Genomic DNA, 53,732 nt, shown 5'->3' on the forward strand with positions numbered 1-53,732 from the left:
AGGCCGGGAAGCCGGTCTACGAACTGCTCGGCGGTCCCACCAAAGACGAGATTCCCGCCTACGCCTCGAACCTCCACCCCGTCGACATGGACAAACTGGAGCGCGAGGCCATCGAGTACGCCGACGCGGGCTTCGACGCGGTGAAGCTTCGCTTCCTCCACGGCCCGGAAGAGGGCCGCGCCGGGATGGAGAAAAACGAGGAGATAGTCAGGACCGTCCGGGACGCCGTCGGCGACGAGATAGACATCGCCGGCGACGCGTACATGGGCTGGTCCGTGAAGTACGCCAAGGAGATGACCCAGCGCCTCGGGAAGTACGACATGGCGTGGGTCGAGGAGCCGGTCATCGCCGACGACATCGACGGCTACGCCGAGGTCCGGGAGGCCGCGCCGATGCCCATCTCCGGGGGCGAACACGAGTTCACGCGCTGGGGCCACGAGGAACTGCTCGAACGCGGGGCCGTCGACATCCTCCAGCCCGACGTGGGCCGGGTCGGCGGCATCACGGAGATGAAGAAGGTCGCGGACATGGCGGAGGTCCACGACGTGCCGGTCATCCCCCACGCGGGGACGAACCCGACGCTGCACGCCATCGCCGGGCACACCAACATGCCGATGGCGGAGTACTTCCCGACGCCGGAGTGGTTCCAAGAACAGCAGGCCGAACAGGAGTCGACCTACGCCGACGCCATCTTCGAGAACCCGCCCTCGCCCGAGGGTGGCTCGCTCCCCCTGCCCGACGACCCCGGCGTCAGCACGCAACTGAACCGCGACGCGCTCGAACACTTCGCCGTGGAGTGACGATGGCGGACATCACATTCGAGTACAACGTCCCCGTCTTCGCCGGCGCACCCGACGCCGGCAGCGACGACCCGGTCCACCGGGACACGCCGGCCTACGAGGCGCTGGACTGGGAGACGACCAAGGAGGGCGTCCTGCTGGCCGAGGAGTTGGGGTTCGACGCCGCGTGGGCCCCGGACCACCTCATGCTGGGCCGGGACCGCGCCGAGTACGAGTGTTGGACGCTGCTGTCGGCGATAGCCGGTTTCACCGACGACATCGACATCGGCTCGCTCGTGCTCTGTAACGACTACCGCAACCCCGCACTCGTCGCCAAGATGGCCGCGACGCTCGACGTCGTCTCCGACGGCCGGCTGGAACTGGGGCTCGGCGCGGGCTGGCACGAACCCGAGTACGCGGCCTACGACTGGGAGTACCGCGACGGCTTCGAGCGGCTGATGCGGCTCGACGAGTCCATCCGCCTGATGAAGCGGATGTGGGACGCCGGCGGCGAGGGCGCGAGCTTCGACGGCGACCACTATCAGATAGAGGACGCCCCCTGCGCGCCGACGCCGGTACAGGACCCCCACCCCGACATCCTCGTCGGCGGGCAGGGCGAGCAGGTGACGCTCAAGCTCGTCGCCAAGCACGCCGACGTGTGGAACACCGACGTGTTCAACGGCGACGTGGAGACGCTGGAACACAAGATAGGCGTCATCGAGGACCACTGCGACACGGTCGGCCGGGACCCCGACGAGGTCGAGTACTCGTGGGACGGCCACGTCGTCTGCACGCGCGACGAGGCCAAACTCGACCGCTTCGTCGACCTGATGACGCCCATCCAGTTCGAGGAGGAGTATCAGGACCAAGCGCCCATCGAGACCGAGGCCGACGCCCGCGAGTACTTCGTCATGGGGACGCCCGAAGAGTGCGCCGAGGCCATCGAGCGCCGGGTCGAGGCCGGCGTGACGAAGTTCCAGTGTTGGTTCGTCGACTTCCCGGACACCTCGGGGATGGAGTTGTTCGCCGACGAAGTGATGCCCCAGTTCCGGTAGCCCTACTTCTCCAGTTCCACGGCGTCGAGCAGGCGCTCGGTCGCCGCCTCGGCGTCCCAGTCGGCGAGAAACGAGGCGACGGCGGTCAGCGCCTCGACGCGCTGGTGGGGCGGGATGCCCAGCCCGCGCGTGGCGTCGACCCGGTGTCGCGTCGACCGGTAGGCCCGCATCTGGTCCCGGAAGAACGAATCGAACGCGTCGAGCGAGACGTCCTCCCGGGGCGGCAACGCGCCCCGCGTCCGGGTGAACCGCTCGATGGCCGGCGCGGAGCCGACCGCTCGGAGCACGTCTCTGGTCGCCGTGGCCCCGTTCGCCGTCGCGGGCATCAGGACGGCGTCCATGACGACCTGATAGGCGTCCTCCGTCCCGGGGAAGGCCACACAGCCCCAGTCGGTCCCGTAGTCGAAGCCCTCCCTGTTCTTCAGGACGCCGCCGGCCCAGTCGCCCATGACGAAAAACGCCGCCTCGCCGTCGACGACCCGCTCCAGTCCGGCCTGCCAGTCGTCGTAGAGCGCGTCGTCCGGGACGTACGAGTCCAGCGTCGCCAGCGACGCGAACGCCTCCCGGACGGCGTCGCGGTGCCGGCGCGGCCGCTCGCCCCGGAACACCGCCTCGTAGGCGTCGACGCCGCCGTGTGCGAGGACTAGCATGTCCAGCGCGTCCAGCGACGGCCACGGCCGCTTCTGTGGCAGGAGCAGTCCCGCCGCGTCGGTCTCGCGCTCGACGGTTTCGAGGGCGTCGACGAGCGCCGCCGTGTCACCCAGCGCCGCCGGGTCGACGCCGGCCCGCTCGACGACGGCCGCGTTGAAAAACAGGTTGTTCTGGCGCTGGAGGTTCGTCGGCACGGCCCGGTAGCGCCCGTCGAACTCGACGGCCGCCTTGGCGTGGTCGAAGTACGCGTCGACGAACCCCGCGTCCTCCCACACGTCGGTGATGTCGGCGACGACGCCGGCGTCGATGTAGGGCACGAGGTTGCGCCCCGGCCACGTCTCCAGCACGCTCGGGGGTTCCCCCCGGAGGATGTCGACTTTCCCCCGCAGGCGGACGTTCGCGTTCGTCCGCTGGGTGACGGTCACGTCGGGCACCTCCCGCCGGACGACCGCGAGCAGTTCGTCCATCGCCTGCTGGTCCTGTCCCACGAAGTGATGCAGGATGTCGACTGTCGATTCGGTCCCCGTTCGCGGTGTTCGGTCAGACATTGTCGCTTGGTACGGTGGAGACTGGCGCGGCTACCGCCGCCTGTCGCCGGTGTGGTCGCTCGCCGGTACGCTTGCGTATCTAAAGCACGCGATATTAAAGATTGCCACGTTCGTAGCCGGGGGTCTTGCAGGCCGCCGCGCGGCTATCACCTGTCCGGCAATGACGGAAACGCTTTTGCCGTGGTCCGCCGTTGTACGGGTATGGGTGACACGGTCCCGGTCAAGGCGGCGAAGGTCTCGCTGGAGATAGTCGAACTGCTCCGCGAGCTCGACGGCGGCGGCGTCTCCGAGGTCGCACAGCGGCTGGACAAGCCGACCAGCACCGTCCACGACCACCTGCGGACGCTCGAACGGGAGCAGTACCTCGTCAAGGAGGACGACCAGTACCACGTCAGCACCCGCTTTCTCCAACTGGGCGACCAAGCCCGGTCGCGCAAGAAGGTGTTCACCATCGCCCGACCGGAGATAGACGACCTCGCGGAGAAGACTGGCGAACACTCTAACCTGATGATAGAGGAACACGGGCTGGGGGTCTTTCTCTACAAGGCCCGCGGCCCCGACGCCGTCCAACTGGACACCCACGCCGGGATGCGGGTCCCGCTCCAGACGACGGCGCTCGGGAAGGCCATCATGGCGTTCCGGTCCCGCGAGGCGGTCGAGGCCGTACTGGACAGACACGGCCTCCCCGAGGTGACGGGACGGACCATCACCGACCGGGCCGAATTGTTCGACGCCCTCGACCAAGTCCGGGACCGGGGCTACGCCTACGACGACGAGGAGCGGGTCAAGGGGATGCGGTGTATCGCCGCCCCGATAACCGACCAGAACGACCGCGCCATCGCGGCGGTGAGCGTCTCCGGCCCCAAGAGCCGGATGCGCGAAGGGCGGTTCACCGACGAGATTCCCGAACAGATACTCCGCAGCGCGAACGTCATCGAAGTGAACCTCACCTACTCCTGAGACGGGTCGCTCCGGTCCCGTCCGCGGGACCGAACGTAACAGTTAGGTATCCGGCCCCGGGACTGTCCGGTGATGCAGTTCGTCCGTTACACCACCGGCGGCACTCCCCAGTGGGGCGTCCGCCGCGACGACGCCGTCGTCCCGTTGACCGGCCTCCGCGAGGAGGTCACGTACCAGCAACTGACCGACCCCGGCTTCCTGCGGGTCGTCGAGGACGCCGTCGCGGCGGCCGCCGACAGGGCCGTCCCGGCCGAGGAGGCGACGCTGCTCGCGCCCGTCCCCCGGCCCGGCAAAATCGTCTGCGTCGGCCTGAACTACCACGACCACGCCGAGGAACAGGACGAACCCGTCCCCGAGCGCCCGCTCCTGTTCGGGAAGGCCGGCACCGCCGTCACGAACCCCGGCGACCCCGTCGTCCACCCGGCGGAACTCGACGAGGTCGACTACGAGGTGGAACTCGGCGTCGTTATCGGCCGGACGGCCAAGGACGTATCCGCCGCGGACGCCCGCGACTACGTCGCCGGCTACACGGCCGTCAACGACGTGAGCGGCCGGGACGCGCAGTTCGAGGACGAGCAGTTCTTCCGCGGGAAGAGCTACGACACGTTCGCGCCGATGGGGCCGACGCTCGTCCCCGACGACCGGCTCGACCCCTCGGCCCTCGACGTGGCCTGTCGCGTCAATGGCGAGACCAAGCAGTCCTCGAACACCGACGAGTTCATCTTCGACGTTCCGGAACTCGTCGAGTACATCAGCGGCATCACCACGCTCCGTCCCGGCGACGTCATCTCCACCGGTACGCCCGGCGGCGTCGGCGTCTTCCGCGACCCGCCCGAACTCCTCGAACCCGGTGACACGGTCGACGTAGAAATCGAGGGAATCGGGACGCTGACGAACGAAGTTGTTGGTGAATAGCAGAATATAGAAGCAAAAACTCTCTATAGAGGGTCGGATTCTGGAACGTATCTGAGAGATGCGGAAACAGAGCTCTATTTGGCACGCACCTCTTTACTTTCCGGGACATACGACGACACTATCGGGGATGTTCTCCGCATCGACGGGACGAAAAACCGTACCCGCTCCCGTCCCGCCCGTCCCCGACCCACCCGACGCCGGCAGCGACTGGGGCCCCGCCGGCCGCACGCCCCGATGGTAGACCTGTTAGACTGGCGTATATTGTGCTTCGGTGATTATTGCTGCCCGGCTTCGGTCCCGTACACCAACTGGAGGCTCTCCCGAATATGGAACAGCGCGTCCTCGTCTTCGGCGTGCTCCAGCGCCCGCTCTAAGTGGTCCTCGATGCTCTCCACCGGACGTGTCTCCCCCTGCTGCCGGGACATACACGTACGCCGTCCTAGTGATACATTAGCGTACTGGTTTGCTAACAGGTCTCGGTGGAGCGTGTGACTAAGGTATCCTGTCACATATGTACTCCTCCTAGACAGTTCTTTTAGGCCCCCTTCCCCGGGTACTACCTGCAATGCCCACCGCTAACGCCGACGGCGTCCCCGCGAAGTCGACGCTGTTCTGTCCCGACTGCGGACACCGGGGCCTGCCCGACGGCGACTTGGTTCGCGAGCCGGTCGCGGGCGGAGAGCGGTACCGGTGTCCGGCCTGCTGGCGGTCGCTGACGACGCGGCCCTCGACCGGACCGAGCGCGGCGACGGAGCCGCTGGACCCGCTGGCGCTCGGATGGCGCTGTGCCGCCGCCGGGGTCCGACTGTGGCGACGGTTCTGGAGTGTCCGCGGGCGGGCCGACTGAGCGGCCGCCTGCCCACCGCGACCGCCATTCATCCGTCGAGGAGGTCCCAGCGGTCGGCGATGAGGCCGTCGACGCCGGCGTCGACGAGTTCGGCGGCGGTGGCCGCGTCGGCGACCGTCCACGCGTTGACCGCGAGGCGGGCCTCGTGCGCGTCGTCGACCAGCGTCGTGTCGAGCGCGGTCCCGTAGTCGGGGTGGACCGCGACACAGCCCAGTTCCGTCGCCGTCTCGACGGGGTCGGCCGCCGCGTCGGCGACGAGATAGGCCCGGTCGGCGGACGGGTCGACCCGCCGGAGTTCGCGCAGCGCGCCGGCGTCGAACGACGAGTACAGCAGGTCGTTGGCGACGCCCTCGGCCGCCGCGAGCGCGTCCGCGGCCAGCCCGCGCTGCTTGAGTTCGACGTTGACGCCGGTGTCCTCGGGAACCGCGTCGAGCAGCGTCTCCAGACGCGGTATCGTCGTCGTCGAGTCGAGGACGCCGAGGTCTCGGAGCGTCGCCCACTCCGTCTCGGCGACCGCCCCGCTCGCGTCGGTCAGCCGGCCGAGGGTCTCGTCGTGGAACACGACCAGTTCGCCCGAGCCACACCGCTGTACGTCGACTTCGACCGCGTCGACGTGCGGTGCCGCCCGCTCGACCGCCGCGACCGTGTTCTCCGGGTACTGGGCCGCACAGCCTCGGTGTCCGATAATCCGTACGTCCGCCTCGTCGGTGGTGGTCGCAGTCATGGTGGTTCCGTCGGTCCGACAGCCCGTCAGTGTCGCGGTGGTGCCGGCGGCCAGCGCCGCCAGCGCGCCCCGCCGCGTTTCGGTCCGCGTCCGCCCCGTCGTGCGAGCCGCCACCCCGTTCACTCCGGGGCGGCGACCGTCGCGGCCGTCCGCTGTGACGCGGAGTGGTAGAGCGCCTCGCCGCTCTCGGGGCCGAACAGGTGGAGCCGCTCGTCGTCGAATCCCAACTCGACGGTGTCGCCGGCGTGAATCTCGCTCCGGGCCTCGACTTTCACCTGTAGCTCCGCGTCGCCGACCTCGCAGTGCAACAGGAGCAACTCCCCGAGTGGCTCCCGAACCGTCACCGTCGCCCGGAACGTCTCGGTCCCGTCGCAGTTCTCGGCCAGCGAGACGTCCTCGGGGCGCACGCCGAACTGGACCTGCCGGCCAGCGAGGTCCGCCAGCCCGTCGCCGTCGGGCAGTGTCTGCGTGAAGCCGGCGTGGTCCGCGACCACGTCGCCGCCCCGCCGGCGCAGTTCGACAGGGAGGACGTTCATCGCCGGCTCGCCGACGAAGCCGGCGACGAACCGGTTGGCCGGGAAGTCGTACAACTCCTGTGGAGGTGCGACCTGCTGGAGTCGCCCCTCGTTCAGCACCGCGACGCGGTCGCCGAGCGTCATCGCCTCCGTCTGGTCGTGGGTGACGTACACCGTCGTCGCGTCGAGTTCGCGGTGGAGCTTCAGCAACTCGGCGCGCATCTGGACCCGGAGCTTCGCGTCCAGATTCGACAGCGGCTCGTCGAGCAGGAACACCGCCGGCTCCCGGACGAGCGCGCGGCCGATGGCGACGCGCTGGCGCTCCCCGCCCGAGAGCGCCTCGGGCTTGCGGTCCAGCAGGTCCGCGATATCGAGCGTCTCGGCGGCCTCGGTCACGCGGCGGTCTATCTCCGCCCCGGAGTAGTCGCTGACCGACTTCATGCCGAACTTCATGTTCTCCGCCGCGGACATGTGGGGGTACAGCGCGTAGTTCTGGAACACCATCGCCACGCTCCGCTCTTTGGGCGGCCGGTGGGTGACGACCTCGTCGCCGATTTCGACGGTGCCGTCGCTCACGTCCTCGAGCCCCGCTATCATCCGCAGCGTGGTCGACTTCCCACAGCCCGAGGGGCCGACGACGACGAGGAACTCGCCGTCCGCGACTTCGAGGTCGATGCCTTTGACCGCCCGCACGTCGCCGTACCGCTTCTGTAGGTTCTGTAGCGTTATCGCGCTCATTTCTGTTGGATTGCGAAGGTTTCGAGGAGCGGTCGGTGCAGGGCGAGCAACACGGCCAGCGGGGGCAGGAGCGCGAGCACCGCGCCCGCCATGATGAGCCCCCACTGGGTGAGCCCGGCCTGTGCCGACCCTTGGATGTAGCGAATCCCGACCTGTACCACCTGACTGCTCTTGTCGGTCACGGCGACCAGCGGCCAGAGGAACTGGTTCCACGCGTAGATGAAGGTGATGACGCAGACGCCGGCTATCATCCCGCGCGACATCGGAATCAGTACCTTGAACAGGAACGTCAGCGGGCCGACGCCGTCGATACGCGCCGTCTCGACCAGCGACGCCGGAATCGACATGAAGTGCTGGCGAAACAGGAACACGGCCGTCGCGCTGGCGACGTAGGGGCCGGTCAGCGCCAACAGCGTGTTCGTCCACCCGAGGTCCGCCATCAACTGGAACAGCGGGACGATGCGGACCGGGACGGGCAACAGCAGCGTCAGCAGGATGAACATGAAGACGGCCCGCTCGTAGGGGAGTTCGTAGTAGACCAGCGCCAGCGCCGCCAGCAGCGACAGCGACACCTTGCCGACGACGACGACGACGCTCATCACGAACGAGTTGAGCATGTACGTGCTGAAGCCGTACTCAGTCAGCGCTCGCCCGTAGTTGCTGAGGCCCCGACTCCCGATGCCGACGTTGGTCACCTGATACACCTCCGACGTGGTCTGGGTGCTCATGAGTACGGCGAGCACGAGCGGCGTCGACATCAGGGCGATAGACGCCACCAGCCCGAGGTGCATCGGGAGGTGGTCGGGCAGTCGGCGGGCGACGCGGTCCGTCGAGGTCGTGGTGTGCTCTGTCTCGGTTGCCATGGTATCAGGCTCCGTACTGCGCGTACCCTTCCGAGAGGCGCAGTTGAACGTACATCAGCACGGCCACGAGGACGAACAACACCACCGACTCCGCCGACGCCAGCCCGAGGCTGCTGAACTCGAAGGCGTCCCGGTAGAGCTTGAAGATGAGGAAGTTCGTCGCGTCGCTCGGGCCGCCGCTGGTCAGCAGGTCCACGAGCGGGAACGTCGAGAAGAAGGCGTAGATGGTGTTCATCACGACCAGAAACACCAACGTCGGCGCGATGAGCGGGACGTACACCTTCCGCAACAGCCGGAGGTGGCCCACGCCGTCGATGCGCGCGCTCTCGGTCAGCGTCTCCGGGACGTTGTTCAGCGCCGCCACGAGGAAGATGACGTTGTAGCCCAACTGCTTCCATATCGCCACCACCGAGACGACCGCGAACGCTTGCGGGCCGCTACTGAACCAGTCGAGCGTGAAGGGGGTGACCTGTTCGAGGTAGTGGGTGAATATCCCGAGGTTCGGGTGGAGGATGAAGTTGAGCAGGATGGCCGCCACCGCCGGCGGCAGCGCGTACGGCCAGATGGCCGCGACGAGGTACGTCGACGCGCCCACCTCCACGTGAAACAGCATGTAGCTGATGGCGAGCGCCAGCGCCAGCGTCCCGACGACGACGACCGCCGCGAACAGGACCGTTATCAGGAAGCTGTGGCGGTACGCCGCCGAGGTCGCCAGGTCGACGAAGTTCCCGACGCCGACCCACGAGGTCTGCTGGCCGAGAAACAGCGTCTCGTACAGGCTCAGCCGGAACGTCTCCAGCCCGGGGTAGTACAGGAACGCCACCAACACGACGGCCGTCGGCAACAGGAGCAAGGCGGCCTGTGGCGTCGAGTCGTACGGCTTCGTTTGCGTGGACATGGCCGCGGCGTTACTGGCTCCCGTCGTAGTTGCCGCTGTACCCGCTGAGGGCCTCCTCGACCTGCGTGTCCATCCGCGAGAGTCCCTCGGCGACGCTCACGTCGCCGTTGACGATACTGACCGACAGCTCCTCGTTGATGGTCCGGGCCTCGGGGAACACGCCCATGACCGCCCCGCGGGTCGCGGGCGTGTCCTCGGTGTCCTGTAGCTGGTCGAACGCGGTCCGGAAATTGGGGTTCTCCTCGAACCAGCCGTCCTCGGTGAGCCGGTCGATGGCGCTCTGCCGGACGGGGAAGTAGCCGCTGTTGCGGTGCCAGCGCGTCTGTTGCTCGGTCTGTGTCAGGTACGCGACGAACTCGCCGGCAGCCCGCTTTTTCGCGTCCGAGAGGGCGTCGGGCACCCACAGCGACCCGCCGCCGATGACGACGCCGGTGTTGTCGCCGTCCGGCGTCGGCAGGTACGCCGAGCCGAGTTCGAAGCCGTTCTCGGCGGCCCCGTTGCGCATCGAGACCATGTTGGACGTGGAGTCCCACAACATCGGGACCTGCCCGGTGAGAAACGCCTGCCGCGCCTCGCCCCACGCCTCGATACCGGGGTTGAGATAGAGGCCGGCGTCGGCCATCCCCTTCCACCACTCGTAGACCTGCCGCCCGGCCTCGCTGTCGAAGTTCGTCGCCGAGGGGCGGCCCGCGCGGCCGTTCTCGTTGTTCACGAGCACTTGGTCCTGCTTGGCGAACTGCTGTTCGACCTGCATCCACGTGTGGTTGGGCCACGTGATGCCCTGCTCCATCTCCGTCTGGTCGACGATGGTCTCGGCCGCCGTCCGGACCCCCGAGAGACTGCGCGGTGGGTCCTCCGGGTCGAGCCCCGCGTTCTCGAACGCCGTCTTGTTGTACAGCATGATGGTGTTCGAGGAGTTGAACGGCATCGAGTTGAGGCTCCCACCGACCCGGTAGTAGTTCAGTACCGACGGCAGGAAGTCGTCGATGTTCAGCCCGTCCTCGGGCAGAACCTCGCCGATGGGCGTGAACGCGCCGCTGTCCAGCGCCAGCCGCGTCCCGATCTCGAATATCTGGACGACGCCGGGCGGGTCGCCCGCCCGCGAGGCCTGTAGCGCTTGGTTGAGGTTCTGCCGGTAGCCGCCGTTGTTGACCGCCTGTACGGTCACGCCGTCGGTCTGCTGAGAGAACTCGCTCGCCATCTCCTCCAGCGTCGTCCCCAACTCGCCGCCGAAGATGTGCCAGAACTCCAGTGTCGCCGACTGACTCCCGCCGGAGCCCCCGGTACTCCCGCTCTGACTGCCGCCGTCGCCCGAACCGCCGTCGCTGCTGCCGCTGCTTCCCCCGCACCCGGCGAGCGCGACGACCCCTGCGGCCCCCGCTCCGGCGACGAACTGTCGTCTCGACACATCGCTTCCTATCCGCGAATCGCGTGTCATCGACTAATCAGCGGTACCACTGACTGATTAATCATAATATGTTGAACATATAGCGGTACTGCTGACTCTTTCGGCTACGTCCCGTCTATATCGGTACGTGGGGGTATTGTTGGTCCGTACTCGGGACTCGTCGCAGGAAGCGGCCGGCGAGGGATTTGAACCGAGTGGAGACGGTCGACCTCGCTTCGCTCGGCCGCTGCGACTCCCCGGGTTCAAACCATCGGGCCGTTTTCACGGCTCACCGTCGTTCGCCGGAAAACGGGCGGCGAGGGATTTGAACCCCCGACCATCTGGTCCGGAACCAGGCGTTCTGTCCGCTGAACTAGCCGCCCTCGTGCAAGCGTATTCGACAGCCGCGTAAAACAGTTGTGAGTCGCGTCAGGGGGATTCGCCGGTCTCGATGGTGAAGTCGTCGACGGGGTAGGCCACGCAGGTCAGGCAGTACCCTTCCTCCATGTCGTCGTCCATCAGCGAGTCGTTCTGGCTGTGGCGGATGTAGTCCTCGGCGTTGCCGTCCTCGATGTGGCCGGCACAGGAGATACACTGGCCCTGCCGGCAGGCGTAGGGGAGGTCCCACCCTTCCTCCTCGCCGGCGTCGAGGATGGTCTCGTTGTTGGCGACCTCTATCGTCTCGCCCTCCTTCGAGAACTCGATCTCGTAGTACTCGACCTCGTCGTCGGCGATGGAGTCGGGGTCGAACCCCTCGTCTTCATCCTCGGCCTCCTCGCCGAGTTCGCCCTCGGCCTCGCCGGCCGGGATGGCCGCCGCCCCGCCGCCGCCGATAGAGCGGTTGTACGGCTCGGGGAAGTCTGTCTCGGGCACCGTCGCGGCCCGCTGCTCTAGGACCTCTTGGGAGATGTCCTCCGGCGCGTCCCAGCCGGTCCCTTTGGCGTAGTGCAGCGACACCACGATGAGGGTCAGCACCGCACCGGCGGCGATTCCGACGAGTTCAACCATGTGCGCGGCTATGGAGTACTGGTTTAACTAAGCTTTGGATTCGCCCGTCTCGACGGCCCCACCCGCAGAATCGGGGGCCCGGCTTCACTCCTCGCGGCGGGGGACCTCGTGGCGGCCGAAGCCGTACCGGAGGCGACTTGCCAGCCGCCGGGCGAACCGGCCGTCGTCGGCCCGGGAGCCGAAGCGCTCGGCCAGCGCCTGATAGATGAGCGGCACCGGCACCTCCTGTTCGAGCGCCTCTTGGACCGTCCACGTGCCCGTCGACCCGCCCTCGACGCGGTCGGCCACGTCTCCGAGGTCGACCCCTTCCTCGCGGAACGCCTCCTCACAGAGTTCCAGCAGCCACGAGCGGATGACCGCCCCGTTGTTCCACGTGCGGGCGACGGCCTCCAAATCGAGGTCGTAGCGACCGTTCGCCAGCAGTTCGAACCCCTCGCCGTAGGTCTGCATCAGCGCGTACTCGACGCCGTTGTGGACCATCTTGACGTAGTGACCCGACCCGGCCGGCCCCATGCGGTCGTGGCCGTCCGGCCCGGTGGCGACGGCGTCGAAGACCGGCGTCAGCTCCTCGTAGGCCCACGCGGGGCCGCCGACCATCAGCGAGAAGCCCAGTTCCGCGCCCGCGGGACCGCCGGAGGTCCCGCAGTCGAGGTAGGCCGCGTCGGTCCGCTCGGCCCGGCGCACGGAGTCCTCGAAGTAGGAGTTGCCGCCGTCGACGACCACGTCGTCGCCGTCGACCAGCCCGTCGAGTTCGTCCAGCGCGGCGTCGACGGCCTCGCCCGCGGGGACCATCAGCCAGACGCGCTTCTGCGGGCCGAGCGCGTCGGCGAGGTCCGGTATCGACTCGGCCGGCCGCGCGCCGGCGTCGGCCGCGTCGGCCACCGCGTCGTCGTCGATGTCGAAGACGACGACGTCGTGTCCGGCCTCCAGTACCCTGTCGACGACGATGCGGCCCATGCGGCCGAGTCCGATGACGCCCAGTTCCATACCCGCAATGCAGTCAGGGGGCAGGTAGGGGTTGCGGTTCCGGCGGGGCCGGGCGCGGTCGGCGACGACCGGCGGGGCGGTACGCTTTCGGCGCGGGCCGCCCTCCGGGCGGGCATGGACGACCGCGTTCACGACCACGCGCGCACGCTCGTCGACTGGAGCGCCCGCATCGAGGCCGGCGACGACGTCGTCGTCAGCGTCGAGGAGGGGGCCCACGACCTCGCGGTGGCCGTCGCCGAGCAACTGGGTCGCGTCGGCGCGAACCTGTTGGCGACCTACCGCTCCGACGAGGTGACCCGCGCGTATCTCCGAGCCCACGACGGCGAGTTCGACGCCGGCCCCGACCACGAACTGGCGCTGTACGAGCGGGCCGACAGCGTCCTCGTCCTGAAGGGGACGCACAACACGGCCGGGACGGCGGACGTACCCAGCGAGCGCCGGCAGGCCCGCGCGACGGCCCGCCGGGAGGTCCGCGAGGCCCGCCTCGACACGGACTGGGTCTCGACCCAACACCCCACGCGGGCGATGGCCCAGCAGGCCGGGATGGCCTACGAGGCCTACCGCGAGTTCGTCTACGACGCCACCCTGCGGGACTGGGAGGCGCTGGCCGGCGAGCAGGCCCGCCTCAAGGACGTCCTCGACGACGGCAGCGAGGTCCGCCTCGTCGCCGACGGCACCGACCTCACGATGTCCATCGCCGACCGCACCGCGGTCAACTCCGCCGCCAGCGTCGCCTACGACTCCCACAACCTCCCGTCGGGCGAGGTGTTCACCGCGCCCGAGGACACCGCCGGCGTCGTCACCTTCGACGTGCCGATGACCGTGCAGGGCCGCCGGGTCCGCGACGCCGAACTGACCTTCAAGGACGGCGTCGTCGTCGACTCCGACGCCGCGCAGGGCGCGGACGTGCTCCGGGAGGTACTCGACACCGACGCCGGCGCGCGCCGACTGGGCGAACTCGGCGTCGGGATGAACCGCGGCGTCGACCGGGTCACCGACAACATCCTCTTCGACGAGAAGATGGGCGGCACCGTCCACCTCGCGCTCGGACGGGCCTACGACGCGTGCCTCCCCGACGGCGAGGCCGGCAACGACAGCGCCGTCCACGAGGACCTCGTCACGACGATGGGTGAGGGGTCCCGGCTGGAGGTCGACGGGGAAGTCGTCCAGCGCGACGGCCGCTTCCGGTGGGAGGACGGCTTCGACGGGTAGGGGTCCCGCCGACGGGGCGACCGGCGATGGCTTGCGGCCGGGCCCGCGGCAAGCGTTTTGTGCCCACTGGTCGAAGAGGCGTCGATGCCCTCCACGACGCTCCCCCGACGTTCGGCGAGGTGGGACCGGTGAACGAGCGCCGCGAGCGCCGGCTCAGCGGCGGTATCGGCGCGTTCCTGTTGCTCGTCGCGCTCGGCGCGCTGGCGCTGGGGGGCGGGGACCTCCTCACGACGCCGACGACGGCCGTACAGCTCGCGTTGCTCGGTTTCGCGGGCGTGTGTGACCTCGTCGCGGCGGTCCCGACGCCGCTTACCGCTCGGTTCGCGTGGTACCGGTGGAGCGGCGCGGGCAACGTCCTGTTGGGCCTGTCGTTGCCGCTGGGGTTCCTCGGCCCCGGCGGCGACCCGCTGTTCGCCGCGGTCGTCGCCGCCGGCGGGCTCTCGCTGGCGGCGATGGGCGTCGACCTGCTCGCCTTCCACGGCCGGTACACGCGGGGCGAATCGCTCGGCGGCTCGTGACCGGTGGGTCCGTGGCCGAGCCGCGAGCGGCCGTGGCCGCCCCCGACCTCAGATGGAGAGGAACTGCGTCACCAGCCACTTGGTGAACACGCCGGTGAGCGCGCCGATCCACGAGAGGATAACGAAGTGCATGTAGGTGTTGGCCTTGTGGCCGCCGTCGACGGTCCGAATCATCAGGCTGGACAGCATCGCCGAGAACATGATGATGATGATGAGCAGGAACTCGATGAGCGGGATGTCGTAGACGCCGGTGTTGATGAGGCTGTTGACGTCCAGCCGGCTGCCGGCGTTGAGGCTCAGCGACATCTCGGCGAGGATGTTCACCACCTGTAGGCCGATGAAGAAGGCGAACGTCGACGCCGCGGTAATCCCGTAGAGGAGGCCGACGAGCGTCGTCGCGGCCTGCTTGCGCTTCTGGCGCAGTTGGAGCACCTCGTTCATGTTCTCGGCGATGAGTTCGCCCAGTTGCTTGGGCGAGCCACCCATCTCCCGGCCCAACAGGTACATCTCCGAGAACGTCTGGATGAGGTAGGAGCGACACTCCGCGGTGAAAAAGCGCCACGCGGAGGTGGGCTCGATGCGCATGTTGAGCCGCTTGTACAGGTCGTTGATGTTGGCGGTCAGCGGGCCGAAGTCCTTCTTCCGGAGCGTCCGCAGGACTTGGCCGGTCGTGGACTGCTTGGCACCCTCGGTGGCTCCCAGCGCGCGGATGAAACTGGGGAACTCGTCGTCGCGGGCCTTGACGGCCTGTTCCTCCTGCCGGAAGACGATGCCGGGGAGTATCATCGGCGTGATGGGGACGACGGCGTACAGCGGGAGGGGTACCTCGTCGACCATGAAGAGGATGTCGTTGAGCGTCACCGGCGAGACGCCCAGCATCCCGCCCAGCACGACGAACGCCAGCAGGACCGAGAGGCCGACGCCGACGTACATCGACTTGTCGAGTTTGTCCTCGACGGGCGAGGGGTACTCCTCGGGGTGGTACCACACGGGGTCGTAGGGGGCCATCGAGCGGATGGCGAGGAAGAAGCCGCTCTGGACGAAGATGAACATCACGATGACGGCGCTGACGGTCATCGTCGGGTCCGTACCGGTCAGCACCGGGAGGACGACGGCGAACACCAGCGCGAACGTCATCGACAGAATCATCGACAGGTAGAGGTCCTTCATCACTTCGAGGCTGTCCAGCGAACTCCGGTAGACGGTGGTGTAGTGCTGGATTATCTGCTCTTGCTCCGAGAGGAGGTAGTCCTCCAGCGACTGGCCGGCACCGAGGGTGTACGCCAGTCGGTCGAGGAAGTCCGAGACGGCGTCGCTCGGCACCTCCTTGGCCCGCCGCCGACAGGCGTCGTCGAGGCTCTGGTTCCACGTGTCGACCAGTTGGACGATGCGGTGCATCTCCATGGCGAGTTCGCCGTACTCGTCCTCTTTGGCGAGCGTGCGAAACACCTCCATCCGGTCTATCTTCGTCGTCGCCAGCACCGTCATGTGGGTTATCATGAGGTGAAAGCGGTTGTTGAGTTCGCGCTTGCGCTGTGAGAGGAGGATTTTCGGGTAGAACAGCGCCGACGCCATCGCCAGAAAGCCAAGCAGCGGGATTGGCGCGCGGATGGCGAGCGGGAGGTCCAACAGGAGCGCCGCCACCGCCGACAGCAGGAAGAAAAACACCGACGGGCCGAGGATGAAGGTGAGGTACCGCTCCAGCGGGATGGTCATCTGGCGGTAGGAGTCCACCAGTCCTTGGATGGTCTCCGTGATAGTCAGGTCGAGCCCCTCGGCCTCGCTCTGTGCCATTATTCGGGCCTCGAGATGTTGAAGGGGATGCCTTCGATGCCGTCGCGCTGGAAGTCGCTGATGAAGTCGTTGACCTCGTGGTAGCCCAGAATGCCCTCCTGAATGGCCCGCTCGATGAGGTCGGCACGGAACCGGAGGTCGTCGTAGATGTCGCGGGTGTCCTCGTAGCCCAGCAGGGTCGCTATCTGCTCTTCGAGGACGTAGGAGTTGTTCATCGCTTGGAAGTTTATCTCGTCCTCGACGGGGTCCCAGTTGAACGCCTGCCGGGTGACGACCCCGTCCATCTCCTTGGAGTACCCCTCTATCTCCTGAACGCTCGTGACCCGGCGCAGGACTTGGTCGCCCTGCTTGACGCGGTTCTGGAACAGCGCCACGTCGGCCACGTCCATGAACGTCTCGGGAACGTTGATGGGTTCGCCGGTGAAGCGCTGAATCATCGAGACGATGTCGCTGGCGTGGAACGTCAGCATGACGGGGTGGCCGGTCTGGGCGGCTTGGAAGGCCATCCGACCCTCCTCGCCACGGACCTCGCCCACGATGATGTAGTCGGGCCGCGAGCGCAGCGCGGCGGCGACGAGGTCGAACATGTCGATGCTGGTCCCCTCGTCTTCGCCCTCGCGGGTCAGTAGCTGCTGCCACGTGTTGTGCGGGGGCAGCACCTCGGCGGTGTCCTCGGCGGTGTATATCTTCGAGTCGTCCGGGATGAAGGAGGTGATGGCGTTCAGCGTCGTCGTCTTCCCCGAGGCGGTCTCCCCGACGACGAAGACGGTCTGTTCGTTCTCCAGACAGAGCCAGAGGTACGCCGCCAGTTCCGGCGAGAGGGTCATCCACTTGGTGATCTGGAACACCGAGAGGGGAATCTCGTCGCCCTGCCGGATGGTGAGCGAGGGCCCCTTGACGCTCACGTCGTCGGAGTAGATGAGGTTGAGACGCGACCCGTCGGGCAGCGTCGAGTCGACGATGGGGTCCGAGTCGGAGACGGGGTCGCCCATCCGCTCGCCCATGTTGCGCAGCCACTGGTCGAAGTCCTCCTCGCTCTCCCACTCGACGGTCGTCTCCAGCATGCCGTAGACGCCGTGGTCGACGTGGCACTCGCTCTTGCCGATGACGTGGATGTCCTCGTTGGCCGGGTCGCGCATCACTGGTTCGAGCGGGCCGAGCCCGACGATGTCGCGGTTCAGCCGGTAGAGGATGTTCTCGTAGGTGGACTGGGTGACCTCGACGTTGCCGACGCTGGTGATGTTCGACAGCCGCGAGAGGACGCCCTCGTCGGTGTCCTCGTCGCGGACCTTCGTCGTCTCTTGGAGGAGTTCCTCGATGCGGTCGTCGTACTCGGCCTCGCTCTCGGGGGCGGGCTTGGTGACGCTCTTTTGCAGCAGCCGGTTGCGGACCGTGTCGAAGACGGTCTGCTCGTCCTCGTCGAGCTCCGGCTCGATGGCGTAGTACTTCATGTCCTGCCCCACGTCGCCGTAGATGTGACAGAAGATGGGGCCGCCGACGGGGTAGAGGACGTTGGGCCGGTCGGACTCGTAGTCATCGTCGGCCTCGTCGATGAGCATGGGGAACTCCCCGGTAATCTGCTTGAACTTCTTCAGATGGTCCCGCAGGTGGGGCCGCCGGGCGGCCATCTGTCGGAGTTCGTCTGACGGTTTCGCTCGTCCGTGGTCGGTCATATCTTAGGTCACCTCTTATGCGACGCTCCGCGACTCGATGACGATGCCGGTTCCCGAGCGGACGGAGTAGCCGATGGTGTCACCCACCTGCTCGCCCATCCCGGCAAAGCGCATCACGTTCACCTGCCGGCGCACGTCGTTGCCGACCTCGACCATGTCCAGTTCGAGGAACACGTCGGCGATGGCCCGGAACGGGCCGATGGCCTCCTCGTCCAGCGTCGAGGGGTCGACGGTCAGCATGATGCACTTGCCCTGCGAGATGACCTCCCGGAAGAAGGAGATGATTTCGAGGGCCGCCTGCCGCTCGTCGTTCTGGCGGACCAACGCCTCGAACTTGGGGTCGTTCCGGAGGATGGCGTCGAAGGTGTCGATGATGATGACGTCGCCGTCCCACATCACCTCGGCCTCCATCAGGCGCTTCAGCAGCTCCTTGCGGTCCTCGGAGTCGTCCCCGCCGCCGGTCAGGGCGTTGGACTCCCCGATGTCCGCGTGGAGAAAGAGGAGGTTCTCGTCCAGCAGGTGGTTGACCATGTCGTAGGACAGCGAGTGCATCTGGTCGAGGAAGCTCCCGACGGTCAGTTCCGTCGAGAGGAAGGTCACCTCGTGGCCCTCCTCGCAGAGCCCGTAGCTGAACCGCTGGCTCATGGCGGACTTCCCGGCCCCGTAGTCACCCTCGACGAGGATGATACTGCCGGGCGGGATACCGCCGCCGAGTTCCTTGTTCAGCCGGTCGTGGTCGTCCAGTCCCAGCGAGTAGAGGTCGGTACTTGCGAGGCTCATGTTCGGAACTCGAACACCTCCTCGTCGCCGTTGACGATGACCAGCACGCGCTGGTCACCCGTGTCCAACCCGACCGGGATGGTCAGCCGGATGACCTCGCCCGGCCCCCAGACGGCGGCGTCGCCGACGAGCGACACCGACGTGTCGGTCTGGTAGGTGCCGTTGACGAACACGTCCAACTGGTCGGGGTCGGCCGCCAACCGCTGTGTCCCGGTGTTTTTCACGTGGAGCGTGATGTCGCCGCCCTCGTACACCGGCGCGCCGCTGTCGGAGATTATCTCCACGTCGGTCCGGACCTCGCTGCTGACGTCGACGCCCTGCTCGGAGACGGCCCCGCTGAGCTGGCCGACCACGTCGGTGAACACGCCGGCGACGCTGGCGGCGACCATCATCGAGGCGATGAAGAGGATGAGATGCGAGGCGGAGACGCTCGCCATCTCAGACCACCTCCGTCGCCGCCACGCCCGGACCGGTCACGACCTTGACCTGCGAGGGCGTCCCGCTGACGGTCACGTTCGCGGTCAGGGTCTCGTGGGGAGCCCAGATGTCCGTCGCCGCGTTGCCCTCGACGGCGGTCCGGTAGCCGGTCTGGTAGTCGTTGTCGATGAGCACGTCGACGGCGCTCACGTCGAGTTCGCTCGCGCCGGTGTTCTCGACGGTGACGTTCACGTAGTCGGGCGTTCCGGTGGCGTTGTAGGTCACGTCCGTTATCTGTATCGCTGTGTTGGCCTGCTTCAGCGACCGGTCGGACTGGCTCTCGCGGGCGTCGTTGATCCGCTCGGCGCTGTTTGCCGCCGCCGAGTAGAACATCCCGAAGCCGATGAACGCGGCGACGAAGAGGATGGCCGCCGAGCCGCTAACGCTGAAGCCCATCGGAACCACCTCCACGCACCAGCTTCGAGAGCGCGACGGCCTCGGGACCGCTGTCCCCGTCGAGTTGCGAGATGTAGTGGAGGCTCTCGGTGTGGTGGTCGATGGTGAGGCCGTCGCCGGTGTCGTCCACGTCGTCGAACCCGCGCAGGTACCGCTTGAGGTCGTCGGCGACCGGCTCGGCTATCCAGTCGATGGTCTCGTAGTAGTCGATGGCCCGGGACGTCTCGCGGTAGCCCGAGTGCTGGACCATGTACTCCAGCCACTCGATGACGACGAGGTCCGACGCGAACCCCTCGGGCAGCGTCGAGAGGTACGGCTTCCCCTCGCCGTCGGCGTCGTCGCTCGCCTCGCTCCCGGCCCCCGTATCGGCCGTCGGTTCGGGTTCCGGGTCGGCTGCCGGTTCGGGTTCGGGCTCCGGGTCGGGCTCTGGGTCCGCCGCGGGCTCGTCGTCCTCGACGGCCGCGGCCGCCTCGGTCGCGTCGGCCGCCTCGGCCTCGTCTTCGAGGCCGTCGTCCTCGATGACCTCGTCGAAGAGGTCGTCGTCTTCGAGGCCGCCCCCGTCGTCGTCCAGCAGTTCGTCGCCGTCGTCTTCGAGCAGCTCCTCGCCGTCACCTTCCAACATCTCCTCGCCGTCGTCCTCCAGCAGTTCCTCCCCCTCGCCCTCCTCGCCCTCGGCCCACTCGGCGTCGCCGGACTCGTACTCGTCTTTCAGTTCCGCGAACGACTTCCCGCCCTCGCCGTCACCGTCGTCCGTGTCCTCTTCGTCCATGCTCATTCCGTCGTCCATGCTCATATCGTCCTCCGTGTCCTCCTCGAACTCCTCGTCGAAGCTGCCGCCGTCGTCCTCGAACCCGTCGTCGCCGAAGTCGTCGTCGCCGAAGATGTCCTCGCCGTCGTCGTCCATCTCCATCTCGCCGCCCATGCCGTCGTCTACGAGGTCCTCGTCGAAGAAGCCCTCGGCGTCGGCGTTGGCGACGTCGTCGTCGATGTTCTCCTCCTCGTCGCCGCCGCCGTCGTCGTCGAACAGGCCGAAGGAGCCGTCGCCCATCCCGCCACCGCCCATGCCGGCGTCCACGTCGTCCGCGAAGGGGTTGACGCCGCGGGTGACCATCTCGTAGATGTCGAGCAGTTTCCGGACGTTCTCCTCGACCTCCTCGACGGATTCGGAGATACTCTCGTTTTCCGTCCGCACGGTGTTGACCGTCGAGGAGAGGCTTCCGACCTCGTTTTCCAGTTCGTCGAGGCGGTGTTCGAGTTCGTCGGTGTCCGGCCCGGTGGCGTCCTCCATGTCGCCGAACTCGTCGTCGCCGAACCCGCCCATCTCGTCGTCGTCGTCGTCGAGTCCGCCCAACCCGCCGAGGTCGTCGCCGCCGCCGCTCTCGGCCATCAGTCCGCCGCCGTCGGCCATCTCGTCGCTGCCGCCGTCGTCGCTTCCGTCTCCCTCGCTCTCGTCGTCCGACAGTATCGAGTCGAACATGTTCTTGATGCTCATCCCGACCAGCCCACCCGAAAGCAAGACGACGAGCGCCGGCGCGACCAGCGCGTCGGGCGAGAGGGCTGCGAGCGTCGGAACGAGAGCGAGACTACTCATCGTCTGTGTATGGTCGTCTCAGACACCCTTCAATATTCCGTCTAGCCTATCAGCGTTGATAACTAACAGATTGTTACTTCTATTTATGGGTTGTATTAACTCCGAAAAGCAGAATTAATGGTCTGACGGAAAATTTCGGACCTGATACGCGGAGGAAAGTGTCTGACAGCCGCGTACCCGGCAGACGGGCGGATGCCGGCCGTCTGACGGCGGTCGACGACTGCTCCCGCCGGGGTGTCGTTCGTTCGCCCCTACAAGGTGGTCGACTCGGTGTTGGCGCTCTTGACGACGAGGTCGCCGGTGGCCGATTCGAGCCGGAGCGACCGACCGTGGTCGCCGCCGATGTCCTCGCCGTCGAGCGGGATGTCGAACTCCGAGAGTGTTTCCCGGACCTGCTCGACGTTTCGGGAGCCGATAGAGGAACCGTTCTCCGAGAAGTCGAGCATGTCGCTCCCCCCGGCTATCTTCGCGCGCATGGTGTCGCGCTCGGCCCCCTCGGCTTCGAGGGCCTCGACCAGCGCCGCGACCCCGGTGTCAGCGTACTTGGCGTGGTTGCCGTTCTCCGCGCCGTCGGCCGTCGGCAGCATGATGTGAACGAGCCCGGCAGCGCCCGAGAGTTCGTCGTAGATACCGATGCCGATACAGGACCCCAGCCCGCTCGTGGTCAGCACGCTTCCGTCTGTTGCCACCTTATACTCGGCGATGCCGACCTTGATGCGCTCGGGCGTCCCGTCCTGTGCCGTCTCCGTCTGGCTGCCGTCGTAGACTTTCATCCCTCGAATATCTGTTCGACGCTCGCGTCGGTCTCCTCGGCGCGCTCGACGTCCAAGTCGTCGAGTGCCTCGCGCAGTTCCTTCTCGTTGGGGAGAGCGTGAATCTCCGCGCTGAACTCCACGTCGTCGGTCTTCATCTCCGACTCGATGATGAAGGCGTGTTCCTGATGCTGGCCGACCTGCGCCGCCAGCGGGTCGACGATGGCCCGCCCCATGTCGTGGACCACGCGCGGGGGCGTGTGGTCGACCGAGGTCTGGAGGACGTTCGCCCAGCCGTCGACAAACCCGCTGGTCATGATGTTGCCCAGTTCCTCGATGGCGGCCTTGTGCTGGTCGGTCAGTTCGTCGCCGTCCATCTCGACTGGCATCATCGCTTCGGCGACGTTGACCGCCGAGACCTCGTCGAACAACACCATGAGGTAGCCACTCGGGACGCCGGTGAACTCCACGACGGTCCCGACGTAGGTGTCGGTCCCGATCTGCTTTGGCACGTCCTCGATGGGCGCGAAGCTTATCTGGGTGACCTCCGCCTCCGTCGGGATGCCCGTCATCATCTCGACGTTGTCGGCGGCCTGCTGGGTCCCGCTGGTCGTCATCTCGTTGAACGTCTCCAACTTGTCGATGGGGATGGCGTCGCCCTCGGTGTCGCCTTGTGCCATCATCGCGTCCGCGAGCGGGTCGTACTCGGGGAGCATGTAGATGTAGAAGTTCACCGACTCCCCGACCCACTCGATTTCGGACTTGAAGACGAACACCTGCTGGGTGTCGTCGCCGTCCGGGGCCTCCGGCACCACGTTCGCCCCGGTCTTCTCGATGTACTCCGGCGGCGAGTGGTCGATGGTCGAGTCGAGGTAGTCGGCCCACCCGTCGATGAAGCCGCTCATCATGATGTTGCCGATCTCCTCGACGCCGCTGCGGGTCATCTCGGGGTCGTCGCTGGCCCCCGGCATCAGCGAGTCGGCGATGGTGTCGACCGACTCGGCGTCGAACACCAGCACCGTCTCCCCTTCGAGGACGCCCTCGAAGTCGAACTGGACGCCGACGAACTCCCGGCCGACGAGTTCCTCGCCCACGTCCTCGCGGTTGACGAGCGTGATCTTGGTCACGTCGACGACCGCGTCGATACCCGTCATCTGGGCCAACGACCGGGTGGCCTGCTCGGCCCCCTCGTGTGCGAGTTGGTTGAACGTGCCAAGCGACTGGATGTCGACGTGCATCTATGAGGGGACGACGTCCTCGATGGCTTCCATCACGCTCGGCTTCTGGAACGGCTTGGTTATGTACCCGTCAGCGCCGGCCTTGACGGCCTCTTTCATCTTCTCTTCCTGCCCGACGCTCGTACACATGATGACGTTCGCCTCGGGGTTGCTCGACTTTATCTCGTCGGTGGCCTCGATGCCGTCGCGGATGGGCATCACGATGTCCATCATCACGAGGTCCGGCGTCTCCTCTTTGTACACTTCGACGGCTTCGACGCCGTTCTCGACCTCGCCGACGATGTTGTGGTCCTCCTCCAGTATCTCCCGAAGGAGATTGCGCATGAACTCCGAGTCGTCCGCTATCAGTACGTCCGGCATGTTCTATCGGCCGTAGGTACCGCGATTAGCTAAATAAAGGTGTCCCGTAAATTATCGCGTGTGATACCGAACGACGGCGTGCGGTTGGCGCGGGTCGCGGCGGCCGGTCACAGCGACGGGAGTCCGCCTGCGAGGAGGCGGACGGCGTCGAACGCGTAGGTCCCGTAGCCAAACAGGACCAGCGCGGCCGAGAGCAGATACGCCGTCGTCACCCCCGCCGGTAGCGCCACGCCGACCGCCACCGCCGTCGCCGGGACGCGCGCCGGCCGGACTGTCCGCCCGACGACCGTCGCCACACAGACCGCCGCCGCCGAGAGCGCCACCAGCGCGTGGAACTGGACGGCCTCGCCAAGCGCCAGCCCGAACGTGTCGATGACGACGACTTCCAGCCCGAACCCGACGACGGCGCTGGCCGCGAACGCCGCCGCGAGCGCGCGCCACCGGTCCGAAATCGCCTCGGCGATCGCCGGCACGCGCACGACGCCGTAGGCCGCAAGCGGGAAGACCGGGTGGAGATACCGCACCGTGAGTTGGCTGAAGAAGGGCAACAGCGGGAGGTAGGCGACGGTGAGGACGACCGCCAGCGCGGCGACGAGCAGGTCCGTCTGTCTCGCCGGCGACAGCGCCGCCGGCGACGGCGGGAGCCGACGCGCACTCGCCCACTCCCGGACGCGACGAGCGCCAAGCACCGGCAGCGCGAGCAGCGCGCCCAGCACCGGTGTCGCCTCCAGTACGCTCAGTTCGATGGCCTCGTAGTCGTTGAGCCCGTACTCGATGCTCGGAATCCGGCCGCTCCGGACGAACGTGTGGTAGAGCCGCTCGGGCTTGCCCAGCACGCCGACGCCCTCGGCCGCGGTGCCGACGGCGAAATCGAGTATCGGCCCCGCGGACGCGACGGCGGGCCGGACCGCGTCGAGCAGCGGCGCGACGACCGGCGGCCCGGACGCCCCGGCGTCGTCGGTGTACGGGGGGTCGGTCCCGGGCGTCGCCCCACTCCCCGGTGTCGCTCCACCGCCGCCGTCGCCGGCGTTCGCGCCCCCGCCGGTTCCGTTCGTCCCGGAGCCATCCCCGCCCGCTCCGGCCGCGTTCGTTCCGTTTTCGGCCGCTCCGCCCGCGGCGTCGCTCGGCGTGAACCCCGGCTCCGAGTTGTCCGTGAGCAGGCGCGGCGGCTCCGCCGGGTTCCCGGTGATGGCGTAGTTGGTCGCCAGCATCGGCGTCGACGCGAGCAAGAGCGCGACGCCGACGACCAGCAGTTGCCGCGGCCCGTTCGAGCGGGCCGTCAGGAGGTCGACGACGCCCAGCGTCCCCACGGCGAAGAACGCCTCGAACGCGTGGACCCACGTGACGAACCCGACGGCGGCGTACGCGCCCGCCCTCGCCGCCAGCGCCCGCCGCCCCTCGGTTCGCCGGCTCACCGCGAACAGCGCGACCCCCAGCAACACGCACAGCGCGACCAGCGTGTGCCGCTTCGGGACGGTCGCCCAGAACCCCACCGGCGTGGCGAGGACGACGCCGACCCCGGCCGCCAGCCCGACCCGCCGGCCGTGCCACTGCCGGACCAGCCGGTACGCGACCAGCCCGACGGTCGCCGCCGCGACCATCGTCGACAGTTGGAGCGCGGCCAGCGCCAGCCGGTCCCGGGGCAGGTCCGTCGCGGCCGCGACCGTCGCGAGGAACGCGACGCCGACGACGGCGCTGCCCGCGGCCCGCGTCCGCCCGCGCTCCAACGCCGGTAGCGCCCCGAGTTGCGTCACCAGCGCCAGCCCGAGCGCCGCCCACACGCCCGCCAGCAGGAGCCGCGGGTCGACCGCGGCCGAGAGCGCTTCCAGCGCCCACACCAGCGGCACCGCCAGCGCCAACTGCCCGTAGTTCCGCCCGTAGAGCCGGCCGCCGTACTCGTGTAACCCGGGCTGGAAGCCGAAGGTCAGCGAGTAGCGCAGTTCGGTCACGTGTAGCTGACCGTCGGCGAGCGCGACCAGCGTGTTCGCCGTCGCGTACGTGTCTTGAACGAAGATACCGACCCGCCATGTCAACCCGAGCCAGCACAGCACGCCGAGCCAGAGGACGAGCCCGTACCGGTCGCCGAACGCCGCCCGGCCGGCCGCCGAAAGTCGCCGCTCCCACCGACCGCTCATCGCGCCACCTCGACGGTGACGTTCTCCCGGTAGACCGTCGTGTCGTCGCTGAAACTCTGGACCCGGACCGTCAGCCTCCCGCGGTACGACTCGTCGGGCGGGAGCCCCCCACGGCCGTCGTCGCCGGGGGCCAGCCGGTAGGTCGCCGGGGCCGAACCGACCACTTCGGTCGCCACCGTCGAAACGTCGAGTGCCGGCACCGAGACGACGTAGACCAGCCGCGGCCGGCCGTCGACGCCTGACACCGTGACCGTCGCCGGCGGGACGCGCAGGTAGCCAACGTCGGTCCCGAACCGGCCGGCGGTGAACCGGAGGGCGGACTCATCGATGTGTACGTCCGCGACCGCCGCCGTCCCATCGTCGAACGACGTCTCTCGCTGTTCGGTCACGTCGAGGCCGGTCACGGGACCGGCAAACACCAGCGTGGCGAGGACGAACGCCCCGACGGCGTGGGGCAGATACCGGCCGGTCATACTCTGTCCTACCAACCGTCGTGCCGTGGGTTAAACCCCTCGCCGGTCAGAGTTCGACGCCGTCGTCGTCGCTGACGGCCTCGATGAGGTCGGCGATGGAGTCGTCGGGTGACAGCCGCGTCGACTGCACGAGCGTCTTGATGCTCTCCGGGGGGTAGCGAACCGGGACGTTCGACTCCGAGAGCAGGATGCCCAGCACCTCCTCGACCGGCGTCGACCCGTCTATCTGCCGGGCGTACCACAGCATCAGGCTCTCGAAGACGGTGACGATGTCGTTAGAGACCATCTGCTGTTGGTCGACGTCGCCGTCGAACTTCGCCGTCACGTCGAAGCCGTACCGGGAGTTCGACTCCGCCATCTGCTCGGCCAGCCACTCGTGGACGTTCCCGTCGGTGAACTCCGGGGTCGCCGGCTCCGGTTCCGGCTCCGGTTCGGGGTCGGTCACCGCGTTCCCGTAGCTCTCGTCGGTGCGGGCCTCCGAGGAGACGACGTACCGGTCGTCGTCTATCTTGGTCACGTGTTCGTCGTCGGCGATATCCAGCTCTTCGGGCGAGAGAATCTTCCCGTCCTCGGGGTTCGGCTCGTCGGGCCCCGGCACCATACCGGCTAGTGCGTAGGGTAGCGGTTTAACTCCGTCGGCGATGTCGCCACTGAGCAGTCGGGAAAGCGGAGAGAAAGAGCGCCGGTTACAGGGTGACGGCGGAACTGCCAGACAGAGTCTCGGGGACCACGAGGCGGACCTCGGTGGTACCGCCGGACTGGGTGTTTATCTGGACCGTCGCGGTCTCGCCCTCGCTCAGGCCGTTTCCGGCGTTCGTCGCGGATTGGCTCTTTATCTCACCGAGGTCGAGGATGATTTTGACACGGTCGGACGCGTCGTTCAGGACCGGGTTACTCCCGTCCGTGTCCTGAATCGCCGTCACCGCGAAGTCGCTCTGTGTCGCCGCACTGACCGACGTGCCCCCCTGCGTGAGGTCGTAGGAGCCAGTGGAGTCGACGTACTGGACGATGGTGGCACCGAGGTCGATGTTGCCGGCCCCGGGTGCCTTCTTCACCGTCAGTTCCGCGCGGTCGACGGTGTTCGCGCCCGAATCGATGGACGTACCGACGGTGTTGACGACTTCGACGCGGTTGGTGACTTGGTCGGAGCTCTGCTGGCCGGTTTCCTCGGCGCTGGACTGGAGGAAGCCGGCGGTGTTGATGAGGACGCCCGCGGCGATGGCGGCAACCAGCACCATCGCGATGAACACGATGAGGGTGCCGATACCGACCTGCCCGCGGTCGTCGTCGTGATTGTCGAACATGGTGAATCGTAGGTCTGTCTGACCCTACCCGAACGAACCCACGGACGATAATAATACCTCTCCCCGAAATATCTCTCCTGATAACGGCTATCTGGAGTTGAAACGCGGGGGGAGCGACTCCGAACGCCGGGTCCGCACGGGGACCGACAGTGCCCACGGCGTGGCTACGGCTCGGAACCGACGCCGTCGACATCGGTTGGCTGTCGCTGACTGGGTCGGAGAACAGAGAGAAAGAGCGCCGGTTACAGGGTGACGGCGGAACTGCCAGACAGGGTCTCGGGGACCACGAGGCGGACCTCAGTAGTCCCGCCGGACTGGGTGTTTATCTGGACCGTCGCGGTCTCACCTTCGTTCAGACCGTTCCCCGTGTCGGTGCCGCCCTTGATCTGGCTCAGGTCGAGGATTATCTTGAACCGGTCGGACGCGTCGTTGAGGACCGGCGAACTACTGTCCGTGTCCTGAATCGTCGAGACGCCGAACTCCGATGCGCTCGCCCCGCTGTTCTGCGTGAGGTCGTAGGAACCGGAGGAGTCGACGTACTGGACGATGGTCGCGCCGAGGTCGATGTTCCCCGCGCCCGGTGCCTTCTTCACCGTCAGTTGGGCGGTGTCGACGGTGCTGGGGGAAGCACTCGTGTCGATCTCGGTCCCGACGGTGTTGACGACTTCGACGCGGTTGGTGACTTGGTCGGAGCTCTGCTGGCCGGTTTCCTCGGCGCTGGACTGGAGGAAGCCGGCGGTGTTGATGAGGACGCCCGCGGCGATAGCGGCGACCAGCACCATCGCGATGAACACGATGAGGGTGCCGATACCGACCTGCCCGCGGTCGTCGTCGTTGGTTTGGTCGAACATGATGAATCGTAGGTCTGTCTGACCCTACCCGAACGAACTGACGCATGATAATAATACCTCTCCCCGAAATATCTCTCCTGATAACGACGTGGCTGCCGGCGAGGTGCCCTGTTAGGGCCGAAAACGGGAACACTCGCTAATGAATCACTCCTGACATACGCCGGCTGCCATCGAACGCCTGTCGCTGTTGAGAACCGAATTCATCGGTGAAAACAACGTCCGCGGAGGGGATGTGGAGCCGCGCCGCTGGCCGGTCGGGAAATCGGAGAGAAGAGAGCGCCGATTACAGGGTGACGGCGGAACTGCCAGACAGGGTCTCGGGGACAACGAGGCGGACCTCGGTGGTACCGCCGGACTGGGTGTTTATCTGGACCGTCGCGGTCTCGCCCTCGCTCAGGCCACCGCCGGCCTCGGTCCCGTCAGTCTTTATCTGGCTGACGTTGAGGACAATCTTGACGCGGTCGGACGCGTCGTTCAGGACCGGGGTGCTGCTGTCCGTGTCCTGAATCGGCGAGACGGCGAAGTTCGCGGTCGGGTCGCCCGACGAACTCAGGTCCGTCGCGTGCGTGAGGTCGTACGAGCCGGAGGAGTCGACGTACTGGACGATGGTCGCGCCGAGGTCGATGTTGCCGGCCCCGGGCGCTTTCTTCACCGTCATCTCGGCGGTGTCGACGGTGTTCGCGCTCGAATCGATGTCGACGCCGACGGTGTTGACGACTTCGACGCGGTTGGTGACTTGGTCGGAGCTCTGCTGGCCGGTTTCCTCGGCGCTGGACTGGAGGAAGCCGGCGGTGTTGATGAGGACGCCCGCGGCGATAGCGGCGACCAGCACCATCGCGATGAACACGATGAGGGTACCGATACCGACCTGCCCGCGGTCGTCGTCGTGATTGTCGAACATGGTGAATCGTAGGTCTGTCTGACCCTACCCGAACGAACCAACGGACGATAATAATACCTCTCCCCGAAATATCTCTCCTGATAACGGGGTTGTGAGGGCATATCGGGCCGGGTTTGGGACGCAGCGGCCGTCAAGCGTCGGCCCCGACCGAGACCGCGGCGGCCGCTCGGGGCCGGCAACGGTTCGAGGGCCCAACGGATAGAATTCACGGGCGAGAACGGAGAGAGCAGGCCCTCGACGAGACGTGGTCGTCGGTTGCGGTCGGCTCGGTCACTCGTAGGTGACGAGGCTGTACATCACGAACAGGTAGCCGAACGTCGTCAGCCCGCTGTTGACCAGCAGGAGCGACTTGACGCCCTCGAAGTCGTTGATGAACGCGCTTATCATCGTCGCCGCGGCCCCCGCGACCGCGAGCGAGAACCCCAACGAGAGGTGTAGCATGGCCTGTCGGGACGTCTGGACGTACGCTCGCATCGCCATCCCGACCATGGTGAGTCCGGCCACGACGAACACCAGCGTCGAGATGGCGTAGAGGAGTTCTATCATCGGCACTGTCGGAACCTAACGGCAACCGGCTATTAAATCCACCTTCCGGAGTATCTCTCGTGATAACCGGATACAACCACTGAGAACCGCTCGCGCCGTTTCCCTACCGCTCGGAGAGCGTCCGCCACGCCTCGTCGAGCTTGTTCGTGACCTCGGTCCGTTCCTCGATGTGGACCGTCAGCTCCTCGTCGAAGTCCACGCGAACCTCGTCGACGTTGCGCCGGTAGACCTTGATGCGTCGGCGGTCGTCCGAGAGGATGTTGTCGTGGAGTTCGAGCAGGTCGTGTTCTGTCAGCTCGTCGATGCGGCGGTAGCAGGTGGCGATGGGGATTTCGAGCTCGTCGCTCAGTTCCTGTGCCGAGGCCGGCTCGTCGGTGGCGTCGAGGATCTCGGCGCTGTATTTGTTTCCCAGTGTCTGTAGAATATCCGCTGATGCCATCGTTATCAATTCATAAATTCTGTCAATAATAAAGCTATCGCCTGTGATACCGAGTACGATAACCCTCCGCCCGAGAGATAGCGGAAATCGGGATATGTCGGTTTCTGGGGCCGTTACCGAACGTTTCAGCCGTCAATAATCGGGTAAGGTCGGCTTTCAGATGGGCGATTCCTCCTCGCTCATCATCGAGAAGGCGCTGGCGTTCTGATGGACCTTGAGTCCGCCCCAGTCTATCTCCATCGGATAAATGTCCGTCTCGATGTTCTGCTTGCGCATCTTCGCTACCCAGACGTAGCGGCTGACGCCGGAGTCGGTCGGGGTCTGGATGAGATAGATGTTACCGTCGGTGAGGTAGTTCTCCAGCCCTATCTCCGTGTCGGGGAAGACGGCCCCCTGCTCGTTGGTCATCAGCGTCGTCAGCCCGTTGTTCTTGAGGATGTCGGTGAACTTCAGGAGGTAGGTGCGCTTCTCGCGCTCGTCCTCGAAGAACAGTTCGAACATCGCCAGCGAGTCGAGCACCAGTCGGTCGTAGTCGCCGTCCTCGAGGTCGTCGAGCAGGATGTCGAGCGACGAGGAGAAGTCGTTCTCCCGCAGGAGTACCTGCTTGTCGTACACCTTGATGTCGCCGCTATCGACGTAGTCGGGCCACTTGTCGAAGCCGATGGACTCGGCGGCCTGCCGGAGGTCGTCCTCGTTTTCCTCGAAGGAGAGGTAGATGCCCTTCTCGTCGAACATCTCGACGCCGTTGTAGATGTACTGGAGACAGAGTATCGACTTCCCGGCACCGGGGTTCCCGCTCACGAGTGTCGTCGAGTTCGTCACGATGCCGCCGTTCAGGATTTCGTCGAGGCCGTCGATGCCCGTCTTCGTTAGCTCAATCATGGTTCTCGGTGCCCGCTCCCAGCGGCCAGTTACATGAGCGTGGGTCGCCGGCGTTAAAAAGTCTTGTTCATAAACCCCGGCGTTCACCCGTGTCAGCCGTCGGCGTGGACGACTGCGGGGTCGACCCAGATGACGAAGTCGTCGTCGCGCTTGACGACGCCCCGGATAGAGCCGCTGTCGTTGGCCGGCGAGCGGTCGACCTGTTCGGGCGAGAGTTGGACCACTTGGTGGACCTCGTCGACCAGCCAGCCGGCTGCCCCCTGTGTCTGGATTATCTCCGGGTCGAAGACGATGATGCGCTTCTCGTCGCTGTCGGCGTCGATGTCGAAGACGACCTTCGGGTTGACGATGGAGGTCGTCCGCCCGCGCAGGTCCATCACGCCTTCGACGTGGGGCGGGGCGTTGGGGACCTTCGTTAGCTCACCGACGTCGACGATTTCGGTCACGTAGTCGATGCTCACGCAGTACGTCTCCTCGCCGAGTTCGAACTCGAGTACTTGACCGGTTGTTGCTGACTGGGCAGACATGATGGGGGCGCGTACCAGACGATAGGACCACAGCCCAGTATAAAACTGCCTGCTGGACTATCAAGATTGATTCCGTGGGCGGAGTATTTATTTCCCGGCCGAACCCCACTACGGAGTAGGATATGTGGTTGGGCTGTACGCGAACGACGCCTGCGTCACGGGAGCGGCAGTGACGATGGCCGGTAGCGTGGCACGCGCCGTCGTCGCCGACGACTCTCACTTCATGCGGAGTGTCATCTCGGACATCCTCGAAGAGGGTGGCATCGAGGTGGTCGCACAGGCACGCAACGGGCGCGAGGCGGTCGAGACAGTCGCACAGCACGACCCCGACGTGGTGACGATGGACGTCGAGATGCCGGAGATGAACGGCATCGAGGCGACCGAGCGCATCATGGCCGACCATCCGACGCCGGTGTTGATGCTGTCGGCCCACACCGACGAGAACGCCGACGTGACCTTCGAGGCGCTCGATAAGGGCGCTGTCGACTTCTTCACCAAGCCCGGCGGGGAGGTCTCGATGGAGATGTCCCGGCTGAAAGACCAGATAGTCGAGATGGTGACCTCCGTCGCGGAGGTCGACGTGGGCCAGTCGACCGGCGGCCGGTCGGCAGCCGCTGGGGCCGAAACGGCCGGGTCCGCAAGCACCACCCCGCAGTCCGACCGCACGTACGCCGACAACCCCACGCTGGTCGTCGGCTCCTCGACTGGCGGCCCGAAGATGGTCGAGCGGGTGCTCTCGGACCTGCCACTGGCGGCGGATTTCCGGGTGCTCGTCGTCCAGCACATGCCCGAGGGGTTCACCGGGCGCTTCGCCGAGCGCATCGACGCCCGCAGCGACTACGAGGTGCGCGAGGCGACCGACGGCGCGCGGCTGGGCGGCGGCGAGGTGATGGTCGCGGCCGGCGACTACCACATGGAAGTGAAAAACTACCGGAGCGGTCGCCTGCGCGTGCAACTCACGCAGGACCCGCCGGTCAACAGCGTGCGACCCGCCGTCGACGTGACCATGGAGACGGCCGCCGCGACCGTCGACGACCCGCTGGTGGGGGTCATCCTCACCGGGATGGGCGAGGACGGGGCCGACGGCATCCGCGCTATCAAGGGCGCGGGCGGCCGGACAATCGCGCAGGACGAAGCGACCTCGGCCGTCTACGGGATGCCGAAACGGGCCGTCGAGACGGGCTGTGTCGACGACGTGCTCCCCATCGACGACGTGGCGACCGGGATTCTCGATACGATAACTACTGAGGTGACCTGACAATGGACGACCAGTATCTCGACGCGTTCATCCGCGAAAGCGAGGAGGCGATAACCGAGCTGAACAACTCCTTGCTGGACCTCGAATCGGACCCCTCCGACACGGAGGCGATGGACTCTATCTTCCGGACCGCCCACACGCTGAAGGGCAACTTCGGCGCGATGGGTTTCGACGACGCCGCCAACCTCGCTCACGCGATGGAGGACCTGCTCGACGCCATGCGGCAGGGCGAGATGGAGGTCACGCCGGACGTGATGGACCTCGTCTTCGCCGGGGTCGACCGGATAGAGGCCATCGTCGGCGAGATAGAGGAACACGGCGAGTCCCGGACGGAGACCGACGAGATGGTCGCGGAACTCCGGACGGTCCTCGAAGAGGGGGCCGAGGCCGCCGGCGGCGAGAGCGCGGGCGACGCCGGCGCGGCGGGGACAGGTGGGGCCGACGACGGCCCGACGGCCGACGGGACGCCGGTCGAGACCGACGTGACCGCCGGCGACGCCGAGGACCGCGTCGTCCAGACCGAGGTCAGCGTCGGCGACTCCGACATGCTCGGCGTCGACGCGATGCTCGCCGTCGAGGCCATCGAGGAGGTGTTCGACATCCTCGACACCAGCCCCGGCCGCGCGGCCATCGAGGACGGGGAGTTCGCGGAGACGTTCGTCCTCTATCTCGACGCCGGCGACGCCGCCACCGTCGACGCCGAACTGGGCTCACTGGGCAAGGTCGACGCCTTCGAGGCGACGGACGTGACCGAGGACCTGACCGTCGAGACGGCCACCGGGGCTGACGACGACGGCTCCGCCGCTGACGAGGGCGGCGACGACCACGGCGTCGACGAGATAAAGTCCGTCCGCGTCGACGTGGAACAGCTAGACGACCTCCACGGGCTCGTCGAGCAACTGGTCACGAGCCGCATCAAGCTCCGTCGGTCCGTCGAGCAGGAGGACCTCGACTCGGCCGGCGAGACGCTCAACGAATTGGACAAGATAACGGCGAACCTCCAGAACACGGTGATGGACATGCGGCTCATCCCGCTGAAGAAGGTCGTCGGGAAGTTCCCCCGGCTCGTGCGGGACCTCGCCCGCGAACTCGACAAGGAGGTCGACTTCGAGATAGAGGGCGAGGACATCGAACTCGACCGGACCATCCTCACCGAAATCTCGGACCCGCTCATGCACATCCTGCGCAACGCGGTCGACCACGGCGTCGAACCCCCCGCCGAGCGCGAACAGAAGGGCAAGCCCCGCACCGGCAACATCACGCTGCGGGCCTCCCGCGAGCGCGACCACGTCATCATCGAGGTCGAGGACGACGGGGCCGGTCTCGACGTGGAGGGCATCAAGCAGAAGGCCATCGAGAAGGGCGTGCGCTCGCCCGAGGAACTGGAGGCGATGGACGACTCCTCCATCTACGACCTCGTCTTCCACCCCGGCTTCTCGACGGCCGACGAGGTGACCGACACCAGCGGCCGTGGCGTCGGGATGGACGTGGTCCACGATACCGTCACGCAACTGGACGGTTCGGTCAACGTCGACTCGACCCCCGGCGAGGGGACCACCGTCGCCCTGCGCCTGCCGGTGACGATGGCTATCGTGAAGGTGCTGTTCGTGGAGGTCGGCGACGAGGAGTACGGCGTCCCCATCAAGAACGTCGACGAGATAACCGCCACCGACGCTGTCAAGCAGGTCAACGGCAAGGAAGTCATCAAGCACAACGACGACATCTACCCCGTCATCCACCTCGACGACACCTTCGATGTGCCCGGCGAGACGGCCAACGGCGACGGGATGCTCGTTCGCATCCGCGAGTCCGAACGACAGGTCGCGCTCCACTGTGACTCGGTCAACAGTCAGGAGGAGGTCGTCGTCAAGCCCCTCGAAGGTATTCTCTCTGGCACCCCCGGCCTCTCCGGGACGGCGGTGCTCGGCGACGGCAACATCGTCCACATCCTCGACGTGGTGACTCTATGAACAAAGGGAGCGAGCGCCAGTTCCACCAGCTACTGGAGTTCATCGGCTCGGAGATGGACTTCGAGTCGGGCTTTTACAACGATTCGTATCTCGACCGGCGCATCACCGCCCGGATGCGCCGTACCGACGCCGACGGCTACCGGGCCTACCAGCGCCTGCTCGAACGCGACGAGGAGGAGCGCGAGGCACTGCTGGACTCGCTTTCGATCAACGTCACCGGCTTCTTTCGCAACCCCGACGCGTGGGAACACCTCCGGCCGGTCCTGCGGGACCTCACCGCGAACAACCGCCGGGTAAAGCTCTGGTCGGCCCCCGCGGCCGACGGCCGCGAGCCGTACTCGGCGGCGATGCTCGCCCTCGACGACTCGGAGGTCGACGCCGGCCGCATCGACATCCTCGGGACCGACATCAACCGCGACATCCTCCGGGAGGCCCGCCGGGGCACCTACGAGACCTCCCAGACGACCGACATCGCCGACGAACTCGAACCGCTGGACGACTACTCGGCGTACATCGAGCGCGACGGGAACCGATTCGAGGTTCGCGACGCCGTCACGGAGATGGTCTCGTTCGAGCAACACGACCTCATCCGCGGGGACCCCAAACGGGACTTCGACCTCGTCTTCTGTCGGAACCTGCTCATCTACATCGACGCCGAGTACAAGGTCCCCATCTTCGAGACTATCCGCGGCTCGCTGCGGGAAGGCGGCTACCTGATGATAGGCATGACCGAGACGCTGCCCGCCGAGTGCCGGGACGACTTCGAGCCCGTCGACAAGCAACACCGTATCTACCGCCGCGTATGAGCCTCTACGAACTCGAACGCGACGGGGAGGTACAGGAGCTCATCCGGGTGTTGCGCGAGAGCGACAACGCCCGGGTAAAAAAGCGGGCCGCCGAGCTACTGGGAAACTTCCCCGACCACGACGACCGCCGCGACGTGGTCAGCGCGCTCGTCCGGGCCGCCGAGAGTGAGAACCCCGCCGTCACCGCCGCCGCCATCGACTCGCTGGACGAACTCGGCGGCGACGCTATCCAGCAACTCATCGGCAGCATGGCCGGCGTCGACCTCGACGACGACGCCGCCGACTGGGTGCAGGCCAAGGCGTTCACGAAGGCGCTCGACGCCGAGGTCCCGGAACTGCGCATGGCCGCCGCCAACGGGCTGGGCCAACTCGACCAAGCCGACGTGGTCCCGAAGCTCACCGAGCGCTTCGAGGACCCCGACCCCCGGGTGCGCGCCCGGGCGGCGCGGTCGGCCGGGAAGATAGCCGACTCGCGGGCGGTGACGCCCCTCTCCTCGCTGCTGACCGACTCGAAGGCCGCCGTCCGCCGGGAGGCCGCCGAGGCGCTCGGCAACATCGGCAACCGACAGGCGCTGCAGGCCCTGCTCCCGCTGTACGAGGACGACGACGAGCGGGTCCGGGCCATCGCCGTCGGCGCGTTCGGGAACTTCGAGAACGACCGGCCGGTCGACTATCTCGTCGAGGCGCTGGCGGACGACTCCGCGGGCGTCCGCCGGACGGCGGTCTACTCGCTCATCGAACTGCTGGCGAACGTCCCGACCGAGCAGAGCCACGACATCCGCGACACCGTCGTCGAGACGCTCTCGAACACCGACGACCGGAGCGTCGTCGTCCCGCTGGTCGAGATTCTCGAAGAGAGCACGCAGGCCGCCCAGCGGCGCAACACCGCGTGGCTGCTCGGCCGCGTCACCGACGAGGCCGAGCGCGACCGCGTCATCGACGCCCTCGTCGAGGCGCTGCGCGACGAGGGCCAGATGATACGCCAGTTCGCCGCCACCAGCCTCGCCGAACTTGGCGGCGAGGACAACATGGTCGAGCGCCGCCTGCTCGCCGTCGCCGAGGACGACTCCGTCGACCCGGAGGTCCGCGGGCAGGCCATCTTCACGCTCGGAAAGGTCGGCGGCGAGCGCTCCCGGAAAGTACTCGACACGCTCATCGACGAGACCGACCACGAGACGGTCCGCCAGAAGGCCTTCTCGGCCATCTCGAAGCTCGGTGGTCGCGGATGACTCCCGCGGCCGACGGCGGGCGCGCCGACGCGGCCGGGCCGATTAAGACCCCTCGCGCCGTAGCTTCGGGGCGAACCCGGTAGACCGATGAGCGACGGAGAACGGCCGCTGGTCGACACGAAAGGGAAGTTCGTACAGGTCATCAACGACGGCCGCAAGCGCAACAACATCGAGTGGACGCCCGGCCGCGTCCTCCTGTCGAACAAGCGCCTCGTCCTCGCCACCAACGAGGGCAAGCGGACCCTCCCGCTGTCGAAGCTCACGAGCGTCACCACCAGCCAGATGAACCAGCCGCTGGCGCAGGTCGACAGCTACGTCAAACTCCAGTCGGGCGGGGACGTGTTCCTCGTCTCCCCGCAGGCCGACGGCTTCGAGGAGGAACTGTACCGCTCCCTGCTCGACCAGATAGTCGTCCTCGTAAAACACCCTGCCGTCGAGGGCGGCGTCGTTCGGGAGGCCGGCTGGGAGAAAGCCCGGCTCAAACTCGACGACGAGCAGGACGACACCGTCAACCTCGCCATCGCTAGCGGCACGTTCGTCGAACTCGACATCGACGACGTGGGCTCCGTCGAGACCAAGGACAAGGAGATTCGGGGCTCGGAGCGGCCGATGCTTGAGATCGAACACACCGTCGACGGCACCAGCGTCGAGACTCACGTCTCGGGGGTCCCCCGACAGGTCTCCCTGCTGGAGGGGCTGGTCCGGCAGGGCGAACAGCGCAACGCCACCGACGACGTGGACCTCTCGCCCGAGGAGACGCAGGTGCTGATGGCGCTGTACTCGGGTATCTCCCCGTTCGAGATACCCGACTTCGTCGGCATGGACATCGACGACGTCGAGGCGGTGTACGACCGACTCCTCGAAGCCGACATCCTCGAACCGGTCCGCACCCGCCGCGAGGTCCAACTCGAGGCGCGCGGGCGCTCCATCGCCGGCGAGGCGATGGGCGAGCAGTAATCAGGCGTTCACGTCTTCGAGGTGGCGGCTGGCGACGACTTTCCCCTTCGGGGTCAGCGTCGGCCCGTCCGCGCCGTCGTGGACGAGGCTGTCCGCTTCGAGGTCCTGCAGCAGCATCGACACCTGCGAGGAGTCCTTGCCGAGGATGCTCGCAAGCGGCATTCCCTCCATGTCGCCCGTGGAGTAGATGGCGACCAGCACCTCCTTCTTGTCCTTGGTGAGGTCGACGTTCCGCAGTTCCTCCATGAGCCCGGAGTACTCCCGGCGGAGGTACCGCCCGAGGATGGACATCTTCCGGGACGAGGGGAGCGCGGCGAGCGTCGTCATCGCCGTCCCGTCTTGCATGTGCCGGACGACTAGCACCGGCCGGGACCGGCCGCCGATATCGCGGCTCGTCCGATCGAAGTCGGAGACGGTCTCCAAGTCGATGGCGAAGTTCTCGCCGTCGCGGCGGAACTCGACGGTGCCCGGGCTGAGAAAGAGTTTGGCCGTGCGGAACTCCTCGTCGGTGACCCGCCCGCCGACGCGGGCGCGCTCCTTGACGGTCGTGTCCGTCCCGTTGATGACTGCCTTGAACAGGACGGTGCCGAACTTCTCTATCTTCTCGTCACCGGCCTCGATGGCCGCCACCAGCCGCTTCCCGTTCTTCTCGAAGGCGACGGTCACCGTCGAGTCGAAGAACTCGCCCAAGTCCGGCGGGACCTGCCCGATGGCGATGTCGAAGATGGAATCCAGTGGAATCGTCAGCTTGTCGTCCTCGCTGGCGGCCAGCACCAAGCGCTTCTGCGAGAGGACGACGCGGCCTTTGATGGGGTCGCCGCGGTTGGCGACCTCCGAGTTGAACTGGCCGACGAAGTCCGCGATAACGGATTCCGACATCGTCAGGTGTTGTCGGATGTACGCCGGCCCCGATATTGAGCGTTACGTACGAGTATCAATCGAGAGAACCGATTCGTCCGCTGAGAACGCCCGGCGGTCTCACCCGTCGAGGTCCTCCGCGATGCTCGACAGCGACGCGTCCGGGCCGTCGGTGGCCGCGTACACGACGCGCGTGCCGGGCGTCCGCAGGCCGTACTCGCTGCCGGCCGTGACCACGTCGAGGTGGGCCGACCCGCCGAGCGAGACGGCGGCGTCCGTGACCCACTCCGCGAGGCGGTTCTCGCCGTCCCGTTCGCGGGCGAGGCGGCGGTTGTCGGCCGCGTGTGCGACGGCGAGGTCGCCGTCGAGGGTCGTCTCGACGAGCGCGTGGGCGGCGTCGCCGTCGAGGAAAAGCCGGACCACGTCGCCGTCGTCGAGGGCGACCCCGTCGGGGAGGAGCACGCGGGGCCGGTCGGTGCGTCCGACCGATTCGACGGTGACGCGATGGGTCTCGACGGCGTCGTGGTCGCTGGGGACGCGGTCTGTCACTCGTTACTCGTCGTCGCCGAGGAGGTCCGCGACCTCGTCGCTGCCGCGCTCGGTTATCGCGGCGTTGATCTGGCGCGTTTCGTCGCTGACCTCGCGGCCGCGGACGGTGATGCGCTTGCGCTCGCCGTCGGTGGTCGGCTGGAAGCCGACGCCGCCGTCGGACATTATCTCCTTGGTCGCCACGCCGCGGACGTCCGAGCGCATCGGTCGGCCGGCCGTGTCCGAGCCGCCGGTGAGTTCGAGCGCGTAGCCCTCGAGACCGACGGCACCGCCGTCGACCTCGTCGCCCAGTTCGCGGCCGATGAAGCGGTTTGCGTCCTGTCCGTCCACGTCGATCTGGTAGGTGTGGCCGCTCTCCGGGTCGGAGACGGCGACCGTGAACTCTGCCATACCCGTGTCAAATCGAGCGCGCGTCAAAAGTTCATCGAAGCCCGCGTGTCAGGGCTCGGCGGCGACGACGGTGCTGATACGGGCGTTCTCCTTGAGTTTCAGGCCCGCCCCGCCCACAGACAGGGGGACCCGCGGGAGCGAGTCGACGTGCAGCGTCGGGTGCGAACCGCCCCGCTCCAGCAGTTCGGTCCGCGGCTGGAGCGTCACCGTCCCCTCTCCGGTCAGGGACTCGTTGTACGCGACGAGGTACTGCCCCTCCCGGAGGGTCCACCACTCGTAGTCGTCGCCCGGGTCGCGCTCGTCGCTGTCGTGTGGCGCGAGGCCGGCCGGCTCCAGTTCGCCGCCGCCGAAGTCGATTCGGCCCGGTTCGACCACCTCGTACACCGCGTCGACGGTGAGGTCGACGCCCCGCCCCTCGGTCTGTGTCGGTTCGTGGACGAGGTCGGTGACGCAGTCGGCTGGGGCTACCATACCCCCTCGTCGACCGCGCGGCCCAAAACAGTGGGGGCGAGAGCGCGTCACTTTTGGCCCGTCGGCGACTCCGCCCGGGCATGAGCAAACACTCCGAGTTCCTCGCCGGCGAGCGCCCCGAGGACGTCCTCTTCTTCCTCCGGGCCGACGCCGTCTCCAACCCCGACGCCTTCGCCGACTACGCCGAATCCGTCTCGGACGGCTACGTCCTCGTCCTTCCGGGCGACGACGGCCGCGACGCCTTCCAGTCCGCGACCGGCATCGACCCGATGGGGCTGGCCCAGCAGGCGATGGGCACTGAGGGACACGTCCACGACGACCTGACCGATGCAAACTGCCCCGCCGGCGAGGACGACGCCGAGGGCGACCACACGACCCGGTTCGTCTTCGCCTTCGCCGAGGACCAAAACGAGGAGGTCGGCGGACTCTACGCCGAGGGCGATGTCATCCACGCCTACGCGGTCTGTGCTTGCGGGGAACGGTACTCGGATAAGTGGGTCGTCGACGATTAGAGCCGTAGCGGTTCGAGGAGCCGCGCCGACAGCGCCGCCGCCAGTCCGGTGACGGGGCCGCCGTCGTGGCTCGTCGTCGGTCCGCGCTCGTCCCGGCCGACGCCGTGTCTGAGATGCTGGACGCCGTCGAGCAACAGCCACCCGCCGACGACCCCGCCGGCCAGCGGTATCCAGACGGGAGCCGTGAGCGCCGCCGTGTAGCCGGCCGCGCCCAGTACCAACAGCCCGAACGCCGCGTTGTCGGCGTAGTCCCCGACCAGCGCCTCGGCGGCGTCGGTCACGAACTGCAACAGGAGAAAGAGCGCGGCCGCGGCGGCGGCAAACGGGAGGGTCTCGCCGACGACGGCCAGCGTCGCGCCGACGACGACGGCCGTGCCGACCGTCCGTCGGAGCGAGACGCCGTCGCGGAGCGCACGGAGGGCAGCGCGCATACGCGGACCGAAGAGTAGCGCACGGTTGAAAATTTCGCACCCGGTATCCGGCGCGGCGTTAGTCGTCCGCGTCGTCAGATTCGTCCTCGGGGAGGCGCTTGAACGCATCGACGATGGCCTGTTTCGCCACCGCGCCATGCGTCGTCCAGTGGTGGGCGTAGTCGAGCATGTCGTCGTAGATGTCGGGCTTACAGCCCGCCGCCTTGGGGTGGCCGCCGCCGTTGACCTGCTGGGCGACCTCGTGGGCGCGCTCGAAGCTCTCGGTCCCGCGGATGGAGGCCGAGCCGGCGGGCTTGACGATGACCGCGGCGTCGGCCCCCCGTTCGCGCAGCGCCTCGGCGACCTCGTTTTGCGAGCAGCGGCCGTAGGTGACGCCGACGGTCCACTCGCCGACCGCCCGCAGTTCCGCGCGCTCGACGGCCTTCTCGATGAGGGCTTCCTTCTCGACGCGCTTCTCCCGGAGGAACTCGTGAATCTCGGGGGCGAGGTCGGGGCCGTGTTCGGCGACGGCCTCGATGTACTCCTCGGGGTCGGCCCAGTACGAGAAGTCCGCGAGGTCGTCGCTGCGTTCGTCGTCCCGTATCCAGAGGTCGTGGTCGCGGGTGACCGCGGCGAGGTCGGCCCACCGCTGGCCGAACTCGTAGTCCAGTTCCGCGAGCGCCACGTCCGCCGTACAGACCTCGTCGGAGTCGCCGACGGTCCGCTCGACGCCGGCGTCGTCGACCGCCGCCGCCAGGTCGTCGGTCCACTCGTGGTGGTCGTACCACGCCACTCGCTCGACGCGGGCGACGAGGTCCGCGAGCGCGCCGATGTCGTCCTCGCCGTCGGGACAGAGGTCACAGACGTAGAGGGTCGCGTCCGGTTCGGCGTACTCGGCGGTCCACGCGAGCGCCTCCTGAAGTTCGTGGGGGCCGGCCGGGAGCAATGCGCCCTCGCCGTGGGCCTCGCGCACCAACGCGGTACAGGCCAGCCCGTCGGCGTCGGGGTCGGCGATGACTACGACGCCGGCGTCGGCAAGCGTCTCGGCGGCCTCGGCTTCGGCCTGTTCTTCCTCGAAGGAGTCGGGGACGAAAAACCCCTCCCCGGGGAGGACGGATTTGCGGCCGATGGAGAGGCGGTCGTCGTCGATGAGCCAGTCGTCCATAGCCGTGCAAACGCGCCCGCCGTCAAGAAGCCCGCGGGTCTACACCTGCTCGCGCTCGGGGTTCACTTCGCCCTCTAGCTGTCGGACCGTCAGGACGGGCATCGGGGCCTGTCGCACGACCTCCTCGGCGACGCTACCCAGCAGGAACCCGTGGTCGCCGTGGCGGCCCCGCGTCCCGGTCGCCACCACGTCGGCGTCGTGTTCCTCGGCGTACCGGCATATCTCGTCGGCCGGGTCCCCCTCCCGGACCGCCGTGACGAGTTCCTCGTCGGCGTCCTCGCTTGCGGCCTCGCGGACGAACGCCAGCGCCCGGCCGCCGGTGGTCGCCAGCGCCCGCTCCAGCGTCTCCCGGACCTCCTCGGGGGTCGCTTCGACCTCGCCGGTGTCGACGACGTACAGCGCGTGGACGGTCGCGTCGAACCGGGCGGCGAGGTCAAGCGCTGCCTCGACGGTCCGCTTCGCGCTCTCGGAGCCGTCGGTCGCGATGACCACCGTCTCGAACATACCCGTTCTACACTGCGCGCCGACAAAAAGCCGCCCGTTCCGGCGGCGTCGCTCGGTGGCTTTTTGCCGTGGCCGGCCGGACGTGGAGGTGATGGACATCGACCTCGTGCTCGCGCCGGTCGACGGCAGCGACCGTTCCGAGCGGGCAGCCGAGTACGCCGTCGCCGTCGCGGACCGCTACGACGCGGACCTGCACCTGCTTTTCGTCCTCGACGAGCGCCTGCGACGCGACATCGACGACGGGACCGTCGACCCCGAGGCCATCGCCGAGGAACACCGCGCGTTCACCGCGAGCGTCCGCGACCAGCTCCGGGAGGCGGGCCACGACGGCGCGCTCGACACCTCGACGGCGACGGCCTTCTCGGAGGGGCGGCTCATGCAGATGCCCGGCAGCGTCGTTCTCGACGTTGCCGAGGACGCGGGCGCGGAGTTCATCGTCGTCCCGCGAGAGGACGACGGCGCGAACGCGGTCGGCCGGGCGGCGCTGTACGTCCTCGAATACGCCAGCCAGCCCGTCCTCTCGGTCTAGAGGCGAATCCCCATCTCCAGTTCGAAGCTCTCGGCGTTGCTGGTCTCGAACCCGACTGACTGGTACAGCGCGATGGCGGGCTCGTTCCAGCGCTCGACGGTGAGCCACACCTTCTCGATGCCCGTGGCCTGCCCCCGGCCGAGCAGCGTCTCGACTAGCGCCGTCCCGATGCCAGCGCCCTGATACGCTTGGAGGACGAAGATGGCGAGTTCGTGTTCCCCGTGGTGGTCCGGGACCAGCGTCGCGTGGCCGACGATGGACTCCCCGTGCCGGGCGACGACGTTGACACAGTCCTCGTCGAGGATGTTCTCCAGCCACTCGCGGATGGCGTCTTCCTTGACCGGCGGGATGCCCTGCGCGCGGTCGGCGGGGTCGAACGCCTCGTACATGGCGACCAGTCCCTCGCGCTCGGCCGCGTCCGCGGCGACGTACTCCATCTCGCGGTCCTCGCGGTCGGTGACCGTCCGGGGTGGTTCGGGGAACGCCCCCGCGGCCTCGTCGGGATAGCTACGCGTCATCGGACGAGCGTGACGGGGGTCTGTGCGTTCAGGAGGACGAACTCGACGATGGAGCCCAGCTGAATCTTCCCCAGCGGCGAGCGCTGGCCGCCGCCGAGGACGATGCGGTCGAACCCCTCGCTCTCGGCGACGTCTATCAGCTCGCTCCCGGGGGCGTCGCCCTCGATGCGACGCACCGCCGCTTCGAACTCGTGTTCGGCCAGCGCGCTCTCGACGCGGGTCCGTATCTCGTCGGCGGTCGAGTCGACCTCCTCGTTGTCGAAAATGGCTATCGTCAGGCCGTCGCCGACCTCCTTGGCTCGCGGTATCGTCTCGTCGAGCGCGCGGTAGGACAGTTCGCTGCCCCCGACGCCGAGCAGGACGTTCATGGAGGGCCAATCGCGGTCATCGCTGAAAAAGCCTCCCTCCCGCCGCGGCGACACGCTTTTTCGCCGCGGGCACGCAGGGACGGGCATGACACCGCCGGACGCCGACGAGACGAGCGACGACGAGCCGACCCGGGTCGTCCGGGCCCACGACGCCGCGAGCGACGAGCCGGCAGCGGCGTCGGGGGCGGACGCGGGTGCCGCCGCCGACGCGCCCGCCGATTCCGGCGACGCCGCCGACCTCCCGCCCGACGTCCGGAAGTACGACCGCTTCAAGAAGATAGAGGGGGGCACGTACGACCGGGCCAACGACTTCCTCCGGGACCGGACGTACGTCACCGCCCGCGAGTGGGCCATCGCCCGCCTGTGTGCGGACTTCCGCACCGAGACGGGCGTCGAGATGACGAAAATCGGCGAGAACCTCCCCGAACTCGTCCCCTTCATGACCGACACCTACTCCCCGCAGGCGGTGAATCAGGCCCGCGCCGCCTTCGAGGAGAAGGTCCGCAAGGCCGGCGCGACCTTCCTCTACGGCGCGATGTGTGACTTCTTCACCGCCGAGGAACTCGACGACGTGATGTACGAGGCCACGGAGGTCGCCAAGTTCCTGCTGGAAGTCGAGGGCGTCGACCTCGCCGTCGAGGACGAGATGGCCGCCGAGGACCGCATCTCCTCGGTGATGCGCGAGGTCCGGGAACACTCCGCGGCGTTGCGCCACGACGAGGTCAGTTGTCCGGAGTGCGGGCACGAGTTCGAGGCGGGTGAGTAGGGTGCGTCGTCGCGTGGCGGGTGCGTAGGATGCGCGACGGGACGCGGGCGGTCCTGAAGACCGATTTCCTCTCGGGATTACTGGCCGTCGCGGCCGGACTGGTCAGCGACGGGCCGGCGGCCGTCGTCGCCGTGCCCGCGGTGGCCGTCGGGTTCGCACTGCTGATGGGCGGCCTCCTCGGTGTCGCCGAACACGGCGCGGTCCCGGGCGTCTACCCCGAGGTCACGGCCGCCGCGGCGCTGGTCGTCCTCGTCGGCGTCGCCGCCGCGCTCGTGGCCCTGCTCCCGCGCCCGACCGAGACGGTCGTGACCGCGGCCGTCCTCGGCGGCGGCGTCGGTATCGTCGCGTACCGGGCGGTGTTCGGCCTGTTCCGGCCGGTTCCGGCGGGCCGGCTGGCGCGCTGACGCCCGCGGCAAGCTCACTCCACCAGTTCGCCGTCGGCGTCCCGGACGTTCCGGCCCTGCTGGTCGCCGAAGGGGTCGCCGTCGGCGTCGCGCTCGTAGACGACGGTCCCCCGCACCATCGTCCACTCGGGGAAGACACCCTCGAACCCCTCGAAGGGCGTCCAACCGCAGTCGGTGTGTAGCTCCGCGGCCCGTAGCTCGGTCGTCTCCGTCGTGTCGACGAGTACGAGGTCGGCGTCTCGCCCCGCTTCGATGCGGCCCTTCTGTGGCACGTCGAACACCGCGGCGGGGTTCGCGGCGGTGAGGTCCCGCACCCGCTCGTAGGACAGCGGCGTGTCGGGGTCGGCGGCCTCCGCGAGCAGGAGCGGGAGCGCCGTCTCGACGCCGGGGACGCCGGACGGGGCCTCCCAGATGCTCGCGTCCTTCTCGGTGCGGGTGTGGGGCGCGTGGTCGGTGGCTATCATGTCGACGGTGCCGTCGGCGACCCGGTCGTACACCTTCCGACGGCGCTTCTCCCGGCGTAGCGGCGGGTTCATCCGCCCGAACGTGCCGAGGTCGTCGAGGTCGCGCCGCGACAGCAGGAGGTGGTGGGGGGTGACTTCAGTCGTCATCCCCGCCTCGGCGGCGATGTCGATGCCCTCCGGCGTGGAGGTGTGGGCGATGTGAATCGTCGCGTCGCGCTCGCGGGCCACCTCGCAGGCCCGCTCGACGGCTTCCGCTTCGGCCTCGGCGGTCCGGTAGGCGCTCCACGCGTCAGCGTCCTCGCGGGCGCGGGCGTCGTCGTTGAAGTAGTCGGCGTCCTCGGCGTGGACCGTGACGGTGACGCCCGCTTCGCTGGCCCGTTCGAGGGCGTCCTCGAAGAGGTCCGCCTCGATGCCCATATCGCCCGTCGAGTCGGCGAGGAACACCTCGCCGAGCGCGAACAGGCGGCGGCCCAAGAGCCCGTCGGGAACCCAGTCGGCGGTGACGCCGCCGTTGACGCCCCAGTCCACCACCGAGTCGGCGGCGAACGCTGCCTTTTGATCGAAAGCCTCGCCGTCTACGGTCGGCGGGTCGGTGTTCGGCTGGTCGACGACGGTCGTCACGCCGCCGGCCGCGGCCGCCCGGGACCCGCTGGCCCACGTCTCCTTGTGGTCGTAGCCCGGTTGCCGGAAGTGGACGTGGACGTCCATCATGCCGGGGAAGAGGCGCTTCCCGGCGGCGTCGACGACCTCGCCGTCGGCCGCGAGGTCGCGCCCGACCTCGGCGATCGTCTCGCCGCGGACGCGCACGTCCCGTTGCCGGCCGTCCGCGAGCGTCGCGTTGCGGATGAGCATACCCGCAGTGGGTCGGGCCCGCCCCTAAGTCTCCCGGACCGCGCCGACGCGCTCGACCGACCGGACCGAGCGGTCCCCGACGAGGCGGGCTTCGAGCGCGGCGACGACCCGCTCGGGGGTCCCGTCCCCGCCGGCGCGCGCGACGCTCCCGACGCTGTCGGGGTCGAAGGGGACGCCGAGTGCCTCGTAGACCGGCGCGAGGACGCCTGCGACGGCATCGTGGTCGCGGACGACGACCACGCCGGCGGTCACGGCGACCGTTCGACGCACGCGCTGTGCGAGGCCCGCGACCTTCCCGTCGGCCCGCAGCGAGTGCGCGCCCGGACAGAACGCGTCGGGCGGTTCCCCCGCCCGGGCGTCGACGCCGCAGTCGGCCAGCGCCCGCGCGACCGCGTCGCTCACGCGGTCGTACCGGGTCCCGATGTCGCCGCGGCCATCGGCGGTCGGTTCGGCGAGCGCGAACGCGACCGTGGTCCCGGTGTAGGCGACCGCGCGGCCGCCGACGGCGCGTTCGAGGACGGCGTACCCCCGCTCGGTGGCGGCCGCGCGGGCGCGGTCGTACCCCTCCGCCCGGCGGTCCCGGCGGCCGAACGCGACCTGCCGGTGGGGCGTCCAGACCCGGAGCGCGGGACCGCCGCCGTCGGCGACGCGGTCGACCGCCGCTCGGGTCCGCGCGTAGTCGGCTTCGTGGTCGTCGGCCCGCCCGCGGAGGAGGCGCATGGGCGACCCTACGGCGTCGACGCTGAAAACACGGGCGGCGCGAGCGACCCGCCCGCCGTGGCGAGCAGGCGACACGAACAGCCCGCGACGGGTCGTGTCGCGCGACCGCCGGCCCGTCGCGGCGCGAGTCAGCGCACGCCGCAGGCTGGCCCCGCCTTCGGTCTTGAACCCTCGCCCGACAGGCACATACCCGCCGACCGCCAACGCCCGCCGATGGCGGTCACCGTCCCGCGGGAGGTCCTGTTCCGGTACTACCGCTTCTCGCTGTACAACTCCCCCTTTGCCGCCCACGACGAGGGGTGTGCAATCGACCTCTATCCGGCGGGGAACCGCGCGCCGTCGCCGGTCGCCGGCGAGGTACTGGCGACGCGGCAAGTCCGGGCACCGCCCCGGCCCTACGCCGCCGACCACGACCACCTGATTCTGGTCGACATCGGCGAGCACATCGCCAGAGTCCTGCACGTCGACCCAGCCGTCGAGGCCGGCGACGCCGTCGCGGTCGGCGACGACCTCGGCGAACTGGTGCGGGCGGGCTTTTTCGCGCCGTGGGTCCCGAACCACGTCCATCTCGGCTTTCGGTCCCGCGACGCGGACCCCTACCGGGCGGCGGGGTCGCTTCGGGTCGAGACGGCCGTCGACCCCGAGCCGGTAGCGTGGGACGGCACCGGTCGGGTCGTCGAGGCCGGCGAGACGTGGGCGCGACTGGATAGCCCGGTCCACCCCGCGCCCGGCGAGCGGTTCGTCGGCCTCGCGGGCGGTGCGGACGCCGGCGGCGTGCTCGACGGCGGTCTCCCGCACTACGACCGGGGCGGGCTGTTGGGAGCCGACGCCGGCGGCCCGGTCAGCGTCGCCGGCCGGCGGGTCGGCACCGCCGACGGCCGCACCGTCGCGTGGGACGACGTTCGGGTGCTTGCCAACGGCGACCCGGTGACGGGGCTGGCGCTGTTCGCCTCGCGGGACGCCGCCGGCGTCAAACTCGTCGGTGAGGCCGTCGACCTCGCCGTCGGCGACGACGTTCGGGTGACCGTCGAGTCCGCGTAGGTCCCGCGCCGCCCGGGACGCCGGGTTCGCTCAGGCGAAGGTCACGTCCGCGCGGTCGGTCACCTCGCCGAACAGCCAGTCGGCGTGGTCGAGCGCGTACTCGCGGTGGTCGGCCTCGATGAAGCCGATGGCGTCCTCGACGAGGACGGGCCGGTAGTCCCGCAGGGCGGCGCTGGAGGCCGTATGCAGGACGCAGACGTTCGCCAGCGTCCCGCAGACGACCAAGTCGTCGATGCCGTGGGCGTCGAGCCACCCCTCCAGTTGCGTCCGGTAGAAGGCGTCGTAGGTGTGCTTGACGACGACGAGGTCGTCCTCGGTCGGGGCGAGTTCGTCGACCAGTTCGGTCTCCCACGACCCCTCGACGACGTGTTCGCCCCACCGCTCGAACTCGTCGTAGTAGTGGGCGTCCTCGAACTGGTCGGGCGGGTGAACGTCGCGGGTGAACACGACCGGCGCGCCCGCGGTTCGCGCGCGCTCGACCAGCGCCGCGACCGGTTCGACGGCCGCCTCGCTGTCGGGCGCGTAGAGGCTCCCCTCCGGGTGACAGAAGCCGTTCTGCATGTCGACGACGACCACGGCGGTGTCGGCTGGGTCGAACTCCATGCGCGTGTGTTGTGTCGGCGCGCCTACCAACCTTTGCGGTAGCGTGTGACTTTTGCCCGTCTGCCCCCTGAGTCGGGTAATGCGTCAGCCCCTCCTCCTCTGTTGCTGTGCGCTTCTCGTCCTCGCCGGGTGCCAAGCGCCCGGGGCGGTCCCGTCGGCGGCCGACGGGGATACCGGGCCGTCCGGTGCCGGAGCGGCCTCGCCTGCCGACACGGCGACGCCGGCCACGCCCGCGACGAACGACGACGCGCGGCCCGACCCCGAGCGCGACAGGCTGGGGTGGGAGCGCGGCGTCTGGTACGACGAGTCGCTCCCGGTGACGACCGGCGACGGCCTCAACGCCAGCGAGCGAAGCGCCGTGGTCGCCCGCACGATGGCCCGCGTCGAGCGGGTTCGAGGACTGGAGTTCGAGTCGTCGGTCCCCGTCTCGGTCGTCTCCCGGAGCGAGTACCGCGAGCGCTCGGGGAACCGCACCTACGGCGAGGCGTTGCGCCGCTTCGACAACGCGAAGTTCGAGGCGCTGTTTCTGGTCGGCGAGGACCGCGACTCGCTGGCGGTCCAAGATAGCACGCTCGGCTCCGGCGTGCTGGGCTACTACAGCCCCGGCAGCGACGAGATAGTCGTCGTCTCCGACGCCGAGACGCCGACGCTCAACGAGGCGACGCTGGCCCACGAACTGGTCCACGCGCTGCAGGACCAACACTTCGGACTGGACAGCGACGCCCGTACCCGCGACGCCGTCCAAGGGCGCAACGGCCTCGTCGAGGGCGACGCCTCGGCGGTGACTGGCCTGTACACCGCCCGCTGTGGCGAGCGGTGGTCGTGTCTGGATAGCTCGACGGGCGGCGGTGGCGGCGGCCAGCGCCACTTCGGCATCACGTTCATGACCTACTTCCCCTACAGCGACGGGACGACGTTCGTCCGGGCGCTGCGGGACCGCGGCGGGTGGGCGGCGGTCGACGACGCCTACGGCGACCCCCCCGACGGCGCGACCGAGGTGATGGCCCCCGAGCGCTACCCCGACTGGGAGCCGGCGACGGTGTCGGTGCCCGACCGCTCGACCGCCGACTGGGAGCGGGTCCGCCCCTCCGCCGACCGCGACCGGCCCGACTACGCCGTCGTCGGTCCCTCGGCCATCGCGGCGACGATGGCGTACACGCTGGCCGACGACTACAACGACTCGGCGGTCGCCCAGCGCCGCGACGTGTTGAACTACGCCGCCGACGGCGGCCTCGACGGGGCCGACCCGTACAACTACGCGCTGCCGGCGACGACCGGGTGGGCCGGCGGCCGGATGGTCGTCTACGAGAACGGGCCGGAGACGGGCTACGTCTGGGCGACGCGGTGGGACAGCGCGGCCGACGCCCGCGAGTTCGCCGCCGCGTGGCGGACCGTCCTCTCCCACTGGGGCGGGACCCGGACCGACGGTGTCTGGACCCTCGCCGACGACAGCCCCTTCGCCGACGCCGTCGAGATACGCGTCGACGGGCAGCGGGTGACCGTCGTGAACGCGCCGACCGCGGGCCAACTGGAGGCGGTCCACGGTGCGTAGGCTCCTGTTGGTCGCGGTCGTCGTCCTGCTGGCGGGCTGTTCGGTCCCTATCGCCGGCCTCGGCGGGGACAGTCATCCCGCCGAACCCGCCGGCAACGACACGCTGGGGTGGGAAGGTGGCTACTGGTACGACGACCCCGTCCCGGTGACGACCGACGACGGCCTCAACGCCAGCGAGCGCGACGCCGTCGTCAACCGGACGATGGCCCGCGTCGAGCGGATTCGGGGCCTCGAGTTCGAGTCCTCGGTGCCCGTCGAGGTCATCTCCCGGAGCGAGTACCGCAACCGCTCGTCGGGCGGGGGCGACAGTGCCGGCCCGCCGGCGGACCCGTGGAACGACCAAGTGTGGGAGGCGCTGTTGCTCATCGGCGAGTCCTCGGGCAGCAGCGAGACCATCGACGACACCCTCTCGACGGCGGTGCAGGGGTACTACTCGCCGAGCCGGGACCGCATCGTCGTCGTCAGCCCAACCGAGACGCCACACGTCGACCGGACGACGCTGGCCCACGAACTGGTCCACGCGCTGCAGGACCAGCACTTCGGGCTGGACGGGTCGCCGGAGACTCAGGACACGCAACTCGCCCGGCAGGGCGTCACCGAGGGCGACGCCAACTACGTCCGCGTCCTCTACGAACAGCGCTGTGGGAGCGAGTGGGGCTGTATCGCCCGCCCGGACGCCGGCGGGTCGGGCGACGGTGGCGACAGCGGCGGCGCGGGCGGCTACAACGAGGGCCTGTTCACCGTCATCTACCACCCCTACGTCTCCGGCCCGCGGTTCGTCCACAGCGTCCGGCAGGACGGCGGCTGGACGGCGGTCGACGACCTCTACGGCGACGTTCCCGACAGCAGCGAGCAGGTCATCCACCCCGAGCGCTACCCCGACGAGCGCCCGGTCGCCGTCACCGTCCCGGACCGCTCGAACAGCGAGTGGTCGCGCTTCGACCACGACCCGGTGGCCGACACCGTCGGCGAGGCCTCTATCTTCGCCACGATGTACCACAACAACCGGACCGACGCGGACCGCTACAGCTACGAGAGCGCGCCCTCCGAGGGGTGGGCCGGCGACAGTCTCGTCCCGTACCGGAACGGCTCGGGCGGCTACGGTTACGTCTGGACGACGCGGTGGGACAGCGCGGCCGACGCCCGCGAGTTCGCCGCGGCCTACCGGGGCGCGCTCGTCGAACACCACGACGCAGACCGGTCGCGGGCGGGGGTATACGTCGTCCCCGGGACCAGCCGGTTCGCCGACGCCTTCCGTGTGGTCCGGCACAATCGGACCGTCCGCGTCGTCAACGCGCCGACCGTCGGCGCGCTTGACGGCGTCCACCGGCCGCCCGACTGAGGGACCGGCCGCCTTCCGGTCCTACACGGACCACGCTCGTCGGGCGACGCCCGGTCTGCGTGCCGCTCTATATTGCTACGGCCGCCACAGTAGCGGTCCCGACCCCTCATATACGCGTTTATGTGTAATCGAATCTACTAGTCTCGTATGCTCAGGGCGAGCGACCCCGAGACCGAACGCGGGGACCGCGCGGGAGACGACCGCAGACCGGTGACGCTCGGCCTCGACGGCGAGGTCGGGGACGGGTCGGCGGACGCCGCGGACCTGACGCAGTGTCCGATCTGTGGCGGCCGTGGCACCACCGACGACGTCTACGTCCACCTCCAAGTCGCACACCGCAAGAGCCGGCTCTCGACGGCGCTGCTGGAGTCCGACGACGACTGAGTAGGCCCCCAGCCGACCGTGTGAGTTATCTCTTGGGGGTCCGTAACACGTCAACGATACGAATGCGATTCGGGAACTCAGTCGTTACTGCACTGGTGGGAGACACCGCGTGAACGGGGGCGCTCGCCGACTCTCGACCGCCGCGCTAGTCGGGGCTGTCGGCGTGGCGGCGGTCGCGTTGGGGGCCGTCGACGTCTACGTCGACTCGGTCCAGCAGTCCGATCCCCTGTGGACGACCGTCGTAGAGAACGTCGTGACCTTCGCTGTCGGACTCGGACTGGTCGGGGCCGGCTACTGGGTCCTCGCCGACGCCGACGAGCTACAGGTCGACCGGACGAGCTACTGGGGGAGCCGTGCGGTCCTCGCCGTCCTCGCTGTCGCGGCGCTGATGGTGGCCAGCCAGTCGCTCCAGTCGCAGTTCAAGCCCCTCGCCGTCGCCGTGTCCCTCGGCGGGATGACCGTCGCCGCCGGACTCGGCGTGGGGCTGTACGACGCCGAGCGCGTGTCGACACAGCGGGCGCTGGCCCGCGAGCGCGACCAGTTCGCCGCGCTGTTCGAGAACGTCCCCAACCCGGTCATCGCGGTCCGGTTCGAGGGCGACGAGGTGCACGTCGAGATGGTCAACCCGGCCTTCGAGGAGGTCTTCGGGTACGACGAGGCGGACCTCGCGGGCCGGGACCTCCGGACGGTGTTGCGCCCGCCCGACGAGGAGCCAGACCCTATCGAGAGCGCCGAGCGCTCGGTCGCGCCCCAGCCAGACACCGAGGGGACCGACTGGACCGAGGTGGAGGTGACCTTAGAGACCGACCACGGGCAACGAGAGTTCGTCCGCGTGACCGCCCCGGTCGACGACCACCTCGACGGCGAGCAGTACGCCTACTACGTCGACGTGACCGACCGGAAGCAGCGTCGCGAGCGCCTGCAGGTACTCTCTCGGACGCTGCGCCACGACATCCGCAACCGGATGGACGTGGCCTACGGCACCGCCGAGGTGTTAGAGGAGGACCTCGACGGGGACCGCGAGTCGCTCGCCCGCCAGATTCAGGAGGCCGTCGACGACCTCAAACGTATCAGCGAGCAGACCCGGGCCGTGGAATCAGTCGTCTCCGGCGAGTTCGAGACCTACGCCGCCCCCCTCGCCGACGTAGTCGCCGACCCGGTCGCGTCGGTCCGCGACCAGTTCCCCGCGGTGACGGTCACCGTCGATGTCGACGACGCACCGCCGGTCGCGGCTACCGACGCCCTGTCGGTCGCCGTCGGCAACGTCGTCGAGAACGCGGCCGTCCACAACGACACCGACGCGCCGACGGTGACGCTCACCGCTGGCGAGAGCGCCGACGGCGAGTACGTCGAACTCCGGGTCGCCGACGACGGCCCCGGCATCCC

General features: G+C 68.2%; 61 protein-coding genes and 1 tRNA gene (2 of these 62 cut by a window edge). 21 read left to right on the forward strand and 41 right to left on the reverse strand.

The window, feature by feature from the left end:
• Together rhcD and ACV7JO_RS14870 are read left to right on the forward strand one after the other, a co-directional pair.
• Nucleotides 1-800: the 3' portion of an L-rhamnonate dehydratase gene (gene rhcD, locus ACV7JO_RS14865; RefSeq protein WP_470354192.1), read on the forward strand. It extends 406 nt beyond the left edge of the window; 800 of the gene's 1,206 nt are visible here — the last part of the coding sequence; its start codon lies beyond the left edge, outside the window; the stop codon is at nt 798-800.
• Nucleotides 801-802: 2 nt separating this feature from the next.
• Nucleotides 803-1,834: an LLM class flavin-dependent oxidoreductase gene (locus ACV7JO_RS14870; RefSeq protein WP_470354193.1), complete on the forward strand. Its 1,032-nt coding sequence runs from the start codon at nt 803-805 to the stop codon at nt 1,832-1,834.
• A 2-nt stretch (nt 1,835-1,836) separates the two neighbouring features.
• Here ACV7JO_RS14870 and ACV7JO_RS14875 read toward each other — a convergent pair whose 3' ends face one another.
• Nucleotides 1,837-3,033 (reverse strand): ABC transporter substrate-binding protein, encoded by a 1,197-nt coding sequence (locus tag ACV7JO_RS14875; RefSeq protein WP_470354194.1) that lies wholly within the window; start codon nt 3,031-3,033, stop codon nt 1,837-1,839.
• A 201-nt stretch (nt 3,034-3,234) separates the two neighbouring features.
• Here ACV7JO_RS14875 and ACV7JO_RS14880 point away from each other — a divergent pair, with 201 nt between their 5' ends.
• Together ACV7JO_RS14880 and rhcF are read left to right on the forward strand one after the other, a co-directional pair.
• Nucleotides 3,235-3,993 carry an IclR family transcriptional regulator gene (locus ACV7JO_RS14880; protein ID WP_470354195.1) on the forward strand — a complete coding sequence of 253 codons (759 nt, stop codon included), beginning with the start codon at nt 3,235-3,237 and terminating at the stop codon, nt 3,991-3,993.
• Between the two features lie 72 nt (nt 3,994-4,065).
• Nucleotides 4,066-4,908 carry a 2,4-diketo-3-deoxy-L-rhamnonate hydrolase gene (rhcF, locus tag ACV7JO_RS14885; RefSeq protein ID WP_470354196.1) on the forward strand — a complete coding sequence of 281 codons (843 nt, stop codon included), beginning with the start codon at nt 4,066-4,068 and terminating at the stop codon, nt 4,906-4,908.
• A gap of 275 nt (nt 4,909-5,183) precedes the next feature.
• Here rhcF and ACV7JO_RS14890 read toward each other — a convergent pair whose 3' ends face one another.
• Complete coding sequence (locus ACV7JO_RS14890; protein WP_470354197.1) at nt 5,184-5,333, reverse strand: hypothetical protein; 150 nt, start codon at nt 5,331-5,333, stop codon at nt 5,184-5,186.
• A 140-nt stretch (nt 5,334-5,473) separates the two neighbouring features.
• Here ACV7JO_RS14890 and ACV7JO_RS14895 point away from each other — a divergent pair, with 140 nt between their 5' ends.
• A complete protein-coding gene (locus ACV7JO_RS14895; RefSeq protein ID WP_470354198.1) occupies nt 5,474-5,755 on the forward strand; it encodes a DUF8106 domain-containing protein in 282 nt (93 codons plus the stop codon).
• Between the two features lie 28 nt (nt 5,756-5,783).
• Here ACV7JO_RS14895 and ACV7JO_RS14900 read toward each other — a convergent pair whose 3' ends face one another.
• From ACV7JO_RS14900 to gnd, 8 genes are all read right to left on the reverse strand, one after another.
• Nucleotides 5,784-6,479 carry a glycerophosphodiester phosphodiesterase gene (locus tag ACV7JO_RS14900; protein ID WP_470355791.1) on the reverse strand — a complete coding sequence of 232 codons (696 nt, stop codon included), beginning with the start codon at nt 6,477-6,479 and terminating at the stop codon, nt 5,784-5,786.
• Between the two features lie 119 nt (nt 6,480-6,598).
• Nucleotides 6,599-7,732 (reverse strand): ABC transporter ATP-binding protein, encoded by a 1,134-nt coding sequence (locus ACV7JO_RS14905; RefSeq protein WP_470354199.1) that lies wholly within the window; start codon nt 7,730-7,732, stop codon nt 6,599-6,601.
• Complete coding sequence (locus ACV7JO_RS14910; RefSeq protein ID WP_470354200.1) at nt 7,729-8,595, reverse strand: carbohydrate ABC transporter permease; 867 nt, start codon at nt 8,593-8,595, stop codon at nt 7,729-7,731. The genes ACV7JO_RS14905 and ACV7JO_RS14910 overlap by 4 nt, the downstream gene beginning before the upstream one ends.
• Before the next feature lie 4 nt (nt 8,596-8,599).
• On the reverse strand, nt 8,600-9,493 hold the full coding sequence (locus tag ACV7JO_RS14915) for a carbohydrate ABC transporter permease (protein WP_470354201.1): 894 nt from the start codon (nt 9,491-9,493) through the stop codon (nt 8,600-8,602).
• 10 nt (nt 9,494-9,503) lie between these two features.
• Nucleotides 9,504-10,931, reverse strand: coding sequence for an ABC transporter substrate-binding protein (locus ACV7JO_RS14920; RefSeq protein WP_470354202.1), 1,428 nt, complete (start codon nt 10,929-10,931; stop codon nt 9,504-9,506).
• 259 nt (nt 10,932-11,190) lie between these two features.
• Nucleotides 11,191-11,263, reverse strand: a tRNA-Arg gene (locus ACV7JO_RS14925).
• Nucleotides 11,264-11,309: 46 nt separating this feature from the next.
• Nucleotides 11,310-11,888 (reverse strand): 2Fe-2S iron-sulfur cluster-binding protein, encoded by a 579-nt coding sequence (locus ACV7JO_RS14930; RefSeq protein ID WP_470354203.1) that lies wholly within the window; start codon nt 11,886-11,888, stop codon nt 11,310-11,312.
• A gap of 84 nt (nt 11,889-11,972) precedes the next feature.
• Nucleotides 11,973-12,875, reverse strand: coding sequence for a phosphogluconate dehydrogenase (NAD(+)-dependent, decarboxylating) (gnd, locus tag ACV7JO_RS14935; RefSeq protein WP_470354204.1), 903 nt, complete (start codon nt 12,873-12,875; stop codon nt 11,973-11,975).
• A 114-nt stretch (nt 12,876-12,989) separates the two neighbouring features.
• Between gnd and ACV7JO_RS14940 the strand changes: the two genes are divergently transcribed.
• Nucleotides 12,990-14,087 carry an aminopeptidase gene (locus ACV7JO_RS14940; protein ID WP_470354205.1) on the forward strand — a complete coding sequence of 366 codons (1,098 nt, stop codon included), beginning with the start codon at nt 12,990-12,992 and terminating at the stop codon, nt 14,085-14,087.
• A gap of 119 nt (nt 14,088-14,206) precedes the next feature.
• Nucleotides 14,207-14,605: a DUF7994 family protein gene (locus ACV7JO_RS14945; RefSeq protein ID WP_470354206.1), complete on the forward strand. Its 399-nt coding sequence runs from the start codon at nt 14,207-14,209 to the stop codon at nt 14,603-14,605.
• A 48-nt stretch (nt 14,606-14,653) separates the two neighbouring features.
• Here ACV7JO_RS14945 and flaJ read toward each other — a convergent pair whose 3' ends face one another.
• The 19 genes from flaJ to ACV7JO_RS15040 all read right to left on the reverse strand — a co-directional run bounded on the left by flaJ (nt 14,654) and on the right by ACV7JO_RS15040 (nt 31,724).
• Nucleotides 14,654-16,399: an archaellar assembly protein FlaJ gene (gene flaJ, locus ACV7JO_RS14950; RefSeq protein WP_470354207.1), complete on the reverse strand. Its 1,746-nt coding sequence runs from the start codon at nt 16,397-16,399 to the stop codon at nt 14,654-14,656.
• Nucleotides 16,399-18,072, reverse strand: coding sequence for a type II/IV secretion system ATPase subunit (locus ACV7JO_RS14955; protein WP_470354208.1), 1,674 nt, complete (start codon nt 18,070-18,072; stop codon nt 16,399-16,401). The genes flaJ and ACV7JO_RS14955 overlap by 1 nt, the downstream gene beginning before the upstream one ends.
• A 15-nt stretch (nt 18,073-18,087) precedes the next feature.
• Nucleotides 18,088-18,852, reverse strand: a complete 765-nt coding sequence (gene arlH / locus ACV7JO_RS14960; protein ID WP_470354209.1) for an archaellum protein ArlH — start codon at nt 18,850-18,852, stop codon at nt 18,088-18,090.
• Nucleotides 18,849-19,289 (reverse strand): archaellum stator protein ArlG, encoded by a 441-nt coding sequence (arlG, locus tag ACV7JO_RS14965; protein ID WP_470354210.1) that lies wholly within the window; start codon nt 19,287-19,289, stop codon nt 18,849-18,851. The genes arlH and arlG overlap by 4 nt, the downstream gene beginning before the upstream one ends.
• 1 nt (nt 19,290) lies before the next feature.
• Nucleotides 19,291-19,725 carry an archaellum stator protein ArlF gene (gene arlF, locus ACV7JO_RS14970; protein WP_470354211.1) on the reverse strand — a complete coding sequence of 145 codons (435 nt, stop codon included), beginning with the start codon at nt 19,723-19,725 and terminating at the stop codon, nt 19,291-19,293.
• Nucleotides 19,709-21,316, reverse strand: coding sequence for a FlaD/FlaE family flagellar protein (locus ACV7JO_RS14975; protein ID WP_470354212.1), 1,608 nt, complete (start codon nt 21,314-21,316; stop codon nt 19,709-19,711). Before ACV7JO_RS14975 ends, arlF begins: the two co-directional genes overlap by 17 nt.
• Nucleotides 21,317-21,567: 251 nt before the next feature.
• Complete coding sequence (locus ACV7JO_RS14980; RefSeq protein WP_470354213.1) at nt 21,568-22,089, reverse strand: chemotaxis protein CheD; 522 nt, start codon at nt 22,087-22,089, stop codon at nt 21,568-21,570.
• Nucleotides 22,086-23,306, reverse strand: coding sequence for a chemotaxis protein CheC (locus ACV7JO_RS14985; protein ID WP_470354214.1), 1,221 nt, complete (start codon nt 23,304-23,306; stop codon nt 22,086-22,088). The genes ACV7JO_RS14980 and ACV7JO_RS14985 overlap by 4 nt, the downstream gene beginning before the upstream one ends.
• Nucleotides 23,307-23,666, reverse strand: coding sequence for a chemotaxis protein CheY (gene cheY / locus ACV7JO_RS14990; protein ID WP_470354215.1), 360 nt, complete (start codon nt 23,664-23,666; stop codon nt 23,307-23,309).
• Nucleotides 23,667-23,773: 107 nt separating this feature from the next.
• Nucleotides 23,774-25,801, reverse strand: coding sequence for a hypothetical protein (locus ACV7JO_RS14995; protein ID WP_470354216.1), 2,028 nt, complete (start codon nt 25,799-25,801; stop codon nt 23,774-23,776).
• Nucleotides 25,798-26,274: a hypothetical protein gene (locus ACV7JO_RS15000; protein WP_470354217.1), complete on the reverse strand. Its 477-nt coding sequence runs from the start codon at nt 26,272-26,274 to the stop codon at nt 25,798-25,800. Before ACV7JO_RS15000 ends, ACV7JO_RS14995 begins: the two co-directional genes overlap by 4 nt.
• Nucleotides 26,275-26,320: 46 nt before the next feature.
• The gene (locus tag ACV7JO_RS15005) at nt 26,321-26,875 is read right to left on the reverse strand and encodes a DUF7500 family protein (protein ID WP_470354218.1); all 555 of its coding nucleotides are present in this window, start codon (nt 26,873-26,875) and stop codon (nt 26,321-26,323) included.
• Nucleotides 26,876-26,960: 85 nt separating this feature from the next.
• On the reverse strand, nt 26,961-27,578 hold the full coding sequence (locus ACV7JO_RS15010) for an archaellin/type IV pilin N-terminal domain-containing protein (RefSeq protein ID WP_470354219.1): 618 nt from the start codon (nt 27,576-27,578) through the stop codon (nt 26,961-26,963).
• Nucleotides 27,579-27,820: 242 nt separating this feature from the next.
• A complete protein-coding gene (locus ACV7JO_RS15015) occupies nt 27,821-28,432 on the reverse strand; it encodes an archaellin/type IV pilin N-terminal domain-containing protein (RefSeq protein ID WP_470355792.1) in 612 nt (203 codons plus the stop codon).
• 280 nt (nt 28,433-28,712) lie between these two features.
• Nucleotides 28,713-29,330, reverse strand: a complete 618-nt coding sequence (locus ACV7JO_RS15020) for an archaellin/type IV pilin N-terminal domain-containing protein (protein WP_470354220.1) — start codon at nt 29,328-29,330, stop codon at nt 28,713-28,715.
• Between the two features lie 270 nt (nt 29,331-29,600).
• Nucleotides 29,601-29,876 (reverse strand): DUF7521 family protein, encoded by a 276-nt coding sequence (locus tag ACV7JO_RS15025; RefSeq protein ID WP_254274367.1) that lies wholly within the window; start codon nt 29,874-29,876, stop codon nt 29,601-29,603.
• A 103-nt stretch (nt 29,877-29,979) separates the two neighbouring features.
• Complete coding sequence (locus ACV7JO_RS15030; protein WP_470354221.1) at nt 29,980-30,315, reverse strand: helix-turn-helix domain-containing protein; 336 nt, start codon at nt 30,313-30,315, stop codon at nt 29,980-29,982.
• A gap of 156 nt (nt 30,316-30,471) precedes the next feature.
• Nucleotides 30,472-31,197: an RAD55 family ATPase gene (locus tag ACV7JO_RS15035; RefSeq protein ID WP_470354222.1), complete on the reverse strand. Its 726-nt coding sequence runs from the start codon at nt 31,195-31,197 to the stop codon at nt 30,472-30,474.
• A gap of 92 nt (nt 31,198-31,289) precedes the next feature.
• Nucleotides 31,290-31,724: a chemotaxis protein CheW gene (locus tag ACV7JO_RS15040; RefSeq protein ID WP_470354223.1), complete on the reverse strand. Its 435-nt coding sequence runs from the start codon at nt 31,722-31,724 to the stop codon at nt 31,290-31,292.
• A 175-nt stretch (nt 31,725-31,899) separates the two neighbouring features.
• Here ACV7JO_RS15040 and ACV7JO_RS15045 point away from each other — a divergent pair, with 175 nt between their 5' ends.
• The 5 genes from ACV7JO_RS15045 (at nt 31,900) to ACV7JO_RS15065 (ending at nt 37,944) form a co-directional block, all read left to right on the forward strand.
• The gene (locus ACV7JO_RS15045; RefSeq protein WP_470354224.1) at nt 31,900-32,982 is read left to right on the forward strand and encodes a protein-glutamate methylesterase/protein-glutamine glutaminase; all 1,083 of its coding nucleotides are present in this window, start codon (nt 31,900-31,902) and stop codon (nt 32,980-32,982) included.
• 2 nt (nt 32,983-32,984) lie between these two features.
• Nucleotides 32,985-34,952 carry a chemotaxis protein CheA gene (gene cheA, locus ACV7JO_RS15050; RefSeq protein WP_470354225.1) on the forward strand — a complete coding sequence of 656 codons (1,968 nt, stop codon included), beginning with the start codon at nt 32,985-32,987 and terminating at the stop codon, nt 34,950-34,952.
• Nucleotides 34,949-35,758, forward strand: coding sequence for a CheR family methyltransferase (locus tag ACV7JO_RS15055; protein WP_470354226.1), 810 nt, complete (start codon nt 34,949-34,951; stop codon nt 35,756-35,758). Before cheA ends, ACV7JO_RS15055 begins: the two co-directional genes overlap by 4 nt.
• Complete coding sequence (locus ACV7JO_RS15060; protein WP_470354227.1) at nt 35,755-36,987, forward strand: HEAT repeat domain-containing protein; 1,233 nt, start codon at nt 35,755-35,757, stop codon at nt 36,985-36,987. Before ACV7JO_RS15055 ends, ACV7JO_RS15060 begins: the two co-directional genes overlap by 4 nt.
• An 87-nt stretch (nt 36,988-37,074) precedes the next feature.
• A complete protein-coding gene (locus ACV7JO_RS15065) occupies nt 37,075-37,944 on the forward strand; it encodes a CheF family chemotaxis protein (RefSeq protein ID WP_470354228.1) in 870 nt (289 codons plus the stop codon).
• On the opposite strand, the gene ACV7JO_RS15070 is transcribed toward ACV7JO_RS15065, so the two are convergent.
• The 4 genes from ACV7JO_RS15070 to ACV7JO_RS15085 all read right to left on the reverse strand — a co-directional run bounded on the left by ACV7JO_RS15070 (nt 37,945) and on the right by ACV7JO_RS15085 (nt 40,212).
• Nucleotides 37,945-38,823, reverse strand: coding sequence for a CheF family chemotaxis protein (locus ACV7JO_RS15070; protein WP_470354229.1), 879 nt, complete (start codon nt 38,821-38,823; stop codon nt 37,945-37,947).
• 99 nt (nt 38,824-38,922) lie between these two features.
• Nucleotides 38,923-39,351, reverse strand: coding sequence for a DUF7112 family protein (locus ACV7JO_RS15075; protein WP_470354230.1), 429 nt, complete (start codon nt 39,349-39,351; stop codon nt 38,923-38,925).
• A gap of 3 nt (nt 39,352-39,354) precedes the next feature.
• The gene (locus ACV7JO_RS15080; RefSeq protein WP_470354231.1) at nt 39,355-39,741 is read right to left on the reverse strand and encodes a 30S ribosomal protein S6e; all 387 of its coding nucleotides are present in this window, start codon (nt 39,739-39,741) and stop codon (nt 39,355-39,357) included.
• A gap of 48 nt (nt 39,742-39,789) precedes the next feature.
• Nucleotides 39,790-40,212 carry a dCTP deaminase/dUTPase family protein gene (locus ACV7JO_RS15085; protein WP_470354232.1) on the reverse strand — a complete coding sequence of 141 codons (423 nt, stop codon included), beginning with the start codon at nt 40,210-40,212 and terminating at the stop codon, nt 39,790-39,792.
• An 80-nt stretch (nt 40,213-40,292) separates the two neighbouring features.
• On the opposite strand from ACV7JO_RS15085, the gene ACV7JO_RS15090 reads away from it, so the two are divergent.
• Nucleotides 40,293-40,724, forward strand: a complete 432-nt coding sequence (locus ACV7JO_RS15090; protein ID WP_470354233.1) for a DUF5807 family protein — start codon at nt 40,293-40,295, stop codon at nt 40,722-40,724.
• Here the strand turns inward: ACV7JO_RS15090 and ACV7JO_RS15095 are convergent.
• From ACV7JO_RS15095 to ACV7JO_RS15105, 3 genes are read right to left on the reverse strand one after another with little or no spacing between them, the layout of a single operon-like run.
• Nucleotides 40,721-41,155, reverse strand: a complete 435-nt coding sequence (locus ACV7JO_RS15095) for a hypothetical protein (protein WP_470354234.1) — start codon at nt 41,153-41,155, stop codon at nt 40,721-40,723. The two genes, ACV7JO_RS15090 and ACV7JO_RS15095, sit on opposite strands and share 4 nt — an antisense overlap.
• Nucleotides 41,156-41,213: 58 nt before the next feature.
• Nucleotides 41,214-42,299, reverse strand: a complete 1,086-nt coding sequence (locus tag ACV7JO_RS15100) for a DHH family phosphoesterase (protein WP_470354235.1) — start codon at nt 42,297-42,299, stop codon at nt 41,214-41,216.
• A 39-nt stretch (nt 42,300-42,338) separates the two neighbouring features.
• Entirely contained in the window at nt 42,339-42,803 is a 465-nt protein-coding gene (locus ACV7JO_RS15105) for a universal stress protein (RefSeq protein WP_470354236.1), read from the reverse strand.
• Nucleotides 42,804-42,894: 91 nt separating this feature from the next.
• Between ACV7JO_RS15105 and ACV7JO_RS15110 the strand changes: the two genes are divergently transcribed.
• Complete coding sequence (locus ACV7JO_RS15110) at nt 42,895-43,332, forward strand: universal stress protein (RefSeq protein WP_470354237.1); 438 nt, start codon at nt 42,895-42,897, stop codon at nt 43,330-43,332.
• Here ACV7JO_RS15110 and ACV7JO_RS15115 read toward each other — a convergent pair.
• Complete coding sequence (locus ACV7JO_RS15115; RefSeq protein WP_470354238.1) at nt 43,329-43,850, reverse strand: GNAT family N-acetyltransferase; 522 nt, start codon at nt 43,848-43,850, stop codon at nt 43,329-43,331. The genes ACV7JO_RS15110 and ACV7JO_RS15115 overlap by 4 nt on opposite strands.
• The gene (locus tag ACV7JO_RS15120; RefSeq protein WP_470354239.1) at nt 43,847-44,218 is read right to left on the reverse strand and encodes a universal stress protein; all 372 of its coding nucleotides are present in this window, start codon (nt 44,216-44,218) and stop codon (nt 43,847-43,849) included. Before ACV7JO_RS15120 ends, ACV7JO_RS15115 begins: the two co-directional genes overlap by 4 nt.
• 85 nt (nt 44,219-44,303) lie before the next feature.
• On the opposite strand from ACV7JO_RS15120, the gene ACV7JO_RS15125 reads away from it, so the two are divergent.
• Nucleotides 44,304-44,984, forward strand: a complete 681-nt coding sequence (locus tag ACV7JO_RS15125) for a DUF5806 family protein (protein WP_470354240.1) — start codon at nt 44,304-44,306, stop codon at nt 44,982-44,984.
• Nucleotides 44,985-45,013: 29 nt separating this feature from the next.
• Nucleotides 45,014-45,388 carry a hypothetical protein gene (locus tag ACV7JO_RS15130; protein WP_470354241.1) on the forward strand — a complete coding sequence of 125 codons (375 nt, stop codon included), beginning with the start codon at nt 45,014-45,016 and terminating at the stop codon, nt 45,386-45,388.
• Between the two features lie 14 nt (nt 45,389-45,402).
• On the opposite strand, the gene ACV7JO_RS15135 is transcribed toward ACV7JO_RS15130, so the two are convergent.
• A complete protein-coding gene (locus ACV7JO_RS15135; protein ID WP_470354242.1) occupies nt 45,403-46,704 on the reverse strand; it encodes a dihydroorotase in 1,302 nt (433 codons plus the stop codon).
• A 24-nt stretch (nt 46,705-46,728) separates the two neighbouring features.
• Entirely contained in the window at nt 46,729-47,424 is a 696-nt protein-coding gene (locus tag ACV7JO_RS15140; protein WP_470354243.1) for a lipoyl protein ligase domain-containing protein, read from the reverse strand.
• Nucleotides 47,425-47,637: 213 nt separating this feature from the next.
• Here ACV7JO_RS15140 and ACV7JO_RS15145 point away from each other — a divergent pair, with 213 nt between their 5' ends.
• Nucleotides 47,638-48,465 (forward strand): DUF8155 domain-containing protein, encoded by an 828-nt coding sequence (locus ACV7JO_RS15145; protein ID WP_470354244.1) that lies wholly within the window; start codon nt 47,638-47,640, stop codon nt 48,463-48,465.
• A 30-nt stretch (nt 48,466-48,495) separates the two neighbouring features.
• Here the strand turns inward: ACV7JO_RS15145 and ACV7JO_RS15150 are convergent, their stop codons facing one another.
• Nucleotides 48,496-49,068: a cysteine hydrolase family protein gene (locus tag ACV7JO_RS15150; protein ID WP_470354245.1), complete on the reverse strand. Its 573-nt coding sequence runs from the start codon at nt 49,066-49,068 to the stop codon at nt 48,496-48,498.
• 79 nt (nt 49,069-49,147) lie between these two features.
• Between ACV7JO_RS15150 and ACV7JO_RS15155 the strand changes: the two genes are divergently transcribed.
• From ACV7JO_RS15155 to ACV7JO_RS15170, 4 genes are all read left to right on the forward strand, one after another.
• A complete protein-coding gene (locus tag ACV7JO_RS15155) occupies nt 49,148-50,620 on the forward strand; it encodes an Hvo_1808 family surface protein (protein ID WP_470354246.1) in 1,473 nt (490 codons plus the stop codon).
• Nucleotides 50,613-51,962, forward strand: a complete 1,350-nt coding sequence (locus ACV7JO_RS15160; protein WP_470354247.1) for an Hvo_1808 family surface protein — start codon at nt 50,613-50,615, stop codon at nt 51,960-51,962. The genes ACV7JO_RS15155 and ACV7JO_RS15160 overlap by 8 nt, the downstream gene beginning before the upstream one ends.
• Before the next feature lie 147 nt (nt 51,963-52,109).
• Nucleotides 52,110-52,346 (forward strand): hypothetical protein, encoded by a 237-nt coding sequence (locus ACV7JO_RS15165; protein WP_470354248.1) that lies wholly within the window; start codon nt 52,110-52,112, stop codon nt 52,344-52,346.
• A 109-nt stretch (nt 52,347-52,455) separates the two neighbouring features.
• Nucleotides 52,456-53,732 carry the 5' portion of an ATP-binding protein gene (locus ACV7JO_RS15170; RefSeq protein ID WP_470354249.1) on the forward strand. It continues 217 nt past the right edge of the window, so only the first 1,277 of its 1,494 coding nucleotides appear in the window; its start codon is at nt 52,456-52,458; its stop codon lies off the right edge, out of view.

The sequence above is a fragment of the Haloarcula sp. MBLA0138 genome, from assembly GCF_055632455.1.

Bases quoted from the DNA above. Each gene is read 5' to 3' on its own strand.
- ACV7JO_RS14985 (WP_470354214.1), bottom strand. From the start codon at position 23,306: ATGCACGTCGACATCCAGTCGCTTGGCACGTTCAACCAACTCGCACAC.
- ACV7JO_RS15120 (WP_470354239.1), bottom strand. From the start codon at position 44,218: ATGAACGTCCTGCTCGGCGTCGGGGGCAGCGAACTGTCCTACCGCGCG.
- ACV7JO_RS15055 (WP_470354226.1), top strand. From the start codon at position 34,949: ATGAACAAAGGGAGCGAGCGCCAGTTCCACCAGCTACTGGAGTTCATC.
- ACV7JO_RS15125 (WP_470354240.1), top strand. From the start codon at position 44,304: ATGACACCGCCGGACGCCGACGAGACGAGCGACGACGAGCCGACCCGG.
- ACV7JO_RS15135 (WP_470354242.1), bottom strand. From the start codon at position 46,704: ATGCTCATCCGCAACGCGACGCTCGCGGACGGCCGGCAACGGGACGTG.
- ACV7JO_RS15100 (WP_470354235.1), bottom strand. From the start codon at position 42,299: ATGGACGACTGGCTCATCGACGACGACCGCCTCTCCATCGGCCGCAAA.
- ACV7JO_RS15035 (WP_470354222.1), bottom strand. From the start codon at position 31,197: ATGATTGAGCTAACGAAGACGGGCATCGACGGCCTCGACGAAATCCTG.
- ACV7JO_RS14890 (WP_470354197.1), bottom strand. From the start codon at position 5,333: ATGTCCCGGCAGCAGGGGGAGACACGTCCGGTGGAGAGCATCGAGGAC.
- ACV7JO_RS15115 (WP_470354238.1), bottom strand. From the start codon at position 43,850: ATGACGCGTAGCTATCCCGACGAGGCCGCGGGGGCGTTCCCCGAACCA.
- flaJ (WP_470354207.1), bottom strand. From the start codon at position 16,399: ATGGCACAGAGCGAGGCCGAGGGGCTCGACCTGACTATCACGGAGACC.
- ACV7JO_RS15000 (WP_470354217.1), bottom strand. From the start codon at position 26,274: ATGACCGGCCGGTATCTGCCCCACGCCGTCGGGGCGTTCGTCCTCGCC.
- cheY (WP_470354215.1), bottom strand. From the start codon at position 23,666: ATGCCGGACGTACTGATAGCGGACGACTCGGAGTTCATGCGCAATCTC.
- ACV7JO_RS14980 (WP_470354213.1), bottom strand. From the start codon at position 22,089: ATGAAAGTCTACGACGGCAGCCAGACGGAGACGGCACAGGACGGGACG.
- arlH (WP_470354209.1), bottom strand. From the start codon at position 18,852: ATGAGCCTCGCAAGTACCGACCTCTACTCGCTGGGACTGGACGACCAC.
- ACV7JO_RS14915 (WP_470354201.1), bottom strand. From the start codon at position 9,493: ATGTCCACGCAAACGAAGCCGTACGACTCGACGCCACAGGCCGCCTTG.
- ACV7JO_RS15040 (WP_470354223.1), bottom strand. From the start codon at position 31,724: ATGTCTGCCCAGTCAGCAACAACCGGTCAAGTACTCGAGTTCGAACTC.
- ACV7JO_RS15150 (WP_470354245.1), bottom strand. From the start codon at position 49,068: ATGGAGTTCGACCCAGCCGACACCGCCGTGGTCGTCGTCGACATGCAG.
- cheA (WP_470354225.1), top strand. From the start codon at position 32,985: ATGGACGACCAGTATCTCGACGCGTTCATCCGCGAAAGCGAGGAGGCG.
- ACV7JO_RS15020 (WP_470354220.1), bottom strand. From the start codon at position 29,330: ATGTTCGACAATCACGACGACGACCGCGGGCAGGTCGGTATCGGTACC.
- arlG (WP_470354210.1), bottom strand. From the start codon at position 19,289: ATGGCGAGCGTCTCCGCCTCGCATCTCATCCTCTTCATCGCCTCGATG.
- ACV7JO_RS15070 (WP_470354229.1), bottom strand. From the start codon at position 38,823: ATGTCGGAATCCGTTATCGCGGACTTCGTCGGCCAGTTCAACTCGGAG.
- ACV7JO_RS15065 (WP_470354228.1), top strand. From the start codon at position 37,075: ATGAGCGACGGAGAACGGCCGCTGGTCGACACGAAAGGGAAGTTCGTA.
- ACV7JO_RS15165 (WP_470354248.1), top strand. From the start codon at position 52,110: ATGCTCAGGGCGAGCGACCCCGAGACCGAACGCGGGGACCGCGCGGGA.
- ACV7JO_RS15025 (WP_254274367.1), bottom strand. From the start codon at position 29,876: ATGATAGAACTCCTCTACGCCATCTCGACGCTGGTGTTCGTCGTGGCC.
- ACV7JO_RS15080 (WP_470354231.1), bottom strand. From the start codon at position 39,741: ATGGCAGAGTTCACGGTCGCCGTCTCCGACCCGGAGAGCGGCCACACC.
- ACV7JO_RS15110 (WP_470354237.1), top strand. From the start codon at position 42,895: ATGGACATCGACCTCGTGCTCGCGCCGGTCGACGGCAGCGACCGTTCC.
- ACV7JO_RS14895 (WP_470354198.1), top strand. From the start codon at position 5,474: ATGCCCACCGCTAACGCCGACGGCGTCCCCGCGAAGTCGACGCTGTTC.
- ACV7JO_RS15130 (WP_470354241.1), top strand. From the start codon at position 45,014: ATGCGCGACGGGACGCGGGCGGTCCTGAAGACCGATTTCCTCTCGGGA.
- ACV7JO_RS15005 (WP_470354218.1), bottom strand. From the start codon at position 26,875: ATGGTGCCGGGGCCCGACGAGCCGAACCCCGAGGACGGGAAGATTCTC.
- ACV7JO_RS14900 (WP_470355791.1), bottom strand. From the start codon at position 6,479: ATGACTGCGACCACCACCGACGAGGCGGACGTACGGATTATCGGACAC.
- ACV7JO_RS15105 (WP_470354236.1), bottom strand. From the start codon at position 42,803: ATGTTCGAGACGGTGGTCATCGCGACCGACGGCTCCGAGAGCGCGAAG.
- ACV7JO_RS15045 (WP_470354224.1), top strand. From the start codon at position 31,900: ATGGCCGGTAGCGTGGCACGCGCCGTCGTCGCCGACGACTCTCACTTC.
- ACV7JO_RS15140 (WP_470354243.1), bottom strand. From the start codon at position 47,424: ATGCGCCTCCTCCGCGGGCGGGCCGACGACCACGAAGCCGACTACGCG.
- ACV7JO_RS14870 (WP_470354193.1), top strand. From the start codon at position 803: ATGGCGGACATCACATTCGAGTACAACGTCCCCGTCTTCGCCGGCGCA.
- gnd (WP_470354204.1), bottom strand. From the start codon at position 12,875: ATGGAACTGGGCGTCATCGGACTCGGCCGCATGGGCCGCATCGTCGTC.
- ACV7JO_RS15155 (WP_470354246.1), top strand. From the start codon at position 49,148: ATGCGTCAGCCCCTCCTCCTCTGTTGCTGTGCGCTTCTCGTCCTCGCC.
- ACV7JO_RS14875 (WP_470354194.1), bottom strand. From the start codon at position 3,033: ATGTCTGACCGAACACCGCGAACGGGGACCGAATCGACAGTCGACATC.
- ACV7JO_RS15030 (WP_470354221.1), bottom strand. From the start codon at position 30,315: ATGGCATCAGCGGATATTCTACAGACACTGGGAAACAAATACAGCGCC.
- ACV7JO_RS15145 (WP_470354244.1), top strand. From the start codon at position 47,638: ATGGCGGTCACCGTCCCGCGGGAGGTCCTGTTCCGGTACTACCGCTTC.
- ACV7JO_RS14975 (WP_470354212.1), bottom strand. From the start codon at position 21,316: ATGAGTAGTCTCGCTCTCGTTCCGACGCTCGCAGCCCTCTCGCCCGAC.
- ACV7JO_RS14955 (WP_470354208.1), bottom strand. From the start codon at position 18,072: ATGACCGACCACGGACGAGCGAAACCGTCAGACGAACTCCGACAGATG.
- arlF (WP_470354211.1), bottom strand. From the start codon at position 19,725: ATGGGCTTCAGCGTTAGCGGCTCGGCGGCCATCCTCTTCGTCGCCGCG.
- ACV7JO_RS14995 (WP_470354216.1), bottom strand. From the start codon at position 25,801: ATGAGCGGTCGGTGGGAGCGGCGACTTTCGGCGGCCGGCCGGGCGGCG.
- ACV7JO_RS14905 (WP_470354199.1), bottom strand. From the start codon at position 7,732: ATGAGCGCGATAACGCTACAGAACCTACAGAAGCGGTACGGCGACGTG.
- rhcF (WP_470354196.1), top strand. From the start codon at position 4,066: ATGCAGTTCGTCCGTTACACCACCGGCGGCACTCCCCAGTGGGGCGTC.
- ACV7JO_RS15085 (WP_470354232.1), bottom strand. From the start codon at position 40,212: ATGGTAGCCCCAGCCGACTGCGTCACCGACCTCGTCCACGAACCGACA.
- ACV7JO_RS15060 (WP_470354227.1), top strand. From the start codon at position 35,755: ATGAGCCTCTACGAACTCGAACGCGACGGGGAGGTACAGGAGCTCATC.
- ACV7JO_RS14910 (WP_470354200.1), bottom strand. From the start codon at position 8,595: ATGGCAACCGAGACAGAGCACACCACGACCTCGACGGACCGCGTCGCC.
- ACV7JO_RS15095 (WP_470354234.1), bottom strand. From the start codon at position 41,155: ATGCGCGCTGCCCTCCGTGCGCTCCGCGACGGCGTCTCGCTCCGACGG.
- ACV7JO_RS14930 (WP_470354203.1), bottom strand. From the start codon at position 11,888: ATGGTTGAACTCGTCGGAATCGCCGCCGGTGCGGTGCTGACCCTCATC.
- ACV7JO_RS15010 (WP_470354219.1), bottom strand. From the start codon at position 27,578: ATGTTCGACAATCACGACGACGACCGCGGGCAGGTCGGTATCGGCACC.
- ACV7JO_RS15090 (WP_470354233.1), top strand. From the start codon at position 40,293: ATGAGCAAACACTCCGAGTTCCTCGCCGGCGAGCGCCCCGAGGACGTC.
- ACV7JO_RS14940 (WP_470354205.1), top strand. From the start codon at position 12,990: ATGGACGACCGCGTTCACGACCACGCGCGCACGCTCGTCGACTGGAGC.
- ACV7JO_RS14880 (WP_470354195.1), top strand. From the start codon at position 3,235: ATGGGTGACACGGTCCCGGTCAAGGCGGCGAAGGTCTCGCTGGAGATA.
- ACV7JO_RS14920 (WP_470354202.1), bottom strand. From the start codon at position 10,931: ATGACACGCGATTCGCGGATAGGAAGCGATGTGTCGAGACGACAGTTC.